A 56208-nucleotide genomic window follows, 5' to 3' on the forward strand; every position below is an offset into this window, starting at 1 on the left:
TCGTCCACGACGGCTACCGCTACACGTTCGAGGCGCCGCGGGACCCGACGCTGACGACGACGGACACGACGGACGCGGCGAGCGCGACCGAGCCCGCGCCGAACCCGAACCCTGGCGGGGCGGGGATGCTCCGAGGTGGCGCCGCCGCGGACGCCGACGCCGGAACGGGTCCGACCTCGACCGACGCGGCCGAGTCGAGCGGTGGCGGTGGGGTGGACGACCTCCGGTCGCTCAGGGGGGTCGGCCCGACGTACGCGGCGCGGTTGCGCGAGGCTGGTATCGACGGGCCGGCGGACCTCCTCGAGGCCGACCCGGACCGGGTCGCCGAGGAGGCCGGCATCCCGACAGAGGGGGTCGAGACCCTCGTCGAGCGAGCGAGGAACCTCGTGGAGCGCGACCCCTCGGCCGACGGAGGAGACGGCGGGACGACCGAGTGAGGCGCTCGCCAGCCGATTATCAGCCCTGAGTATCGGGCACGAACCCTTTTGAGAAGATAGCGGAAACGCGGTGACATGTTCGGACAGTTCCGTCGGCGGGCACGGGCGGCCCTGGACGCGTGGCGGACGGCCGAGAGGGCGGTGGGAGACACGCGGGGCGGGCGCGAATCGGTCGCCCGTTCCGACGGTGGCGTCGACGTGAAGACGGGAGACCCGACCGACCACTCCACGCCGGGCCCCGACGCGACGCCGGGAGACGACGAGCACGCCGGCAACCCGGCCGACGGTTCGACCGCCGGTGGGAAGCAGTCGGACCTCCTCGACACGGAGACGCTGCTGGACGCCGTCCCCGTCTGCGTGTTCGTCCTCTCGCCGGAGCGGGAGGTCCGGCACTGGAACCGGGCCGCCGAGGAGCTCTGTGGGACGCCACGCGACCAGGTGGTCGGCACCGACGAGGTGAGCGTCGCGTTCTACCAGGACGGCCGTCGGGCGATGACGCTCGCGGACAAGGTGGTGGAGGCACCCGAGTCGGCCGACACCGAGTACGGCGTCGCTCGTTCCAGCGACGTCTCCTACACCCGCTACGAGGACACGAGCACGATGGTGGACGCGCGGGGCCACGAGGTGGAGATCTGGTTCACCGCCCAACCGGTCTACCGCGGTGGCGAGTTCGCGGGCGTGGTCGAGATGGTCCACGACCGGAGCGACGACGTGCGCGAACGGGAGGCCGTCGAGGAGCTGGTCGGGGAGGTGACCGACACGCTGGCGGCACTGGGCGACGGCGACCTCTCGGCGCGGGCGAGTGCGACGGGCGTCGACACGGGCGCGCTCGACGCGGACCTGCTGACGGTCCTCGAACAGGTGAACGAGACGGCGGCGGGGCTGGAGCGCATCGCCGAGAGCGTGGAGACGACCACCGAGCGACTCGCCGACCGTATCGACGCGGCCGTCGAGCGGGCCGGCGCTATCGACGAGCGGACGGGGGACCAGCACGCCGCGCTGACGGCGACGCTGGAGGAGGTGGGCTCGTTCGAGCGACGGATGTCGTCGATGGCCGACGCGGCCGAGCGGGTGGCCGCCAGCGCCGAGGCGGTCCGCGAGTCCGCCGCCTCGGGGAGTCTCGCCGGCGAGGAGGCCCGCGAGGCGACCGACCGCATCGTCGAGTCCGGCGAGCGAGTCGCCGACCGGATGGCCGAACTCGAGGAGCACGTCGAGAACGTCGTCGAGGTGGTCGAGGTCATCTCGGACGTGGCCGAGCGGACGAACCTGCTCGCGCTGAACGCGAGCATCGAGGCGGCCCGCGCCGGCGGCGAGGGCACCGGGTTCGAGGTGGTCGCCCGCGAGGTGAAGACGCTGGCCGAGGAGACCCGGACCCGCACGACGGAGATACGCGACGAGGTCGAGACCATCCGCGAGCACACCGACGAGACGGTGGCGGCCGTTGAGGACTCGAACGACCGCATCGACGGGGCCGGCGAACACATCGAGGCGGCGCTCGACGGCCTCGAGGCCGTGACCCACGAGGCGAAGGGTGCCGCCGCCGGCATCGAGGAGGTGGCCGAGGACACCGAGGCGAACGCCGAGCGCGTCGTCGAGGTGCGCGAGGAACTGGAGACGGCGGCCGACCGGAGCGACGAGGTGGCCGCCGAGTCCGCCGAGATCGCCACCGTCGCCAGCCAGCAGGCGGCCGCCGTGGAGGAACTGGCGGCGGCCGTCGCCGAACTCACCGAGGCCGACGCCGACGCCGACCGCGCGGACTGAGCCGCTCGGTCACTCCTCGGGCTCGAGTGCCTGCCACGAGAGTCGCGGGTTCCGCGCGGCGCTCGCCTGATCGATGCGCCCGGCCGCGGTCCGTTTCGGCGCCTCGGCGAGTGATTCCTCGCTCTCGCCGACGACGGCGTTGAACGCCTCCGCGAGCTGGTCGAGCGACCGCTTGCTCTCGACCTCGGTCGGTTCGGTCATCAGCGCCTCGTGGACCGTCTCGGGCCACTTCGTCGTCGGCGGGTGGACGCCGTGGTCCAGCATCTTCTTCGCCACGTCCGCGGCGTCCTGGTCACCAGCGCTGGCGACGAACTCGTGGTGGAACGGGCCGTACGGCACCTCGTACTCCACCTGCGAGGCGAGGTAGTTCGCGTTGAGGACGGCCTTCGCGGAGGCGTCCGCCAGCCCCTCGTCGCCCAGCCGTCGGATGTAGGCGTACGTCTTGACGAGGACGAGCCAGTTGCCCAGATAGCCGTGGACCTTCCCGATGGAGCGCTCGGGGTCGTAGAGTTCGTAGCCGCCGTCAGTGGCCCTGACGTGCGGCCGCGGCAGGAACTCCGCGAGTTCCGAGACGACGCCGACCGGCCCCGCGCCCGGCCCACCGCCGCCGTGCGGGGTGGCGAACGTCTTGTGGACGTTGTAGTGCATCACGTCGAACCCCATGTCGCCCGGTCGAGCGCGGCCGAGCAGGGCGTTCAAGTTCGCCCCGTCGTAGTAGAGCAGGCCACCGACGTCGTGGACCATCTCCGCGATGCGCTCGATGTCGCGCTCGAACAGGCCGAGCGTGTTCGGGTTCGTCAGCATGAGCGCGGCCGTCTCCTCGGAGAGGGCGGCCTCGAGCGCCTCGAGGTCGACCCGGCCGTCCTCGGCGGCCGGGATGGAGACCACGTCGTAGCCGGCCATCGCCGCGCTGGCGAAGTTGGTCCCGTGGGCGCTGTCGGGGACGATGACCTCACTGCGCTCGTCGTCGCGCGACTCGTGGTACCGCTTGGCGACGAGGATGCCCGTCAGTTCGCCGGCCGCGCCGGCCGGGGGCTGGAGCGTCACCGCGTCCATCCCGCCGATGGCCGCGAGCTGCTCCTGCAGCCCGTGCATCACCGCGAGGGTGCCCTGCACCGTCGACGGGTCACGGTCCGGGTGGACCGACGCGGCCGGGTGCGCCGCGAGGTCCTCCGTGAACTTCGGGTTGTACTTCATCGTACAGGAGCCGAGCGGGAACGGCCCGGACTCGACGCCGTAGTTCATCTGGGAGAGCCGAGTGTAGTGCCGCGCGAGCTCGGGTTCGCTCGGGCCCGGCAGGGTGAGTTCGTCGCGGGTCAGGTCGGCGGGGAGCGGCGAGTCCGTCTCGACGGTCTCCGCCTCCTTCTCCGAGAGCAGCGGTTCGTACCGCTCGTCGTCCTCGGTCCATCGTGCCTGGTCGTATATCATCGGGCTGCCTCCTCGAACGCCGCGACGAACGCGTCGACGGCGTCGTAGTTGGTCTCGGTCACACACACCTGCAGGAGGTGCTCGTCGAGCGTGTGGACGGCGAAGCCGGCGTCACGCAGGTCGTCGGCCACCGCCTTCGCGGGCTGGTCCGTCCGGACCGGGAACTCCCGCAGGTGGTGTCGCGAGTCGGTCGGTGCCTGTACCCCGGCGATGTCGTCGAGCCGAGCGGCGAGTTCGTCGGCGTACCGGACACAGTCGTTCGCCAGTCCTTGCAGACCGTCGGGGCCGAGCGAGAACGCGTGCATCGCGGCACGGAGCGCCACCCACGCCTGGTTCGTACAGATGTTCGAGGTGGCTCGTTCGCGGCGGATGTGCTGTTCGCGGGTCTGGAGCGTGAGCGTGTAGGCGCGCCGGCCGGTGGCGTCCTCGCTGGCGCCGACGAGTCGGCCGGGGACCTGCCGGAGGTACCGCTCCCGACAGGCGAACAGGCCTAGTCCCATCCCGTAGGCGGTGGGCAGGCCGAGCGACGCGTCGCCGACCACCACGTCGGCACCCACGTCGCTGGGGCGCTGGAGCACCGACAGCGAGACGACGTCGGACCCGAGGACGAACAGCGCCTCGTGGTCGTGGGCGAGGCCACCGATGGCGGCGGGCGACTCCTCGATCGCCCCGCGGACCGTCGGCGACTCGGCGTACACCATCACGGTGTCCTCGTCGACCAGCTCGGCGAGCGCCTCGGTGTCGACGTTGCCGTCGGCCATCGGGTAGGACTCGACGGCGAGGTCACTCCCGACGACGTAGTTCTCGAGGACGGCCCGGCGGCCCTCCTGTATCTCCTCGGGCACCAGCACGCGGTGGCCCGACGTCTCCCGGACCCGGAGGGCGAGCGTGGCGGCCTCGCCCAGCGCCGTGGCCGCGTCGTACATCGAGCAGTTGGCGATCGGTAGCCCCGTCAACTCGACGAGCAGCGACTGGTACTCGAACAGCGACTGCAGGAACCCCTGCGCGACCTCCGGCTGGTACTGCGTGTAGCTCGTCAGGAACTCGGAGCGGTCCGAGAGGTGGTCGACCACGCTCGGGACGTAGTGGCTGTGCTGTCCACGCCCGAGGAACTCGGTCAGGTCCTCGTTCCGGTCGAGCATCCGGCCGACGGCCTCGCGCAGTTCGCGCTCCCCGGTCGCCTCGATGCCGAACGTACCCTCGAAGCGGACGGCGTCGGGGATGTCGAACAGGTCCTCCTCGCTCTCGACCCCGATGGCCGAGAGCATCGCCGCCGTCTCGGCCGACGTGTGCGGGGCGTACGGGCTCCCCCTACGCATGGATACCTCCCTGTGGACGCATTGGCGAATCTTGCGAGTGGCCGAACCTCAAACCGTCGATTGTCCGGTGACCGCGGGTTCGGGACGCTCACGCGGCGAGCGAGCCGGGGCGGGACCGGACACAGCCGGGTGACGATATCCCTCGCGCGCATCACAGTTTGATTTCACCGAAACCGCTATGCAATTCGTTTCCGAGCGCTCGGACATGAGAACGGCCACCTCCGACCGACTCGACGGCGCCGTCGCCGCGACAGCGCTCGTCGTCCTCGGGGTGGCGCTCGTCGCGGCGGCCATCGCCCACGGCATCCGCTACGGTACGCCGCAGGCACAGCTCGCGCTGGCTGCCACGCCGGGCGTGATGCTGCTACTCGGGATGGTCTACGTGCTCTGGTCGAGCCTCCACGCGACCACCTACCGGACCGTCGCCCGGTGGGTGTTCGGCGGCCTCGCCGTGTTCGGCGGCGTCGTCGGCGCCGTACTGCAGTACGCCCCCAGTTCCACGCTCCCCACCTCCGAGGTGGTCCTCCAGTCGGTGTTCTTCGGCGGCATCGGCGCCGTCGGCGGCCTGCTCGTCGGCGTGAAGTCCGTCCAGGCGGTCGACGAGGCCCGCCGCGCCGAGGAGGCCCGGACCTCCGCGCTCCTGTTCGCCGCCGAGCGCGACCGGCTCGGGAACCTCTCCGAGGTGAGCTACGACCTCATCACGGTCGAGGACCGCGAGGACGCCGTCGCCCGGCTCGCACGCGGGCTGGAGTCGGCGTTCACGGAGGCGACCTGCACCGTCTGGCTCGTCGACCGCATCGGCGACCTCGCACCCGCCGACGAGGAGACCCCGGCCAGCCCCGGCCGCGCCGGCAAGGAGGCGTTCGAGACGGGTGAGGAGCGCGTCGTCACCGCTCCCGACGGTGGTGGCCGGCTCTACGTCCCGCTCGCCGAGCACGGCCTGCTCGCGGTCACGCTCCCCTCGGAGCGTGGGTTCGACCAGCGGACCCGCGACCTCGTGCGCGTCTACGCCCGGACGGGACAGTCGGCGCTCGACCGGGTGACCCAGCAGCGCGAACTCGAGCGACAGAACGAGCGGCTCGAGGAGTTCGCGAGCGTCGTCAGCCACGACCTGCGCAACCCCCTGTCGGTCATCGAGGGGCGTGCGGAACTCGCACTCCAGACCGGCGAGACGGACCAGCTGGAGCCGGTACTTCGCAACGTCGACCGGATGGATCGACTCATCGACGACCTGCTGACCCTCGCGCGGGAGGGGGAGGAGGCCACCGAGCGCCGGCCTATCAACGTCGGGCGCATCGTCGAGGACGCGTGGGGGAGCGTCGACACGGCACGGGCGACGCTGGACCAGCCCGAGCGCCTGCCGGTCGTCGAGGTCGACCCGGAGCAGTTCCAGCGCGTGTTCGAGAACCTGTTCCGCAACGCCGTCGAACACGGCGGGGGCGACGTGACCGTGACCGTCTCGCCGCTGGCCGGCGACGACGGCGAGGTGAGTGGGTTCGCCGTCACCGACGACGGCCCCGGCATCCCCGAGGGTGAACACGACGCCGTGTTCGAGCGTGGCTACACGACGGGCGGCAACGGTCTCGGCCTCGCCATCGTCGACGATATCGTCCGCAACCACGGCGGCACCGTCGTCGCCCGCGAGGCCGAGACGGGGGGCGCGCGCTTCGAGATCCGCGACGTCGAACCGGAGGAACCGGTCGACCGGGTCGAGACGGTCGCCTGACGGGACCGGGAGCGACCGGGGACTCGCCGACCGACTCACCCGGTCTGTTCGCGGTACGCCTCCGGCGAGAGCAGGTCCTCCATCTCACCCAGATCCGCGGGGTCGAGTTCGAGCATCCACCCGTCGCCGAACGGGTCCTCGTTGACGAGCTCCGGCCGGTCGAACAGTTCCTCGTTCACCGCGGTGACGGTGCCCGAGACCGGACTGTAGAGGTCGGAGACGGCCTTGATGGACTCGACGACGCCAAACGTCGCGTCGGCGTCGAGGTCGTCGCCCTCGTCGGGGAGTTCGACGAACACCACGTCGCCGAGTTCGTCCTGTGCGAAGTCGGTGATGCCGACCCGCACGAGGCCGTCCTGTTCGCGTGCCCACTCGTGTGTCTCGAGGTAGCCGCAGTCGTCTGGTACGTCGAATGTCATGGTTTGTCTAGGAAGGGGAGGGGTTGTACTCGTGCACGTTTCTGCTGGCCGCGGACGACGACCCGGACGACGGTGCCGGGGTCGGCGTACTCGACGGGGACGTAGCCCATGCCGACGGGTTCGCCGAGCGTGGGCGACATCGTGCCGGAGGTGACCTCTCCGACGATGGTCCCCTCGGTGTTGACGATGTCGTAGCCGTGGCGCGGGACGCCGCGGTCGAGGAGGCGGAACCCGACGAACTTCTCGTCGACGCCCTCCGCCTCGGCCGCTTCGAGCGCGTCGCGACCGACGAACTCGGTGTCGAGTTTGACCGTCCACCCGAGGCCCGCCTCGTAGGGGGTCCGGGGGTTCTCCTCGGGGTCGAAGTCCTGCCCGGAGAGGAGGAACCCCGCCTCGATGCGGAGGGTGTCGCGCGCGCCGAGGCCACAGGGCTCGGCGTCGGCGAACGCGTCGTACACCGCCGCGGCGGCGCGGGCCGGGCAGACGACCTCGACGCCGTCCTCGCCGGTGTAGCCGGTGCGCGCGACGAGACACTCCACCTCGCCGGTGGCCTCCAGCGTGGCGAGCGTGGCCTCGAACCGCGAGAGGTCACGGACCATCCCGCCGAAGGCCTCGACCGCGAGGCCGACGGCGTCCGGCCCCTGCACCGCGAACATCGCCGTGTCGTCGGTGGCGTTCTCGACCACCGCGTCGAGGTCGTGGTCGTCCCGGTAGCCGGTCCAGCGGCCGTGCATCTGCTCGTCGTGGCCCGCGTTCGGGACGAACAGGTAGTCCGCGGGGTGGCTCTCCGGCAGGCAGTACGTGACGGTGTCGTCGAGGATGATGCCGTCCTCGTCGGTGATGACGCCGTACTGCGCCTCGCCGGGGTCGAGTGCGCTCACGTCGTTCGACGTGAGCCGTTGCATCAGCGTCTCGCTGTCGGGACCGGTCACCTCGATCTGTCCCATGTGCGAGACGTCGAAGATGCCGGCGGCCTCCCGGACGGCGCTGTGCTCGGCCCGGATGGAGTCGAACTCGACGGGCATGTCCCACCCGCCGAACTCCGTGAACGTCGCGCCACGCTCGGCGTGGGCCTCGCGAAGCGGGGGTTTCCGTAGGGCCATATCCCCCCGTCGACGAGGCGAGAATTGAAACTTTGGTTCTGTGTGACCCTCACCGACGCGCGAGCGTCGGGCCACGCCCGTACCGCCCGGTAACACTCGCGTCAGCGCGAACTCAAGTGGCTCGCTGCCCTACTGGCTGGCACGATGAGTACGGTCACACCCGGCATCCACCACGTCACCTGCATCGCGGGCGACCCACAGCGGAACATGGACTTCTGGGTCGAGGCGCTGGGCCTGCGACTGGTCAAGCGCTCCATCAACCAGGACGACCCCGGCACCTACCACTTCTTCTTCGCCGACGCGGAGGGGAGTCCCGGCACGTCGATGACGTTCTTCCCGTGGGCCGACCTCCCCCAGGGGACGGTCGGGTCCGGACAGGTCTCCCGGACCGCGTTCCGCGTCCCCGAGGGGAGCCTCGACTTCTGGGAGTCCCGTTTCGACGAGTACGGCGTCGAGTACGACGAGCGCGTCGAGCGCTTCGGCGAGACCGTCCTCCCGTTCCGGGACCCCGACGGCCTCCCGGTCGAACTCGTCGAGGTCGAGATCCCCGACGACGACCCGACGGTCCCGTGGACCGAGTGGGTCCCGGCGGAGCACGCCATCCGCGGGTTCCACTCGGTGACGCTCTGGCTCGCGGACCCGCAGCCGACGATGGAGCTGCTAGAGACGATGGGGATGGAACGACAGGGGACCGAGCAGGCACAGGGTGACACACCCGGCGACGAGCGGACCCGGTTCGCCGCGAGCGGGCCGGTCGGGAAGTACGTCGACGTCCTGCCCACCATCGAGGCGAGTCGACAGGGCCACGGTACGGTCCACCACGTCGCGTTCCAGACACCGACCGACGAGGACCAGGAGGCGATGCGCGAGGCCGTCCAGGGTGAAGGGCTGCGCCCCACCGCGCAGATAGACCGCCACTGGTTCCGGTCCGTCTACTTCCGCGAGCACGGCGGGGTCCTGTTCGAGCTGGCGACGAGCGGTCCGGGCTACGACAGCGACGAACCCCTCGACGAACTGGGCGAGCGGCTGGTCCTGCCCGGCCAGTTCGAGGCGCGTCGTGAGGAGATAGAGGCGCAACTGCCGGACGTGACGATCCCGCGGCCCAATGCGGCCGAGGCTGACGACTGATCTGTCTCGCGGGCGCGGTGCTGTAACGGTGCAGTAGCGGTCCAGCACACCGACCCGGCACGAGGCGCGCGAAGCGCGCCGAGTGGCGCCGTCGTTCTCCGCGTCTTTGCGAGGCGTGGTACGCGAGCGCAGCGAGCGTACCCGACGACGAGGAAGTGGCTATGTCTCGTGAGGGTGTTCGTCCCGGTGGTCGTCGGGGTTCTCCTGCTCCTCGGCGTCGGACACCCGTTCCTGCTCCTCGGCGCCGGTCGGGGTCTCCTCGGCACGTTCCTCGTGGCGTGCCTGCTCCGCCTCGACCGTCTCCTCGTCCGGGTCCTCCTCGTCGACGGTCGCCTCGGCCGTGGAGTCGTGGTCGTCAGACATCGGCCGGGCTAGTGCAGTCCCACTGAAAGGCGTGGTGCCCGGAGTGGAACTGGACCCGGCCGGCCCCGGACCGACGGGGCTTTCACCCGTCTCGGTGAACCCGGCGGCATGTTGCGGGAACTGCTGGGGCTCGCCGACGGCCAGGGAGCGTCACGTGTCGGCCTGTTCGTCGACGGGCCGAACGTGCTCCGCGACGAGTTCGACGTTGACCTGGACGACGTTCGAGCGGCCGCGACGGCCGTCGGCCGGCTCGTGGTGACGCGGCTCTACCTCGACGAGAACGCCCCCTCCGGACTCGTGAAGGCCGCCGAGGCGCACGGCTACGAGGTCGTGGTGACGAGCGGCGACGTGGACGTCAAGCTCGCCGTCGACGCGGCCGAACTCGTCACCGACGGCGCCATCGACACCCTCGCGGTGGCCTCGCGGGACACGGACTTCAAGCCCGTCCTCGAGCTGGCGGCCCGACGTGGGGTGCGGACGCTGGCCATCGCCCCCGGTACGCACGGTCGGTCGGACGCGCTGCGGTCGGCGGCGCACGACGCCGTGACGCTGGGGGAGTAACGATGGTACTCGGACTCGTCCCCGATTCGCCCGCCTTCGCCGTCCTCGTCGTGGTGCTCACGACTGGCCTCATCTGGGTGGGGAGCGGGTGGCTGGAGAGTTCGGCCGAGGCGCTGTCGGGGTACTACGGCCTGCCGGCGGTCGTGCAGGGATCCATCGTCGTCGCCGTCGGCTCCAGTTTCCCCGAACTCGTCAGCGTCCTCGTCACCGCGCTCTCCGGGTCGTTCTCCATGGGCGTCGGAGCCATCGTCGGCTCGGCCATCTTCAACATCCTCGTCATCCCGGCGGTCTCCGGCCTCGCGGCCGACGGTGCCGTGGGAGCGGACCGGACCATCGTGTACAAGGAGGCACAGTTCTACATGATCGCCGTCTCGGCGCTGGTCCTGACGTTCGCGCTCGCGGTCATCTACTACCCGAGTGGCGAGCGCCTCGGCGGGGCTGTGACCCGACCGCTCGCGCTCATCCCACTCCTGCTGTACGGGCTCTACCTGTTCATCCAGTGGCAGGACGTGAGCGACTACGAGCACGACGGGACGGGGCACGACGTGGACGTGCGCCGGAACTGGCTGTTTCTGGCGGGGGGACTGGCCGTGATACTCGTGGGCGTCGAACAGCTCGTCGGCGCCGTCGAGGTGCTCAACGCGGCGTTCGGCATCCCGGAGTTCCTCGCCGGGGTGACCATCATCGCGGCCGCGACGAGCCTCCCCGACGCGCTCGTGAGCGTCCGGACCGCCAGAGAGGGGCGCGGGGTCACCAGCCTCGGCAACGTACTCGGGTCGAACACGTTCGACCTGCTCGTCGCCATCCCGCTCGGCGTGATGATCGTCGGGAGCGCCACGGTCTCGTTCGCCGTCGCCGCACCGATGTTCGGCGTCCTGACGCTGGCGACGGTCCTGCTGTTCACCGTCCTCCGGACGGACCTCGAACTGACCGACCCCGAGTCGTACCTGCTGCTCGTCTCCTACCTCGTGTTCGTCGCGTGGGTCGTCGGCGAGACAGTGGGCGTGTTCGACCTCGTCGTCGGGACGTAGCCGGCACCGGGCGGGGCTCGTCGGCGGTTGCCACGACGCCGACCGACGCTCGCCGGCGGTTGCCACGACGCCGACCGACGCTCGCCGGCGGTTGCCACGACGCCGACCGAAGAGGCGACCACAGGCGGGAGCGTTTTGCCCCGGACCCTCGAACCACCAGTATGACCGACCCCGCCGCGACGCTCGACGGGCCCGTCCTCGACGACCACCTCCACCTCGACCCGGTCAACGGCCGCAACACCGACGCAGTCAGGGAGTTCGCCCGCCTCGGCGGCACCCACCTGCTCGTGCTGAACAAGCCCTCGTGGAGCCTCGGGGTCGAGGTGTCCGAGCCGGATGACTTCCGCGACCCGCTCGAACTCACCTGCGAGGCGGTCGCGGACGCCACCGCGGTGCTGCCGGGGCGCGCGTGGCCCGTCCTCGGGGTCCACCCAGCGCTGATATCGCGGCTGGTCGACCGGGGATTCTCGCCCGAAGCGGCCCGTGACCTGATGATGGGCGGCATCGACGTGGCCGCCGAGTTCGTCGCCGACGGCCCGGCGCTCGCCATCAAGTCGGGGCGTCCCCACTACGACGTGCGCGACGCGGTCTGGGACGCCTCGAACGCGGTGATGTGCCACGCGTTCGAGCGGGCCGCCGAGGTGGGGTGTGCCGTCCAGCTCCACACCGAGGGTGGGAGCGACTTCACCGAGGTGACCGAGTGGGCCGAGGACCGCGGCCTCCCCGCCGAGCGGGTCGTGAAACACTACGCCGGCCCCCGCACCGAGGGGCCGGTCCCCTCGGTCCTCGCCAGCGAGGAGAACATAGAGGGGGCCATGGAACACGGCCGGCCGTTCATGCTCGAGACGGACTTCATCGACGACCCGGACCGACCGGGGGCGGTGCTCGGACCGAAGACGGTGCCCAAGCGGACGGCGTGGCTGGTCGAGGAGGGCCACGACGACGTGGTCCGCGAGGCGCACGTCGAGACGCCCACGCGGGTCTACGGTATCGACACCGAGGCGACGCTGGAATGACCGAGGCGGTGCCGGCTCAGGCCCGCGCGAGTACCCGGACCCCGTCGGTCTCGTCCACCTGCACCTCGCGCACGCCGAAGCCGGCCGCCGCGAGTTGCTCGCGGAACGCACCGGGCGCCCAGTGGACGAAGTAGCGGCCCGTCTCGGTGCGGTAGCGGTACGTCGTCTCGCTCCCGTCGCCGTGCTCGCCCGAGACGAACAGCGGCGCGGCGGGGCGGAGTACGCGACGTATCTCTGCGAGCGTCCTCGGCACGTCCTGCCGGGGGAAGGGCGCTCGTCCATCGGTTCGTCAGGCTCGGGGACCGGTGAAGGCGGTCGGGTCGTCGCTCACAGTCCGGCGTCGATGTCCTCGGCCGCCCGGAGCGCCAGCGCCGAGATGGTGAGGACGGGGTTCGCCGCGGCTCCGGTCGGGAAGACGCTCGCGCCGACCACCGAGAGGTTCGGGTGGTCGTGCGTGCGGAGGCTCGCGTCGACGACGCTCTCGTCGGGGTCGGTGCCCATCCGCGCGGTCCCCATCAGGTGGTGTGCCCACGCGGGCGTGTCGGGGTCCGTCCGCCGGACCGGCGTCGCCCCCATCTCGGACAGGATGTCGGCCTGCACCTCGAAGGCGAACTCGAACGCCTCGTACTCGTGGTCGGAGAGCGAGAGCGAGACGTCCGGGACGGGGTTGCCGAGGTCGTCGGTCCGGGAGTGGTCCAGCGTCACCCGGTTCTCGGCGCGGGGGAGCATCTCCACCTGGGCGTTGACGCTCACCTCGCGGTTGGTGAAGTCACCAGCGACGAGGTCGTCACCCCAGACCGCCGGCTGGCGGACGTCACCGATGGCGTCACCGCCGAGCGCGCTATCCAGTACCGAGGGCGGGTCCGAGCGGAACTCGAGGACGAAGCTCCCGGGACCGCGCTCGTAGCCGTAGAACGCCTCGCTGGTCGTCGTCAGGAACCCGATGGGTTCGGGGTCCAGCGGGCCGTCGGTCCGACCCACCGTGCCGACGACGGGGTGCTCCATCAGGTAGCGACCCACGGTGCCGGAGGAGTTGGCGAGGCCGTCGGGGTAGGCGTCCGAGGCAGACAGCAGGAGCAGCCGCGGCGTCTCCACCGCGCCGGCCGCGAGGACGAAGTGCCGGGCTTCCTGCCGGTGCTCGACGCCGTCCGGCGTGACGTAGCGGGCGGCGACGATGGCCCCATCGTCGTCGTGTTCGAGGCCGACCACGCGGGCGCGGTCTATCACGCGAGCGCCGGCTGCCTCGGCCTTCCGGACGGTCACGTCGGCGCTGTACTTCGCGCCGGAGGGACAGACCGGGAGACACGTCGAGAAGCCGATACACGGGCTCCGGCCGTCGTACGGTTCTGAGTTGCGCGCCTGTGGGGCGTCCCGCGTGGAGATGCCGAGTCGCTCGCAGGCCTCCACCAGCAGGCCGTCGGAGTAACGCTTCGGGAACGCCGGGAGCGGGTAGTCGGCCTCGCGCGGCGGCCCCTCGTCACCGGCGCTCCCGGCGACGCCGAGTTCCGCCTCCGCCGTCGTGTAGTACGGCGAGAGGTCGGCGTACGAGATGGGCCAGTCGACCCCGAGGCCGTGTTCGCTGGCGAGCTCGAAGTCCACCTCGTGGAACCGCGGGGTGTTGCCCTGCCAGTGGAGCGTCGTGCCGCCGACACCCTTCACGCGGGCGTTGTTCAGCGGGTAGTCGAGCGTCCCGGACGTGCTGTAGCGGTCGCGCTTGCCGCCCATGTCCCAGACGCGCGTGTCGGGCGTGTCCGGCCGGATGGCGAACTCCATCCGCTCGATGCGGCTGGCGGGGTCGAACCACTCGCCGGCCTCGAGGAAGACGACCGAGCGGCCGGCCTCGGCGAGGCGGTGGCCGACCAGCGCCCCCGCGACGCCCGTGCCGACGATGCAGACGTCGGCCCGCGGCGAAGGGGACCGTTCGACGCCGTCCCCGTCGGCGGCGCTCACGTCGAGTCACCCCCGTCGGCCGCCTCGGCACCCTCGGGCGGGCGCACCAGCGACTCGTAGCCGCCGGGGTAGCCCACCGGGTTCGTGATGCCGACGAGTTCGCTCCCGCGTGGCGTGCTGAACAGCGCGTACAGCAGCGTGTTGACGAGGTGATAGCGGACGCGCTCGGTGTCGGTCCCGTCCGGCCGCGGGTGGACCCGGTCGACGCCGAGTTCGCGCAGTGTCGCCTCGCGAGCCGACGGCGGGAGCGCGGCGAACGATCGTCCGCGGACCCGTCGAGTCTGCGTGTCGAGCGCGGCCATCGCGTCGCGCATCGCGGCCCGCCGCTCGCGGGAGAGCCGGTGCGTGTACGCCTCGACGAACGAGGGGTCCGTCGAGACGGCAGTGGGGTAGACGGCGGCCGCGACGGCCACCAGCGTCCCGATCTCGTGCTCGTCGAACCGCTCGCCCGCCGCCTCGTTCGCGTCGGGTCGCTCGCCGACGGCGATCTCCGAGGCGACGAGCGACCCGCCGACGAGTCCGCCCGCGGCGATGGCCGCCAGCGCGTCTCGCCGGGTGAGGCGGAGGCTCATCGGTCGGTCACCCCCCGCCGCGCCGTCTTCTCGGTCTCGGTGCCGGCGCTCGTCTCGCGCTCCGCCGGTCGCTCAGCGCCCGGTCGGGTCACGAGCACCGTCACGAGACAGAGCGCCACCGCGCCGAGGAGGACCTGGACGCGACGACCGCCGTGGCCGACCAGCGCCGGGTCCAGCATCGGCACGAGCCAGTCGAGACCGCGGGAGGTGAACGTCGTCGTCGCCAGCGCCTGCGCGACGCGGAACCCGAGGCTGACGACGACGCCGGCGACGAACCAGAGCGGCACCAGCACCGTCCCAAGTGCGACGGCTCGGGAGGGGTCGCGAGCGGGAGGCCTGCGGAGGGGGAGCCGGTCGGCGAACCGGGCGCCGCCGAGGAGTGTAGGTGGCCCCACGACGAGCGTGGTGGCCGCGAGCGTGAGGGCCGTCGGGAGCGCGACGACGTGGAAGGGGGCGGCCCCGAGCAGTTCGTACCCCCACCCGACGACCGCGGTGGCGGTGGCGACGGCCACGACCGCGACGACGGCGTACTCGAGGAGCACCCGGGCCGAGCGGTCGGTCGGCGGGCGGCCGCTCGACAGGCGGGGGACGGCCCCCCACAGCCGTGGACCGAGTGTGGCGAGGACGAGCACCGAGGCCGCGACGGCGAGGGTGGTGGGGGCGAGCGACCCCCGGAGGACCGCGGTGGCGACGACGCCGGCGGCGGCGCCCCAGCCGACGCTCGGGCCGAACAGCAGTGCCAGCGGGAGGACCACTCCCGCGGCGACCGAGAGGAATCCGGGGACGGGGAGGGTGTCGCCCGCGAGTGCGAGGCCGGCGTACCCCACGGCCGTCACGACAGCGACCCACACCATCTCTCGGGAGGGATAGTTCATCGATACGGAGGGGGCAGTCTAGACACTTCACTCTAGTGTCGTCCAGCGGCAACTCCGGCCCGCTCTGTGTCGGTTCGGGACGGGGGTGGTTCGGTGGTTCCGGCCACTTCGGCCAGAGTATACAGACCTTTAGTCGGGCCTGTAGAACGCCCGGGCATGAGCCAGCCGAAACTGCTGTTGCTCGGGCCGCCGGGCGCAGGCAAGGGAACCCAGTCCAGCAACCTCGTCGAGCGGTTCGGCGTCGAACACGTGACGACCGGCGACGCGCTCCGGTCGAACAAGGGGATGGACATCTCCGACCTCGGGCTGGAGTACGACACGCCGGGCGAGTACATGGACGCCGGCGAGCTCGTCCCGGACGCGGTGGTCAACGAGATCGTCAAGACCGCGCTGGAGGAGGCCGACGGGTTCGTCCTCGACGGCTACCCCCGGAACCTCGACCAGGCCGAGTACCTCGACTCCATCACGGACCTCGACGTGGTCGCCTCGCTCTCGGTCTCCCGCGACGAACTCGTCGGCCGGCTGACCGGGCGCCGCGTCTGCTCCGATTGCGGGACGAACTACCACGTCGAGTTCGACCAGCCCGAGGAAGAGGGCGTCTGCGACGAGTGTGGTAGCGACCTCGTCCAGCGCGACGACGACACCGAGGAGACCGTTCGCGAGCGCCTGCGCGTCTTCGACGAGAACACCCAGCCCGTCATCGACTTCTACGACGAGCAGGGCGAACTCGTCGAGATCGACGGCGAGGGGACCCCGGACGAGGTCTGGGCGAACCTCGAGGCGGCCGTCGAGGAACGGCTGTAACGCCCGCGAGACGCCGCTTCAGACCACGTCACCGAGTCGGGCGCACAGCCCGTCGGTGAACCGTGTGGCGGCGGCCGGGTCGAACTGCTCGCGAGCGTAGCGCAGCGTCAGGCTCACGCGGCCGTCGAGCGTCGCCACGCCCAGTCCGGCCCCCATCGGCATCACGGTCGGCGGGGAGAACCAGAGTCCGGCCGGCCGCTCGGCGTCGAAGCCGGGGAACGCGGGGACCCGCCCGAGGTTCGAGCAGACGGCGGTGTCGAGGAGGGCCCGGTCGGTCCGGTCGAGGAGCCACGGGACCCCGCGGGCCGCCACCGACGGGAGGACGGGGCCGAACAGGCCCAGTGCGTCGGCCACCCACGCCGCGCTGTCGCGTTCCCGGTGCCGGTCGGTGCGCCGCGCCACCGCCCGGAGCGTGCGCCGCGGCGTGGCCCGTGCCGCCCGGTCGGTCGAGACGCTGACGAACGGGGTGTACATCGCCACCGTCTCGTAGAACCGGTCGGCCGGCCGGGCGTTGACCGGAACCATCAGCCCGACGCGGTCGGTGGGCCGGTCGTGGGCGGCGTTCCAGTCGTCGACGGCCAGTGAGAGCGCCGCGAGCAACGCGTCGTTGACGGAGACACCCGACGGCCGACTCCCGAGGAGGCGGTCCGTCAGCGCCGGCCCGAGCGTGCGGTGGTGGAACCCCCACCCCGCGTCGTCGGTGCCGGCTGGCGCCAGCCGGCTCGGCGGGTCGGTGAGCGCCGTCCAGAGGCGAGAAGCCGTCTCGCCAGCGCGGACGAGGCGGGGGCGGACGCCCCGCGAGCCGAACCGCTCGACGGTCCCCCGCGTGGCCGCCAGCGGGACACTCGGCGTGTCGAGCGACGCTCCGCGGTAGGCCCGACAGACCGACCGGACGAGCGCGAGCGTCCCGACGCCGTCCATCGGGACGTGGCTGGTGCAGAACAGCACCCGGTCGCCGTCGCCGGGGCCGGCGCCACGGGCGAGCGCCACACGGAAGGGAGGGGCCGTCGAGAGGTCGAGACGCTCGCCGTAGAACGCCCCGCGGAACTCCTCGAGGGCACCCGCCGTCGTCGTCCGGAGGTCGACGGCCGGGTCGTCGACGACGACCCACGCGTGGCCGGTGGGGCTGTCGGAGTCGCGACGGTGGACGGCGCCGGCCAGCGGGTGGTGGGCGATGGCAGTACGGACCGCCGCCCGGAGTCGGTCGGGGTCCAGCGGCCCACGCGAGGCGAGTTCGAACTGGATGTTCCACGGCGCGGTCGTCCGCTCGACGTGAGCGACGACCAGTTCGGTCGGGGTGAACGGGACACGTGCCTCGCTGGTCGGGGCCGTGCGTCCACTCATCTACCCAGTCAGACGCGCGGGCGACACTTCAACGCACCCGTCGCCGGCGGGCGAAAGACACCTGCCCGCGGCCCTCCAAGGGTGGGTGTGAGTCGACTCGCGAGGCTACGGGCCGTGTTGCTCGCCGGCGAGCAGCCGTCGTTCTACTGGCAACTCTGGCTGACGACGGTGAACGCCGTGGGCCTGCTCGTCGTGGTGGGCGCGCTGTTCGACCTCCGGGTCGTGCTCGGGCCGGACGGGCCGGCGGGTATCTACCAGCGGTCGCTCTACCCGCTGGTACCGGCGGCGGCCACGCTGGGCGTGGCGGTGGCCGAACGGTCGCTCGAACGGGCCGCCGTCTCGGGTGGGGCGCTCGTGGGCTACGTGGCCCTCCTCGGCCTCGTCGGCGTCCTCGGCGGGATGCTGGTCGACGGCCGGGCGTTCGCGCTGGGGGGCGCACTCGCCGTCCTGACGTTCGTGACGCTGGGCGTGGTGCTCGGGCGTCGCGCCGAGCGCGTCGCCGCCACCCCCGCGTAACGTCACGCACTTGCCTGCCGCCCGAGGAGCGGCCGTATGACCGACCCGAGCGATACACCACTCGAGGAGGGGCGGACCGTGACGTTCGAGCGGACGTTCGACCACGCGGACGTCGAGCGGTTCGTCGAGGTGTCCGAGGACCGCGGCGAGCACCACCTCGAGCCGGACGCGGAGGGGCGACTGCTCGTCCACGGCCTGTTGACGGCGACGCTCCCGACGAAGGTGGGCGGGGCCTACGACGTGCTCGCCTCGCGGATGGAGTTCGAGTTCCGCCGCCCGGTCTGGACCGGTGAGACCGTCCAGTGTGCGGTGACGTTCACGCGCGTCGAGCGCGACGAGGCGCGAGAGCGGCGGCACGTGGAGGCGACGTTCGACTGCACCCGCGCGGGCGAGACCGTCCTGACCGGCGGGTTCGAGGGGGTCGTCAGGGACGGCCCCGACGGGTGAGTTGGTCCAACGGCTGGACCTGTCGGCCGAAAGTGGCTGGCGTGGCCCGCGTCGGTCACCCGACCATTCCTCTCACCGAGGCGGCCGACGAGAACTGCGCGAGTGGGGGCCGTCGGTACCGCGAACCGGACCGTCGTGTGACCGGAATGGAGGGCCTGTAACGCCGCTGGACGCTCTCGACGAGTCCATGTATATTAATCGTGGAATAACCATCCGAGTTGACGCCCACCTCTCTCCTGCGATGCAACCAGGACTGCTACAGACCGGACTGGGACCGTTCACGGAACAGCTGATAAGCGACATCGTCGCCATCGCGCCGCGGGTCGCCGGGGCGATACTCGTCCTGCTCATCGGCTACGTCGTCGGCCGGGTGCTCGGTGGGGTCATCAGCCGCGTGGTCGACCGGCTCGAGATCGACCGACAGGTGTTGAAGACGCCCCTCGGCGGCGCGCTCGGCGGGACGGAGAAGGCCGTCTCGCGGTCGCTGGGGAAGGTCGGCGCGTACTTCGTCTACGCGCTGGCCATCCTCGCGGCGGCGGACACGCTCGCCATCGACCTGCTGTCGGCGTGGATCGCCGACGCGGTGTCGTACCTGCCCGCGTTCGTCGCAGGGGCACTCATCATCGTCCTCGGGTTCGTACTGGCGGACTTCTTCGGTGACGTCGTCGCCAACACGGAGTCGCTGACCGACACCGCCTACACCGACCTGTTCGCCAACTCCATCCGCCTGTTCCTCTACTTCGTCGTCACCGTCATCGGCCTCGGAACGATGGGCGTGGACGTGCAGATACTCAACACGTTCGCGACGGCGCTGGCCATCGGGCTGGCGGTCGGCCTCGCGCTGGCCATCGGGCTGAGTGTCGGTCTCGGGGGCCGCGACTACGTCTCCGAGAACATCGGCCGCTGGGTCAGCCGCGGGACGGACATCGACATCGAGCCGACCACGGTCGAGCGCAGCGAGGACGTGGACGTCTCGCCGGGCGACGACTGAGGGCGCTCTGGTCCCGCCGACCCACCCGCGGGACCCACGATTCTGCCGGCCGCGGAGTAAAAGGTTGATTAGCGGTGCTGGCTTAACGTAGCGTAATGGCACAGACAGCCGAGAAGGTGGAGTCACTCGTCGGCTCCGACGGGCGGATGGAGGAGGTGCTGCGCCACGTGCTCGACCGGGCCGAGGACGGCGCCGTCTCCTTCGCTGACGTCTCCGACGAGGTGGACTCGGGGGAGTGGGGCCGGGTCATCGAGCGTGGCCTCCTCGTCGAGGACGGCGACGAGTACGTGGTCCGCGACCCCGCGGGGGTCCGCGAGGCGCTGGACGCCGCCGTCTGGAAGGACCGTCCCAGTGGGTCCGGGGCCACGGACCTCGAACCACCCGAGGACGACTCCTCGTGGTCGACGTACGACAAGGCGGCGGCGCTGGGTGCGGTGGGCCTGTTCGCGGGCTACTCCATCACCCCGGTCCGCAACGCCATCGGGAACGTGATGGACGTCGGACTGGGGTTCCTCGACGCGGCGCTCCCGTTCTACGTGGTCATCCTGGTGCTGGCACTGTTCACCGGGCTCTACTCGACGCTCCTCCAGTCGAACCTGATGAACACGGAGAAGATGGCCTACTACCAGCAGAAGATGAAGGACCTGCAGAACCGCCGGAAGGAGGCGCAGGAGTCCGGCGACGAGGCCGAGCTCGACCGCATCCAGGAGGAGCAGATGGAGGCGATGGGCGAGAACCTCGGGATGTTCAAGGAGCAGTTCCGCCCGATGGTCTGGATCATGCTGCTGACCATCCCGGTCTTCCTCTGGATGTACTGGATGATCCTCTCGCCGGAGCAGGCGGTCACCCCGGCACAGATCACGATGCCCCTCATCGGCGAACTCAACGCCGTCCCCGACGGCGTGCAGGGGCTCAAGCCCGACCAGGGCTGGCGGACGCAGGTCATCGGACCGCTGGAGGCGTGGATCGTCTGGTACTTCGTCTGCTCGATGGGGTTCAACCAGATCATCCGGAAGTCGCTGAACATCCAGACGACGCCGGATACCAGCTAGGACGCACCACACTTTTCTCGTCGGGTTCGCGCCGCAGGCGCGAACCACCCCTCGGATTCGAACGGCGCCACTCGCTTCGTCGACGGCGTTCGGAAGACGCGCCGCGTCCTCCGCAGCCCGTCGGAGGCCGGAGATCTCCGAGGACGGCGGAGCCGCCGTCTGCAAGCGGGACCCTCGGTCCTACCCTGCTCGCGGCGGGTGACTGTTCGAGCCCGACCACACCGGATTCCCCTGTCGCTCACCATCCCGCCGACCGCTCACGGAGACAGCATCACTCTCTCGCCGGCAGGAGACAGCGAGAAGGACGAGTCACTCTCCTCCGTCGTCTCGTCGAAGCCGGCCGCGAGAGAGACCCTCGACCCGGTCGAAATCCCTCGGTGTCGGGCAGTTTGTCGGGACCGCGCTGGATAGAGAGCGCGTATCCCTCACGGGTAGCGCCGAACGGGGGGTCAACCCGCCTCCATCCGGCTCGCCAAAGGCAGCTCTCTATCGGCTCAGTCGAGCGTGACGCTGAGTCCGGTCTCGCCCGTGATGTTGTCGCTGACCGGACACCGCTCCTCGACGGCCGAGAGCCAGGCGTCGAGGTCGGCGTCGCCCGCTGTCTCGACCGAGAGAGTCACATCTACTCCCTGGAGCCCTGGACGGTCCTCGGTCTCCTTGCCCAGATACGTCGCGTAGTTCACGTCTCCCTCGATCGTCGCCTCGAGAGACTCGATGTCGATATCCATGTCGCGGGCGACCATCGTCCCGGTCGAGTTGAGACAGGCCAGGACGGAGCCGAGGAGATACTCGACGGGATTCACGTCGTGTCCGACGACGAACTCTCCGTCCTCGGTCGTCACCTGGGTCCGCTGCGGACTGACACGCGATGCACTGACCTCGTAGTGGGTTAGTCTGGAGTCACCCATAGACGAGTGTTCAGCGGTGAAGGCAGTATAGCTTGGGTCCGTTCGGTCCCCCCTTCGAGCGAACCACTCGGACGACACGTCCGTAACGAGAGCTGCGTGAGTCCACTGGATGCGGCGTGCCGAGACCGTCGTGCGGCGTCCCTCTGCCGAACGCCGAACCCACGCTCCGTATCGGTCGTACCGTTCCCGACGGGGACCGAGTAGGGATCGGAGACCCTGCTGGATAGCGGACGCGAGTCGGCCGTTGCGGTCGTCGGTCCTGCAGGGCCGGGTGCGTTGCGACGACCGCCCGTCGCCTCACCCTCGGAGGTCGAATCGGTTCATCCGGCAGATCGGACAGCACACGGGGCGCTCCTGTTCACTCACGAGAAACGTCCCTCCACAAGCCTTGCAGTCGTACCGATTCAGTTTGCCGCGGGATAGTCGGCTCATCGGACCTCGCCTTCATGTAATACATCCAGAGTATGTTAAGGCCACTCACTAGAAGGAAGACGGTCGGCGAGCCTCGCTATCCGGCACCCCGTCTCTATCAGGTTCTGGGGACTGCACCGGAGCCGGGCTGTATCGCCGCGGAGCGGGCGTGGCCAGCGTACGGCGAGCGAAGCGAGCCGTTTCACCCGCCCCGAGCGCAGCGAGCGCACCCGACCAGTGAGAAGTGGGACTACATACGAGCGCCGCGCTCCGTCGACCGCACGACGACCGTCTCCGCCGCGAGGTCACCGATGCGCTGGCCGCCGTCGGTCAGCAGGATGGACGCGAGGCCGACGACGAAGAACGACGGGAGCGCGTCGACGACGCCCACGAGCGTTCGGACGGCGGCCGCCCGGTAGCTACAGGGGTAGCCGCGGTGGTTGACGACGACGACGTTCATCAGTCGCTTGCCGACCGTCTGGCCGTAGGTCCCCTCGAAGTAGGTGAGGTAACCGAAGGCGACGACGGCGGCGACGGCGACGAGCGGTAGCCCCGCCCCGAGGACGAACCCGGCGGCAGCGACGAGGATGCCGAGTAGTAGGACGTCGATACCGAGTGCGGCGGCACGCTGGGGGAGCACGTCTCGCTGCGTCCCCATCTGTGGGTTCGGACGGGCGAACATTGAGACCGGCCAGCGTCCGGGCGGGCTTAAACCCTCCAGCCGCGTCGGACGGGCGTCGTACCGGTGGCGTGCGGGCCGCTCGACTGGTCGCGCGATTCTAGAACGATTCCGGACAACGGCTTTACCCCGACGTGTCGTCCTGACGGTATGGACACACGGCGTGCGTTCCTCGCGGCCGGCGCGGGCACCTTGGCGGTACTCGCCGGGTGTACGAGCGGACCGAACGGGGGTGGCGACGGGAGCGGTGGCGGGGACGGCAGCGACGGGACCACGGCCGGGACGCCGACGCCCGAGGCCGCCGAGACGCTGGCGACCCACCCTGCGGCACGGGACCTCGACGCCCAGCCACGCCTCGGGCCGCCGGTCGACGAGGCGGCCGGCGTCGTCGTCGCGTTCGAGGACCCCTCCTGTACGCTCTGCCGGCGGTTCGAGGAGAACACGCTCCCCGACCTCCGGTCGAACCTCGTCGACACGGGGGACGCGGCGTTCGTCTACCGCGGCTACCCGGTCATCTACCCGTGGGGGAAGCCGGCGTCGCAGGCGCTCGAGTCGACGTTCGCGGCCGACGCCGACGCGTTCTGGGCGCTGAAGGACCACTACTTCGCGGAACAGGGGACGTTCACCACGGACAACGTCCTCGAGGAGACGGAGGCGTTCCTCGCCAGCGAGACGAGCGTCGACGCCGCGGCCGTCGTGGACGACGCCCGGAACGAGCGCCACGACGCAGCCGTGCAGGCCGACATCGAGGCAGCGCAGGCCGCCGGCGCGGGGAGCCAGACGCCCATCTTCTACCTGTTCCGCGACGGCGAGTTCCAGACACGTGTCTCGGGACCGCAGGGCTACGACGTGTTCGCCGCGGCGATGGGGTTCTGATGGCACAGACGAGTGGTCTCCGCCGGCGGCTCCCCGACCTCCCGACCGGGAGCGACGACTGGCGGCTGATGGGTCGGACGGCGCGCCTCGTCCTCGGTATCCCCACCTACGCCGTCGTCGCCCTCGTCGCGGCGGTCGCCGGCCTGACGCTGTTCGTCACCTCGCTGAACCTCCCGCTGGCCGGGTTCGCCCTCACCGGCGACCTCACGCTGGACGGACGCCTGCGCATCCTCCGGGGGCTCTACCCCTTCGTCGGGAGCGCCTACGACCCGTTCCAGGGGACCCTCCTCGTGTTCGTCGCCGCGCTCGTCGGCGTGAACGTCGCGATGGCCGTCTACCACTTCCGGGAACACGCCGTCAGCGTGGAGTCCGGGGGGGCGAGTCTCGCCGCGGTCCTCCTCGCGACGCTCGGTGCCGGCTGTGCGGCCTGTGGCGTGCCCATCCTGCTCGCCATCCTCTCCATCTTCGGCGTCTCCTCGGCGGCGCTGTTGCTCCCCCTCGACGGCCTCGAGTTCGCGTTGCTCGCGGTGGTGGCACTCGTCCTCTCGACCCACTGGCTGGCCGAAGGGATGCGCGGTGGGGAGATACGGGGCTGTCCGGTGGACCTGTAGGCAGGGCCGTCGGCGGCCCCCGGCCGCGAGTTTATGCGTGATGACGACCAAACCCCGGCCACAGTCCGTATGAACGACGAGGAACCGGGGTTCGTGACCGCCGCCGACCTCCGCGACGCCGAGGCGGAGGCCGCCCAGTCGCCAGCCTCGGGTGGCACCGGGGGCGACGGTGCCGGCGGCCAGTTCCACATCCCCGAACGGCCGAGCCGGACCTACCCGCGCGACGGCGGCGTCGAGTACGTCGGCGGGACGGTGTTCTCACTCTCGCCGGCGACCGACCGGGGCGACGAGGCGCTGGCGGACGTGGTCGAGTCGGTGCTCTCGGCCGGGGCGTACCGCTGGGGGGACTGGTTCGACCTGCCGATGCCGCTCTACCTCGTCCACGACGACACCACCCACGACACGTTCCGCGTGAGCGTGCGCGACGGCCGGGTGCGACTCCACGTCCTCCCGGAGACGGAGTCGGCGGGGTTGCGGGCCTTCTTCGAGCGACTCGGCGAGCACGGCGAGTGGGCCGTCGAGCGACGGGTCGAGGACGCACTCTGAGTCGGGGGCGGGCCCGCCGGCCTCGGACCCACAACCCACAAGAGCGCCCCCCGCGTCGCCGTGAGTATGACCGTCTCTCGCGTGGTCGAACTCGAGGGCCACATCATCGACTCCGGGATGATGCAGGCCGCGTTCGGCATCGTCATGGACATGGGTGGGTCGTTCGACGTCGAGGAGTTCGACGTCGGCCGGACCAAGACCTCCACCTCCTACGCCCGGATGACTGTCAGTGCCGACACGCCCGAGGAACTCCAGAGCATCGTCCACGAACTCCACCAGAACGGCGCGAACCCGGTCGACCCGCAGGACGTCGACCTCGACCCCGCGCCCCGCGACCAGGTGGTCCCACAGGGGTTCTACTCCACGACGAACCACCCGACGGACGTCCGCGTGGACGGCGAGTGGATCGCGGTGGAGGACGTCGAGATGGACTGTGCCGTCGTCGTGGAGCGCGACGGCAACGGCGACCCGGTCCGGGCGTACACGAAGGTGCTGAACGCCATCGAGGCCGGTGACCTCGTCGTCACGGGCGAGGCGGGCATCAGGGTCCGGCCACCCGAACGCCCCCGCGACAAGGGCGGGGCGTTCGGTTTCATGCAGGGCGGGGTCTCCGCCGAGCGTCCGTCCGAGTCGACCATCGCGCAGATCGCCGACGCCATCGTCGAGACCCGGGAGGCCGGCGGCGACGTCCTCGCCGTCTGTGGCCCGGCGCTCATCCACTCGGGGGCGCGGGGAGCCCTCGCCGAACTCGTCCGCGAGGGGTACGTGACGATGCTCTCGGCGGGCAACGGCTTCGCCGTCCACGACCTCGAACACGACCTCTACGGCACCTCGCTCGGGATGGACACCGAGAGCCTCGACCACCCGCGAAAGGGCCACAAGCACCACATCTACACCATCAGCGAGATCATCCGGGAGGGCGGCATCGAGGCGGCCGTCGAGTCGGGAACCATCGACTCCGGCGTGATGTACGAGTGCGTACGGAACGACCGGCCGTTCGTCCTCGCCGGGTCCATCCGCGACGACGGCCCGCTACCGGACACCATCACCGACGCCGTCGAGGCGCAGAACGCCATCCGCGAGCAGGCCCACGAGGCCGACCTCGTGTTGATGCTCTCGACGCTGCTGCACTCGGTCGCCGTCGGTAACTGTCTCCCGTCGACGACGAAGGTGGTCTGTGTCGACATCAACCCCGCGACGGTGACGCAGTTGCTGGACCGCGGCAGCGCGCAGGCGGTCGGGATGGTCACCGACATCGGGACGTTCGTCCCCATCCTCACGGAGAAGGTGCTCGCGGCCGAGGCGGAGGCGGCCGCCGGCGACGACTAGCCTCAGACGCCCGGGACGGTCTCGCGGAACGCCGTTATCTCCTCGCGTGCGGACTGGACCCTCGCGGCCTGTTCCTCGTCCAGCCCCGCGGCGATCTCGTCGAGTTTCAGGAGGACCGACGCCAGTTTGCCGTGGTCCGGGTCGCGGTCGGCCTCGGCCATCCGGTCGAGGCGGTCGGCGAACCCCCGGAGACGCTCGGCGGCGGTGTCGTCGCTTGCCTCGGCGGCCTCTCGCAGGTGCTCGCTCGCGGTGGTGAGTCTGGTGCGGCTCATGTCCGGAGCCACACGGTGCCGGGAGAAAACCCTACCGCCGAGAGGCGGCCTACTTGCCCTCGGTCAGCGGCACACAGACGACCGGCATCTCGGTCGTGAGGAGCAGGTCCTGCGCGGTGGAGCCGAACATCAGTTTCCCCGTCGGCGAGCGCTTGCGGATACCGATGATCAGTTCGTCCACGTCGTTCTTCTCGGCGAACTCGAGCATGTCCTCCTGCGGGCTGTTGCCGCGGACGAGCTGGTGTGGGTCCACGTTCGGGAGCGCCTCCTCGACCGCGTCGATGGCGTCGCGGCCCTCGAGGACGTCCTCGTCGGAGGTGCCGTCGCCGCCGCGGAGGGAGTTCACCACGTAGATGGAGTCGTCGTCGGTGGCGCGCCCCTCGAGATACTCGACCAGTCGTTCGCTCGTCGCCACGCTATCCGTACCGACCAGGAAGGTCGTCATGGTACGACGGGACACGGGGGAGGCTCTTAAAACCGGCCGGTGGTTCCGGTGGCACGGGAGCGCGCGCCGGTGCGTGTTTCGCCGGTACTCCCCGGCTGTCGGGGTGGGCGGAGCGACTCCGCGGCTCGACCCCGGCAGAGCGTATCGGTACACTTATTACACGATGCCCCCGACAGCAGGGATTGGCTCTCGCGGTACAAACACCTAAGAGTCGTGCGAGAGTACTGTCAACCAGCGAATGGTAGACAGTTCTCAGCTCGCCGAGAGCAAGGAGATACACCGGAAGACGGGTCGCACGTTCTACTACGCGACCCGTCTGCTCCCCGAGCGGGTGCGGCACGCGACGTACGTCCTCTACGCGTTCTTCAGGGTCGCCGACGAGGTGGTCGACGACGTGGAGGCGGACACCTCCCCCGCCGAGCAGCGCCGCCGTCTGGAGGCGATCCGGGAGGCCGCCCTCGGCCGCGAGCCCGACGGCAGCGTCCCCGACGCCGAGGTGCTGGCCGCCTTCTCCGAACTCCGAGAGCGCTACGGCATCCCCGACCGGGAGGTCGAGGTGTTCGTGGAGGCGATGCTCACCGACATCGAGAAGGCCCGCTACGAGACCTACGAGGAGCTGGAGACCTACATGCGCGGGTCGGCCTCCGCCGTCGGCGTGATGATGACGTACGTGATGGAACCCGACGAGCCAGAGGCCGCGATGTCCCACGCCCAGCGCCTCGGCGAAGCCTTCCAGTTGACGAACTTCGTCCGCGACGTGGGCGAGGACATCGTCGAACGCGACCGCATCTACCTCCCCCGCGAGACGCTCGAGACGTACGGCGTCACCGAGGCACAGATTCGGCGCCGTGAGTACGACGAGGCGTTCGCCGGGGCCGTCGAACACGAACTCCGGCGCGCGGAGTCCCTCTATCGGGAGGGCGTCGCCGGCATCAAGTACCTCCCCGAGGACTGCCAGCTCCCCGTGCTCACGGCCGCGGTCCTCTACGCGGACCACCACCGCCTCGTCCGCCGACTCGACGGCGACACGCTCACCCGGACCCCGGAGCTGTCGCCCCTCCGGAAGGCGCTCCTCGTCGCCAAGACGTGGGCCTACTGGCGTTGGCATCGAGACCCCGAGGCCGTGTTCGCCCGCGTCTCCGCGGTGCCGACGACGGCCGAGACGCGTCGCGAACCCGGTCCCGGCGAACCGCTCGTCGCGCGCTGAGCCTCCTCTCACCCACCCGTCCGCTCCGCCATTCGTCGGCCGGGTCACTCGCTCGACACCCGCCGAGTCGGCGGTTTCTGCCCTCCGCGTACCAACAGTTATCCGTCCGGCGGCCGTCGATTCTACCATGAGAGACGCCCGAGTCCTCGTGGTCGGACGAGACGCCGACTGCGCCGTGGACTCGGGGAGACGGACGCTCGACGTGGTCAAGGTACGCCGGCCGCGAGCGGCACTCGAACGACTGGACGAGGGGTTCGACTACGTGGTCTGTCACGACTGCACGCCCGAGGAGGTGGCGGGGTTCGAGACGGCCGCCACCTGTCCCGTACTCGAAGGACTCCCGGAGACGGAGCGCACGCTCGCCGAGCGGGTCGACGCGCTCGTGGGGGCACTCGAGACGGACGGCGGCGTCTCGCTGGGTCCCCACGCCGAACTCTCGGCGGCGGTGAAGCGGCGCGCGATCGACGCCGCGCCGGTGGGCGTGACCATCGCCGACGCCCGCCTCGAGGACTACCCCCTCGTCTACGTCAACGACGGGTTCGAGACGATGACGGGGTACACCGCGTCCGAGGTGCTCGGGCGGAACTGCCGGTTCCTCCAGGGTGAGGGGACGGACCCGCTCTCGGTCACCCGGTTCCGGGAGGCGCTCGATCGGGCCGAACCGCGGGTCGTCGAGTTGCGGAACTACCGGAAGGACGGCAGCCCGTTCTGGAACCGCGTCGAACTCGCACCGGTGGAGGACGAGGCCGGTGCGGTCACGCACTTCGTCGGCTTCCAGATGGACGTTACCGCCCGGCGCGAGGCCGAGGCCGAGGTGGAGCGCGAGCGTGCGGACCTGGAGGCGCTGCTCGACCGGGTGAACGGGTTGCTCGGTGACGTGACGGCGGGGCTGATGGAGGCCTCCAGCAGACGGGCGGTCGAGCGGGCGCTCACGGAGCGTCTCGCCGGGAGCGGCGCCTACCGCGGGGCGTGGGTGGCGACGCCCGACCTCGGGAGCGGTCGCCTCGAACCCGGCGCGAGCGTGGGCGTCGAGGACCCGCCGACCGTGTCGCTCGACGGCGACACGCTGGTCGCCCGCGCCCACGGGACGGGGGAGCTCGTCTTCGGGACGGGGCGCACGGCCGACGGCGACGAGGAGCCGGTGGCCGCCGTCCCCCTCCAGTACCGGGGGACGACCTACGGCGTCTGCTGTGTCCACGGGGGCGCGGGGACCACCTTCGGCCAGCACGACCGGGCGGTCTTCCGGGTGCTGGGGCGGGCGGCCGCGACGGCGATCCACGCCATCGAGGGGCGGCGACTGCTCGGGAGCGACGCCGTCACCGAACTGGAGTTGCGGCTGCCCGAGTCGTTCCCCGCGGCCCTCGCGGCGCGACTGGAAGCGACGCTCACCTACGAGGGGGCGGTCTTCGGCGACGACCACGTCCGCACGTTCTACACCGTGGCGGGGGCGGACGCGGCCACGGTGACGGCCGAGGCGGCCCGCGAATCCGCCGTGGAAGGCTGTCGAGCCGTCACCGGTGACCCGGACCCGCTGCTGGAGTTCGTCGTCGGCACCGAGTCGCTCGTCTCGGCCATCGCGGACCGGGGGGCCGAGCTCCGGACCGCGGCGGCCGACGCCGACGGGGTGACGCTCACGCTCTCGCTCCCGGTCGGTGCCGAGACGCGGTCGGTGGTCGAGTCGTTGCGGGGACGCTTCGGCCCGGTGGAACTCCTCGCCACGCGCGAACGCGACCGCCCGACGCGGACGCGCCCGGAGTTCCGCGAGGAACTGGAGTCGCGGCTCACCGACCGGCAGTTGACCGCGCTCAGACTCGCCCACGTCGGCGGCTACTTCGCGCCCACCCGTCGCGCCTCGGGCGACGAACTCGCCGCCGCGATGGGCGTCTCGCGGTCGACGTTCCACCAGCACCTCCGGGCTGCCCAGCGGAAACTGGTGGACGGCTTCTTCGACCCGGAGAGCGATACCTGACTAGTCGGGTGACCCGTTCATCACCCGAGGGTGAGTCCTACGATACGGGGACGGAGAGACGACTCGAATCGGCGTCAACTTGCGCGCACGTGACGCGCGAGGGCACCCCTGACAGTCGCCGTTCGCGTCCTCCGTCCCGCTTCTACCGACCACGAGTGACGACGCCGGGCGGTGGGGCTACCGGCCGAGCGGCCGGACCGCGCTCCGCACGTCGAAGTCGAAGCGGTCCGTGTAGAGCAACCCGGCGCCCAGTGCCGCGGCGATGGCGACGGGGACCCACTGCCCGAAGTAGGCGTTGACGACCCCCCAGAGGATGACGAACGAGACGAGGTCGTCGAGCATGAACGGGGTCTCCTCGAGGCGGCGACGCAGGCCGGCCCTGTCGAAGCCGAGGTCGAACGCGAGGACGGCCACCGTGGCCGAGAGCACCCAGCCCGCGTAGTTCGTCCACGGCACCTCGTAGTACGTCACCGCGACGCCGGCGAGGTCGTACTGCCAGAAGCCGAGTGCCACCGCGCCGGGGTCGAGGACGAGGTCCATCGCGAGGACGGTCCCGATGGTCGCGCCCAGCCTGAGCGGGGTGCTCGCGGCCCGGTCGCCCAGCAGGAGCGAGACCAGCAGGTAGCTGTTGAGGACGAGGGGGAAGAAGAACACGGGCAGGCCGAGCGGCACCTTCCCGAACAGCATCGGTCCGAGTTCGACGCCGTACTCGAAGGAGCCGTACGGCCACCCGGTCGTCACCCCGAGCAGTTCGATACCGAACGCGTAGCACGTCAGCAGTCCGAGTGCGATGGCCGCCCGGCGGTCCGTGAGCGGCGCCACGCCCGCGACCAGCGGGAGGCGCATCACGATGGTCCCGAACAGCACGAGGTACGGGTTGAAGTTCAGCGGGCCGAGCAGCGCCTCGGCCGAGGCCAGCAGCATCAGCGCGCCGACGGCGGGGAACACGACGGCGATGGTGAACCGGTTCTCGAGGACGAGCGTGTCGAGCGCCCGTTCCACCTCCGCGCGGCTCTCCGGGAACGACCAGTTCGGCACCGAGAGCGTCCTATCCATACACGAGCACCCACAGCCCCGCGAGCGTGATGACCATCCCCGTGAGCGTGTTGATGAGCGGGTACCACCAGTACGCCTCGTCCGGGTCCACGTCCGCGAAGACGATGCCGAAGACGAGCAGGGGATAGAGCAACAGGACCACCGTGAAGAACGGGTGGACGGTGACGAACGCCGCCGCGGCCAGCAGCCACGCCATCGCGCAGTAGAGGAACGTGTTGAACTCGCCGAGTTCGGTCGCCGTCGTCCGGATGCCGGCGGCCCGGTCCGGTTCGATGTCCGGGATGGCGCTGAAGGTGTGCATCCCCATCGTCCAGAGCCACCCGCCGGCGATGGCGCCGAGCGGGGGGAGCGTCCCCTCGATGGCCGTCCACGCCAGCACGCCCGGCAGGATGTAGAGCCCGTTCGAGATGGAGTCGAAGAACGGCACCGTCTTGAACCGGAGCGGCGGGGCCGAGTACTCCGTCGCGAGGAACAGGTACGCGACCATCACGACGGCCGCCGCCGGCTGGCCGACCCAGAGGAAGTACGGGACGAACGCGAGGCCGGCGAGGCCGGTGACGGCGACGGCCGCCACCGTGAGCCGCGAGCCGTCGTAGCGAACCTCCTTGTCGTCCTTCTTGGGGTTCTCGGCGTCTACCTCCCGGTCGAAGATGTCGTTGATGCCGTAGAGGTAGACGTTCGCCGGGACGGCGAAGTACGCGAACAGTACGAGCGAGAGTGGGCTGAACAGTTCGGCCACGCTGTCCGCCGCGAACGCGACGGCGACGACGACGGGGCCGGCGAGGTAAAGCCAGAACCGGGGGCGCGAGAGGCGCAGGAGGTAGCCGTAGCTGGTGTCCTCCGGCGGCAGCACGCGGTCCAGCCCGAACTCCGTCATGCTCACCGAACGTCCTCGAGCACGGCGTCGGCGGTGTGTTGCCCACTGATGAGACACATCGGGACGCCGATACCAGGCGTAGTGTACGACCCCGTGAAGTAGAGGCCGGGCACCTTCTTGGAGCGGCGGTCAGGGCGGAACAGCGCCGTCTGCCGGAGCGTGTGGGCCATCCCGAGCGCCGTCCCGGCCATCGAGTTGTACCGCTCGGCGAACTCGCTCACCGTGAACTGCTCCTCGAAGAGGATACGGTCGCGCAGTTCGACACCGGTGTTCTCGGCGATGTCGTCCAGCACGAGTTCGCGGTACCGCTGTCGGGTCGCCTCGCTGTCTTCGAGGCCGGGCGCGATGGGGACCAGCGCGAACAGGTTCGAGTGGCCCTCCGGCGCGACGGTGTCGTCCGTCTCACTCGGCACACAGAGGTAGTACGCGGGGTCCTCGGGCCACTCGGGGTCGTCGAATATCTGCTCGAAGTGCGGGTCCCAGTCCGTCGGCAGGACGAGCGTGTGGTGCGCCAGCGGGTCCACGTCGCCCTCCACACCCATGTACATCAGGAACGCGCTCGGGGCGTAGGTCCGGGACTCCCAGTAGTCGGCGTCGTACGTCCGCAGGTGTTCGGGCAGGAGTTCCTGTTCGGTGTGTGCGTAGTCGGCGTCGCTGACGACGTAGTCGAACGCGAGTCGCTCACCACCCTGTGCAGTGGTCGCGCCGCCGTCCGGCACCGTCGCCGCCTCCGGCGTCTCGTACTCGGGGTCCACGGCGGGTGCGAGTTCGAGTTCGAAGCCGTCCTTCCGCGAGATGATCTCCGTCACCTCGGCGTTCGTTCGGTAGGAGACGCCGAGTTCCTCGCCGAGTTCGACCAGGGCGTCCACCACTGCCCCGATGCCGCCGTCGGGGTAGTAGACGCCCATGTTGAAGTCGACGTGGCTCATCATGTTGTAGAGCGCCGGCGTGTTCTTCGGCGAGCCACCGAGGAACACCAGCGTGTACTGCATGATCTGCTGGAGTTTGGGGTTCTCGAAGTAGCCCGAGACGTAGTCGTCCATCTTGCCGACGAGTTTCAGGCCGATGGGGGCGGCCTTCATCACGTCGAGGTCCACCCAGTCACGGAGGCGGGGCCGGTCCTCGTAGACGAACTGGTTCATCGCCACGTCGTAGTGCGTCTCGGAGGTGTCGAGGTACTCCCGGAGCTTCTCGCCCGCGCCCTCCTCGTACGCCTCGAACGTCGCGACGTTCTCCTCGACCTCGGGGACGATGTCGACCCGGTCGCCATCCTTGAAGAAGATGCGGTAGTGGGGGTCGAGCCGCGAGAGCGTGTAGTAGTCGCTCGGCTCCTTGCCGAAGTGTGCGAAGAACCGCTCGAACACGTCGGGCATCAGGTACCAGGAGGGACCCATGTCGAAGCGGAAGCCGTCGGCCTCCAGTCGGGAGGCACGCCCCCCGAGCTGTTCGTTCTTCTCGAGGACCGTGACGTCGGCACCGGCGTCGGCGAGGTAACACGCGGTGGAGAGGCCGCCGAAACCACTACCGACGACGCCGACCGAGCGACCGGCCAGCGGGCTGTCTTGCATACCTACCTGTTCGTCGTCCGACGTACTAAACCGATTGGTCGCGGCGGAGGCCGTGGGCGGTCACCGTGTGCCACGCACGGCCACGGTCCCCCGAAGGCTCATGTCTCCCGCCCGAGGCGTCGCCGTATGGTCCCTCCACGCCCGTCCGCCCGAACCCTCCTGCTCGGTCCCGACCGGTTCCAGCGTCGGCTCGACGTCCTGCTGGCCGTCACGCTCGGCGTTCTCACCGCTGTCGCCTACGCCGTCGGCGTGTTCGAACTCGGCGGGGGTGTCGTGCTGGTCCCGTTCCACGCGGCCCTCGTCGGCCTCGTCGCGGCCGCGGGCGTCGGCTACCGCCGCGGCGGTCTCGTGCCCGCGTGGCTCGTCGCGTTCACTCCCCACGTCGGGCTGAGCGTCACGTGGGCGTTCCTGTGGCTCTCGACCGGGCGGCCGCTCGGTGACCGCCTCGCGTTCGTCTTCGACCCGGCCGGGCTGACCGTGGCGGCCGTCACCGCCGCCGTGGTCGCGGGGTTCGGGTACGCGTGGGGCCGTCTGTTCGCGCTCGCTGCCGCCCGACTCCGCCCGGAGCCGAACGGAAACGCCTAACCACGCCCCGTCCGCCGACCCGGATATGAAGGTCGCACGTATCGACGTCGACGGGGACGTGCTGGAGGGCGAGTACGACGACGGCGTCGTCACGACGGACGTGGGAACGTTCGACACGAACACCGACGAGGCCGCCCTGCTCGCGCCGTGCGAGCCCAGCGCGATGTACTGCGTGGGTCGCAACTTCGGCGAGAAGGTCGACCAGATGGGCTACGACGTGCCCGACGAACCGGACTTCTTCATCAAGCCGCCGGTGGCGCTACACGACCCGGAGACGCCCATCGAGTACCCCTCGTTCACCGAGGAGCTCACCTACGCGGGCGAGCTCGCGGCCGTGATCGGCCGGACGACCCACGACATCTCGCCCGACGAGGTGGACGCCCACGTCCGCGGCTACACCATCCTGAACGACCTCGACTGTCTGGACCAAGAGCGCCGCACGGCCCGCAAGGCGTTCGACGGGAGCGGCCCGCTCGGCCCCTGTATCGACACCGAGGTCGACCCGGTCGGTCTGGAGATGGAGACGCACATCGACGGCGAGCGCCGCCAGCACGACAACACCGAGAACATGTTCGTGAAGCCGCGCGACGTCGTCTCGTTCCTCTCCGAGCGCTTCACGCTGCAGCGGAACGACGTGATCTCGTTCGGGAGTCCGGCCAACCCCGGCCTGCTCGACCCCGGAAGCGAGATCGAGATCCTCTACGAGGGCATCGGGACCCTCCGGAACAGCGTCACTCTACCGTAGTCCCGTCGGCCCGTCGATACCAGCGGACAGGTTCTTGTGCGCGGCCTCACGAGGGAAATCAACGGATGAGTGAGAACGACGAGACACCGGGGCCGGGGGGCCCGAGCGGGGAGGGGACGGCCGACGGTGAGGGGGGCGAGACGCTCGCGGACGTCCTCTCGGGGGGCGACGACGGCTCGACGCCGGGAGTCGCGAGTGCCTCGGCGACGGCGGAGGCGAGCGTCGAGGAGACCGACGCGGGTGAGGTGGGGCCACGGGTCGACACCGAGGCGGACGACGCCACCTCCACCGCCCGCGCGGTCCGACTGCTGGAGCAGGGACGTGAGCAGCAGTCGCCCGAGCGCGAGTCACCCCTCGACCAGTCAGCGGTGCGCGAGGCGGTCCTCGCGGACCTGCGCGAGTACCTCGACGAACACGGCGACGAACTCGCCGTCGACACGCCGGAGCGGACGTTCCTCGAGGAGAACTTCTTCGACTTCTCGTACCTCGACGCGTACCAGGAGGTCGAGCGTCGGTGGGTGAACAAGCCGTTCGCATACGTCTCGGTGCTGTACGACCCCCGCGAGAGAGAGTACCGCTACCACGTCAGCCAGCCGGCGCTCGACGAGTTCGAGCGGTACGTCCGTGCCGACCTCGTCGAGTACCTCCGCAACAGCCTGATGTACCGCGACCTCGGCGGTGGCCGCGAGAAGGGCGAGGTGTTCGAGGAGGACGTGGTCGAACTGGTCCGGGAACACGCCCGGAGCGTCGACGACGGGACGATGCTCAAGTTGCTCTACTACCTGCGTCGTGACTTCATCCAGTTCGGGCCCATCGACGCTATCATGCGTGACCCGGCCATCGAGGACGTCTCCTGTGACGGTGCGAACGTCCCCGTCTTCGTCTACCACCGGGCGTACCGCGACCTCGAGACGAACGTGGAGTTCAGCGCCGAGCGGCTCTCCTCGTTCACCGTCCGACTGGCCCAGCGGGCCGGCAAGACCATCTCCGTCTCCGACCCGCTGCTGGACGCCACGCTGCCCGACGGGTCGCGGCTGCAGTTGACGCTGGGTGGCGAGATCGCCACCCGCGGGGCGAACTTCACCATCCGGAAGTTCTCGGACGTGCCGTTCTCGCCCATCGACCTCACGAACTGGGGCACCTTCTCCATCGAGGAGATGGCGTACTTCTGGCTGGCCATCGAGAACAACAAGTCGCTCATCTTCGCCGGGGGGACGGGGTCGGGCAAGACCTCCTCGTTGAACGCCATCTCCTTCTTCATCCCACCCAGTGCGAAGGTCATCTCCATCGAGGACACCCGCGAGGTGGACCTCCCGCACAAGAACTGGATCCAGAGCGTGACACGCTCGTCGGCCTCCGAGGGGGGCCGCGGCGAGGTGTCGATGTACCGGCTGTTGCAGGCCGCGCTCCGCCAGCGCCCCGAGTACCTGCTGGTGGGAGAGATCCGGACCGAGGAGCGGGTCGCCCTGACGTTCTTCCAGGCGATGGGCACGGGCCACACGGCCTACACGACGATGCACGCGGACTCCATCGACACGGTCGTCAACCGGCTCCAGAACCCGCCGCTGAACGTCCCGACCGCGATGATACAGGACCTCGACGTCATCGCCATCCAGAAACAGACGTTCGTCGGCGAGGACCGCGTCCGCCGGAACCAGCAGGTCACGGAGGTGCTGAGCCCCGAGGACGACCCGCTGTCCATCCGGACCCGCGACGTGTTCCGCTGGGACGCCTCGAGCGACACCCACCGACGGGTGGGCGAGTCGGGGGTACTCGGCGAGGTGGCGGACGAGCGGGGGTGGTCCCGCGAGCGGCTGGCGGCAGAGGTCGAACGCCGTGAGGGGCTGTTGCAGTTCCTCGTCGAGGAGTCGGTCACCGACTACCGCGACGTGGCCGCGCTCGTCAAGCTCTACCACAAGGACCCGGAGTACGTGCTAGAGCGGGTCCGCGACCGGGGGTACGACCTCCCGTGAGCGACGGGGGGACGCCCGAGCGCTCGGGGGACGGCCACGAAGACGGTGACGGGCCCGCCGGGGACGCCACGAACGGTCACCGGGGCGACGGTGTCGACGCCGGGGCCGCCGGACCGGGGGACGTCGACGCCAGCGACCTCCCCGCGGACAGCCCGGCGCCGCCGGACCGACCCGACGAGACGGGTCGCGACAACGTCCGCTCGATGGGGACACAGGGCGAGGCGCAGGCCCGCGAGGAGCTGGCGAGCTTCGACCCGGACGCCGACGGCCCGACCCCGGACCTCGGTCCGGACGCCGACCCGGAGGGCGCCCCGCCGCCCGAGTACGCCATCGAAGGGCTCTCGGGGATGGGCGCCCCGCCGGTCGAGGAGCAGATCGAGGCCTACCGGCGCCAGTACGGCTTCGTCCGGACGTTCTTCCGGGTCCGGTCGGACCGCTACCGTGACCTCCAGCGCTCGCTGAACCAGGCACGCATCGGCGAGAGCTACGACACCTACCTCGCGCGAGCGGCCACGTACGCGCTCGTGGCGGCCGTCGTCGGGGTCGTCCTCGGCGCGCTCCTGACGCTGGGACTGGCACGGGTGGGCGCGTTCGACGCCATCCGTGCGCCGGCGGCGCTCCGCGGTGGCGGCTCCGCCTTCGTCTTCGAGAACCGGGTGCTGTTCGGCGGGATCGCCGTCTCCATCCTGACCGCGCTCGTCCTCGGTGGGGCCACCTACCTCGTGGCCGTCTACTACCCGAGCGCCGCGGTCAGCACCCGCCGGCAGAGCATCGACGTGACGCTCCCACACGCCATCGTCTACATGTACGCGCTCAGTTACGGGGGGATGAACCTGAGCGAACTCGTCCGGTCGCTGGCGGACGCCGAGGACACCTACGGGGAGGTGGCCCGCGAGTTCGACACCGTCGTCCGCGACCTCGAACTGTTCGGCAACGACCTGTTCACCGCGCTCCAGAACCTCCGGAACACCACTCCCAGCGACAACCTGGAGCAGTTCCTCGACGACCTGCTCTCCGTACTCGACTCCGGCGGGGAGGTGACCGGTTTCCTCGAGGACGAGGCCCGCGGCTACCTGGAGGAGGCCGGCGACGCACAGGAGGACTTCCTCGAGACGCTGGCCATCCTCAGCGAGGTGTTCATCGTCGGGTTCGTGGCGACGCCGCTGTTCCTCGTCGTCATCCTCGTCGTCATCAGTCTCGTCGGCGGGCAGACCATCGCGCAGTTGACGCTGCTGGTCTACGCCGTCATCCCCATCGGGATGGTGATGTTCCTCGTCCTCGTCGACACGCTCTCGGAACCGTACGTCCAGCGTGGCCGGGTCGCCGCACCCGACCGGACCGTCCCCGAGGAGGAACACGGCTCGCCGGCCCCGGACGACGAACGGCTGGCAGCCTATCGGAGCCAGCGTCGGCGCGACGACCTGCGCGGCCTGGTGACCGACCCCGTGACCCTGTTCCGCGACGAACCGCGCTACACGCTGGCGCTGACGGTGCCGCTGGCACTCGGCACCGTCGCGGGGTTGCTCGCCACCGGTACCGTGGGGCTGCGCCCCGAGGCCTTCGTCGCGGCCCCCATCGCGAACACGACGTGGCTCGTCGTGGTGCCGCTGCTGACCGTGATGGTGCCGCTCTCCGTGGGCCACGAGTACCGGGCCGCCCGCGAGCGGCGGCTCACCCGGCGGTTCCCGAACACGCTCTCCATCCTCGCGTCGGCGAACAAGATGGGCATCGGGCTGACCGAGGGGATCGGTCTCGTCGTCCGCTCCTCCTCGGGTACCATCGCCGAGGAGCTGCGGAAGGTCCGCAACGACATCCTGTGGAACGCGTCGACGAGCGAGGCGCTGCTGGCGTTCGGCGCGCGACTCCACGTCCCGCAACTGGCACGGACCTCGCGCCTGCTGGCCGAGGGCATCCGGTCGACCGGCGACCTGTCGCGGGTCCTCTCCATCGCGGCCGAGGACGCACGCAACCGGTACAAGCTCGACCGGGCCCGAACGCGGGAGATGACCTCCTACGTCGCCATCGTCGTCATCGGCTACCTCGTCTACCTGCTGGTCGTCCTGCTGCTCGACGCGAACTACCTCGGCCCCATCGCCGAGACAGCCGACCCGCCGACGACGGGACTCGGTGGCGCGCAACCGCCGCTCTCGTTCACCAGCGTCCCCGTCGACGTCTACGAGGCCGTGTTCTTCCACTCGGCGCTCATCCAGGGCGTCGGGAGCGGCCTGCTGGCTGGGAAACTGTCGGACAACACCGTCCTGAGCGGACTGAAGTTCAGTATCGGCCTCGTGACCATCGCCCTCGTCGCCTTCACCTTCGTCTGACCATGTCCGGACCACTCACCCTCGACGGCACCGACGCCGACCACCCCCCGAGACCGTCACGGACTGACCGTGGCGTCTCCGAACTGCTGGGGGCCATCCTCCTGTTCGGCCTGCTCGTCGCCGTCCTCGTCCTGTTGCAGGCCAACGCCGTCCCGAGTCAGAACGAACGCGTCGAGTTCGACCACAACCAGCGCGTGCAGGCGGACGTCCTCGAACTGGCGAGCGCCACGGCGGAGGTGGCCGCCACCGGCCGCGACCGGAGTGCCGTCCTCGAACTCGCGCCGGAGTACCCCAACCGCTTCCTGCTGTTGAACCCCGGCCGCGCACAGGGACGGGTCTCCACCGCCGACGCCGGGTTCACCGTGGAGAACGCCGTCGCCAGCGGCGAGACGGCCGACTACTGGGACGGGTCGGCGCTCGCGTTCGACAGTCGCTCGCTCGCGTACGTCCCGAACTACAACGTCTACCGGAACGCCCCGACGACGAGGCTCGCCCACGGCACTGTCACCGACCGCTTCCCCGACGGCACCGTCACGGCCATCGGCGGGGGGTCGTTCGTCGACGGGCGACGCATCTCGCTGGTCGCGCTCGACGGCGAGCGCAGCGAGTCCCGTGGCGGCGCCCTCTCCGTGGAGGTGGTGCCCCTCGCCACCGAGACCGAGACGGTGACGGTCACCGACGACGACGGCCCCGTCTTCGTCCGCCTGCAGACCGACCGCACCGTCGCGCAGTGGGAGGGGATACTCGAACCCGAGCTCGCTCCCGACGGCTTCGTCACCGAGGTGCGCGACGGGCCGGGCGAGACCGTCGAGGTCGTGTTCGACCGAGGCGAGACCTACCAACTCCAGCTGGGGAAGGTCGGCGTCGGTGGCGGCGTCACCGACCCGGACCCGGCGTACCTCACCGCGCGCGGGGACACCGCACCGACGGTCGACCCCGGTGCCGAGCGCGAACTCACCGTGCAGGTCCGCGACGGCTTCAACGCCCCCGAACCGGGTGTCGAGGTGACGTTCGCGGCGAGCGAGGGACGCCTCGACGGGACCACCGTCGTCACCGACGCCGACGGCGAGGCGACGGTGACCTACACGGCCGGGTCGGCCGACGGAACGGTGACGGCCACGGTCGACGGCGGGACCGGCGCAGACGGTGACCCCCGCAGCGTCGTGTACGACGTGACGGTCCAGTCGGCGACCGAGGACCCCGGTCAGGGGAGCGAACCGGGCGACCTGAACCCCGGTGGCGACGACGCGCTCCAGTTACGCGACGCCGTCCTGCAGGGGTGTCGGAGCGTCGACCCGAACCAGCGGAACGTCGAGCAGTACGACGCCGACGGCGACTGCGTGGTGCGGACGACGTTCGAGTCGACGGGACAGGACCGGACCGTCTCGGAGGTCCGCATCGCCGTCTTCGACGCCGACCAGTCGTTCACCGTCGGACGGGGGAGCAACGCCGTCGCCCGCGTCCGACCGACGCAGTACGCCTTCGAGGCCGGTGCGTTCCGGACCATCGGGCAGGCTGGCGAGACGCTGACCCCCGCGCGGTCGGTGCCGGAGGGGGAGACCCGGACCTACACCTTCGCGTTCCGTCGCGGAGGCGACCGCTACAACGTCGTCGAGGGGGACCTGTTCGTCCTGAAGCTCCGCTTCAGCGACGGGACCACGTCGGCGTACATCGTGGCGCCACAGGACTGAAACCGACGTTCCGGGGCGTCCCGACGCCAGTCACGGTTTCTGCCGATGGAGTTGCCCTACGCCAAGAGCACGGATTAGCACAAGGGACAGCATACTATTAATCCGATACTCATGATGCACGAGACCAAGACGTTCCCGAACCACGGTGGGGCAGAGCTGCGGCCGGCGGTTCGGCGCGTCGAGACGGAGCCGTCGGAGGTGACGACGGACCCCGTCGAGGGGGTGGGACCCACGCTGCCGCCGGAGGCTGTCGTCGTGCTCGACGAGGTGGTCGAGTACTTCGAGAGCGCCGCGACCGCGATGGCAGAGCGGCCATCGCCCGAGTTCGTCCGCTCGCACTTCTTCGACTTCGAGTACCTCGAGCGCTTCCACGAGGTCGAGCGCTACTGGGTCAACGAGCCGTACGCGTACGTCAGCATCCTCTTCGACGAAGAGAACCGCGAGTACCGCTACCACGTCGTCGAGCCGACGCTCGACCTGTTCGAGCAGTACGTCCGTGCCGACCTCGTCACCCTGCTGCGCAACTCGCTGATGTACCTCGAGGTGGACCCCGGGGAGGATCGCGAGGCGGTGTTCTTCGAGCGGGTACAGGAACTCATCGACCGGCACGCCGCGACCGTCGACGAGGGCACCCTCCACAAGGTGCTCTACTACCTCGAACGGGACTTCCTGAACTACGGTCCCATCGACGCCATCATGCGGGACCGGAACATCGAGGACATCTCCTGTGACGGCGAGGAGGTCCCCGTCTTCGTCTACCACCGCGAGTACCGCGACCTGAAGACGAACGTCGTGTTCGGCGGCCAGCGACTCAACTCGTTCACGGTCCAGCTCGCCCAGCGCGCGGGGCAGTCCATCTCGGTCTCGGACCCACTGCTGGACGCCTCGCTCCCGGACGGCTCCCGACTCCAGCTCACGCTCGGGGGCGACGTCTCCACGCGGGGGTCGAACTTCACCATCCGGAAGTTCGCCGACATCCCGTTCACGCCGGTCGACCTCGTCGAGTGGAACACCTTCAGCGTGGACCAGATGGCGTACTTCTGGCTGGCCATCGAGAACAACAAGTCGCTCATCTTCGCGGGCGGCACGGGGTCCGGCAAGACCACCTCGATGAACGCGGTGTCGTTCTTCGTCCCGCCGTCCTCGAAGGTGGTCTCCATCGAGGACACCCGCGAGATCGACCTCCCCCACGAGAACTGGGTCCAGTCGGTCACCCGCGAGTCCGCCACCGCCGACGGCCGCGGCGAGGTGTCGATGTACAACCTCCTGCAGGCCGCGCTCCGCCAGCGCCCCGAGTACCTCATCGTCGGTGAGATCCGGACGGAACCGCGGGTCGCCCTGACGTTCTTCCAGGCGATGGGCACGGGCCACACGGCCTACACGACGCTCCACGCCGACAGCGTGGAGACGGCCCTCTCGCGCCTGCAGAACCCGCCGCTCAGCGTGCCGACCCAGATGCTGCAGGACCTCGATATCGTCAACATCCAGAAACAGACGTTCATCGGCGAACGCCGGGTCCGCCGGAACGCCGTCGTCGCCGAGCTGGGTGTGGACGAACACGACATCGACCGCATCCGCCACGACGAGGTGTTCCGCTGGGACGCCGCGAGCGACACCCACGAGCGCGTGGGCGAGTCCCGCGTCCTCGCGGAGATCGCCACCGAACGTGGCTGGGACGACGCCGAGCTCGAGCGGCAACTGGAAGCTCGCCGGACGGTCCTCGAGTTCCTCATCCAGAACGACGTGACCGACTACGAGACGGTCGGTGCCACCGTCCACCTGTTCGCCCGCGACCCCGACTCGGTCCTCGCGGCCATCGACGACGGCCGGCTGGCGGCAGACGAGACCGACCTGCTCGGGACGACCACCGACGACGCCGACGCGACGCCCGACGCCGGGGTCGAGGTCCCCGACCCCAGCGAGTTCGAGACGTGGGAGGCGGTGGTGGCCGCCGCGGAGGCGGACCACGACGCGGCCGGCGAGACCGACGCCGACACCCCCGACGACCAGCGTGCGGAGGCCGACGGAGGCGACCCGGCCGACGACGAGGCGTTCTCGTTCGGAGCGAGCGAGGGTGCGGACGACCACGACGACGGGGGTGAGGGTCGGTGAGCGGCTCCAGCGAGGAGTACCTGCTCGACGGCCCGCACCCGGAGTACGGGCTGGCGCAACTGCGCCGCGAGAGCCCCATCTCCGAGGACGAGAAGGCCCGGATGCGCGCCGAGTACGGCCACGTCCGAACCTACTTCAAGCTCCACCCGGAGCGCTACGCGAAGGTCCAGCGCTCGCTCAACCAGGGGCGCTTCGGCGTCACCTACGACGAGTACCTCGCGCGGACCCTGGTGTTCACCATCGTGGCCAGCGTCGTGGGGTCCGTCCTCGGTGGCGTGCTGGCGTACGTGCTCGCCGACGTGGGCGTCCTCGCGACGATGCAGAACCCCCTCGACGTCAGGGGCGGCTTCGTGAACTGGGTGGGTGCCAACCGCACCCTGTTCGCCGTCTTCGCGCTGACGTTCCTCGGCGGCGGCCTGGTCGCCGCGAGCGTCTGGTTCGGCCGGTACTACTACCCGTCCGTGGTGGTCTCCTCCCGGCGACAGAACATCGACGTGACGCTCCCACACGCCATCGTCTACATGTACGCGCTCAGCCACGGCGGCATGGGCCTCCACGAGGTGATGACCTCGCTGGCGAACTCGCGTGACACGTACGGCGAGGTGGCGAACGAGTTCGAGGCCATCGTCAACGACATCGAGCTGTTCGGCACGGACCTGTACACGGCCCTGCAGAACGCGCGCAACACCACCCCGTCTCGCAACATGGAGCAGTTCCTCGACGACCTGCTCGCGGCGCTCGACTCCGGTGGTGACGTCACCGCCTTCTTCGAGGAGGAGGCCGACACCTACCTCCGCGAGGCCGAGGAGGCCCAGGAGGACTTCCTCGAGACGCTGGCGATGCTGGCCGAGGTGTTCGTCGTGGCGTTCGTCGCCGCGCCGCTGTTCCTCATCGTGGTGCTGGTCGTCATCAGCATCATGGGTGGCAGCACGCTCAGCCAGCTCTCGCTGCTCGTCTACCTCGTGCTCCCGGTCGCCATGGTGGCGTTCCTCGTCGTGGTGGACGTGCTGGGCGAGCCGTTCGAGCAGCCCGACGCGGAGCTGACCCACGGGACCCTCGAGGAGGACGCGGTCACGGGTGCCGACCTCGCCGACGACGAGCGGTTCACTCCATACGACCGCAACGCCCTGCGCGTCCGCGTCGAGGACCTGCTGCGCGACCCGACGGCGGTCCTGCTGGACCAGCCGTTCACCTCGCTGGTGCTGACGGTGCCGCTCGCGCTCGGTGCCCTCGTGGCCATGGTCGCCGCCGGCTTCGTCGAGCCGTCGATGGAGGCCCTGATGGCCCGGCCCATCGCCACGACGACGGCGCTGTTCGTCGCTCCGCTCCTCGTCGTCCTGACACCGCTGACGGTGTTCTACGAGCTGAAGCGGATGCGCGAGATCGAGATCGCCCGCCGGTTCCCCGACACGCTGAACATCCTGTCGTCGGCGAACAAGATGGGTATCCCGCTGGTCGACGGCCTGGACCTCGTCTCGCGCTGGTCCGAGGGCGTCGTCGCCAAGGAGCTCCGCGTGGTCCGCAACGACATCGAGTGGAACCACGACGTGACCGGCGCGCTGCTGAAGTTCGGCGACCGCATCCGCGTCCCGCAGCTCTCGCGGACGATGAAGCTACTGGCCGAGGGCATCCGGTCGTCGGGTGACCTGTCGCGGGTCCTCTCCATCGCGGCCGAGGACACCCGCAACCGCGAGAAACTCGAGCGGACCCGCCGCCGCGAACTCGGCTCGTACATCGCCGTGGTGGTCATCGGGTTCCTCGTCTTCCTGCTGGTCATCGTCCTGCTGGAGGCGAGCTTCCTGACCCCGCTGGCGGGGCTTGAGGACACCAACCCGGCCCCGGCGGGCGCGGACGTGCCCATCGGGTTCAGCAGCGTCCCCGTGGAGACCTACCGACTGATGTTCTTCCACGCGGCGCTCGTCCAGGCGCTCGGCTCCGGCCTGCTGGCCGGAAAACTGAGCGACAACGACACGATGTCCGGCCTGAAGTACGGGCTGGCGCTCGTGCTGATCGCGATGGCCGCGTTCGCCTTCGTCTGAGCGCGGTCGACCGACACCCGCCGGCCCCGTCCTGACCTCGATTCTCCGACGTTCGCCCGACCGAGAGTGTCTTTTCTCCAGTACGCCGTCGTCTTCGTTGCGGCTTGCCCTGCGCCAATAGAAGCCCTATCGACCGGGAGATACACATACGATACATGATAACTCCCACGACCGAACGAGGGCTCTCGGAGGTCCTTGGGGCGATTCTGATGTTCGCGCTCGTGTTCGCCGTCCTCGTCATCGTCCAGGTGTGGGCGGTGCCAGCAGCGAACGCGCAGATAGAGGTCGAACACAACGAGGGGCTCGAGGCCGACTACGGGGAGTTTGGTGAGACGCTCGACCGTGTCGCCGCGCTCGGGTCCAGCGAGACGGTGAACCTCGACGCGGGGGTCCGGTATCCCTCGCGACTGTTCCTCATCAACCCACCACCATCTAGTTACACCTTCTCGTCCAGTGAGGTCTTCGACGACGGCGTAACGATCAGCAACATCCAGACGACGACCATCGACCCCGAATCTGACGAGTACCTGACCGGGGTCCGAGGTGGCGTTCTGAGCTACGACACGCAGTCCTACACCCTCAGTACGGACTACGCACAATACCAGAATTCGCCCACCTACCGAATCGAAGGCGGAGTGATGTACCAGCAGTTCGAGAACGGTGCCGTCTCGTTCATCGACGAAGGGGGGGTGGTTGACGGACAGCAGATCAACATCGTCCTGTTCGAGGGAGACGTCTCGACGGGTGGGACCGAGTCACTCTCGCTCCAGACGAGCGCCGTGAGCAGTGTGAGCCGCCCTATCACCGTGGACGACACGGGAACGCCCATCGAGTTGACGCTCCCGACAGAACTCGACCAGACCGCCTGGGACGAACTGGTCGATGGCCAGACCAACGTCGACACCGTCGTCGTCGATGAGACTCTCGGCACGGTCACGATTACGCTTGACCCCGGCGTCACGTACGACCTGCGTATCACGAAGATACGTCTGAGTGACGACGACACCTCGTCCACGGCCGCCTACCTTACGGCCGCCTCCGGGACGGATATCTCGCTCTCTGGCGACGCGACCAGCCTCTCTGTGGAGGTCCGGGACGAATTCAACAACCCCCGCAGCGGCACTCCCGTCACCTTCGAGGTCGTCTCGGGAACTGGCGTGTTCACCAACACGGCCACGGACACGGTCACGGTCGACTCGAACCAGCGCGGAGTCGCAACGGCTCGGTTTGAGCCGGACGACGACACTGTCGTCCGGGCCAGCATCGGGAGTGGTGATGCAGAGCGCGTCGATTTCACTGTCGACGTGCTCTCGACTATCGTCGTCAACGGGACCGACTCGTCGAACTTCATCAACCCCGCCACCAACGTGGTGCTAATCGACTCCGAGGAGGTCGGCAATGGGAACAAACTCGGTCACTTCCGACTCGAGCTGCAGAACCGTGGTGGATCGGACAAGACCATCAGTGAGGCTCGGATCAACTTCGTGGCCGGCGCGAAGCCCGGTGGCGATTCCTCCTCGTTCACCGCACGTCTGAGCAACTCGTCCACCTTCGACACCAGTTCGACCGCCGACCGGATGATCATCGGCCGCGAACTGGTCGAGTACGACATCGACGTTCCGGTCGACGGAGCGACAGACGAGGACACGACGAACGTCTACGTGAAGTTCTACCGGAACGCCGACGCAACCGAGGCCTGGGAACCGAACAACACGGACATCATCTTCGTCCTGAGCGTCGTCTACAATGACGGCACGCAGGCGACGTACTTCGTCGGGAGCAACTGAGGCGGCGGGACACGGTCCAGCAGCGTCTCGCCGGAACCACCGGCCCGCGTGGCGGTGCGAAGGATGACTCAGGAGAAAACACTTTCACGTTCGGGCGGAACGCTATCTACGTGGCAGAAGAGCGTCCCATCGAGGAGATACTCAACACCATCGGCGACGAGCACGCGCGGACGGTGCTCGCGGCCATCAGCCGGGAGCCGCGCGCCGCGAAGGAGCTCTCCGAGGAGGTCGGCCTCTCGTTGCCGACCATCTACCGTCGACTCGAGTTACTGCAGGAGCACGACCTCATCAAGCAGCGGACGGCCATCGCCGACGACGGCAACCACTTCAAGATGTACGAGTGCAACTTCGACAGCACCGTCATCTCGCTGCAGGACGACGAGTACAAGGTCCGCATCTACCGGCGTGAGAACCTGCCGGACCGGTTCTCGCAGCTGTGGGACGAACTCGGTACCGACTAGAGACCAAACTGTTCCCGTCGGGTTCGCGCCCGCGGCGCGAACCGCTCCGGCAAAACGTTGGATCCGAAAGGCGCCGCTCGCTGACGCTCGCGGCGGGTGAGCGCACTCTCTCGACAACACCGCCCCGCAGCCGCACCACTCGCGCACCGCCCACCACACGACTCCCCCGGACAGTTTATAATCCGCCGGGACCCGTCACAACGAAATGGTCGACGTCCTGCAGATCGTACTCGTCTTCATGCGGTTGGTCCTGTTCGGCCTCTCGCTCGGCCTGACCGTCATCAGTTTCCAGGCGTACACCCAGCAACAGTCCGACCGACTCCAGTACGCGTTCATCGGGTTCGCGTTCATCTCGATGGGTATCGCGGTGACGAACCTCACCACGCAGTTGAGCGTCGCCGGCGACGTGGGGGCGGAACTCGCGTACTTCCAGATCGCCGAGACGGTGCCGTTCATCGTCGGCTTCGCGATGATCTACGTCTCGCTCTACCGATGAGTCGAGCGTCGCGAGGCGACGCTGGGGGTGAGCGAGCGTACAACGTGGACGGACAGGAGCCGGCGCTGCGTCGGGGGTAGTCGGGCGGGCGGCACGGCACACCGCGAAGAGAAGTCGGTCGGGAGGTCGGTTCTACGTCACTCGCGCCGGACGGCGAGCAGCGCGGCCGCGAGCAGGGCGACCAGCGCGACGCCGACACCGAAGCCGGCCCCGTCGCCGCTGGAGCCGCCGGGGGTCTGCTGGTCGTCGCCGGAGCCACCGTCGTCACCGGAGCCGCCGGCCGGGGAGGCCGTCGGCGTCGGCGTCAGCCCGAGGTAGTTCCGGGCACGGTCGCGGTCCATCTCCGGGAACGAGCGGTCCCACGTCCCGGGCATGTGGACGGTGGTGTTCTCGTCGACCACCGAGAGGGCGCGGACGTCCTCCTCGCTCGCGTCGCTGGAGACGGCCCCGCGGACGGAGACGTAGGAGTTCGTCGTGTTGCCCTCGGTACGGCCCACGACCTCGGTGACGGTCAGGCCGTCACCCTGCGCCACCGCGACCACGTCGCGGAGCGCGGCGAGGTTGTCGAACTTCGCGCCGGCCTCGATGCGGAGTTCACCGTTCGAGAACGTCACGTCGGTCTTGGCCCGCTGGAACTCGGCGGCCTCGAACGCGCGGAGGTAGCGGCGCACCTCCTCGGTGTCGGTCTCCTCGGTCGCCGAGGCGTTGAGGCTCTGCTCGAACTGGCTGATGGCCTGTCCGACGATGTCCTCCTGTTCGAGCGTGAACTCCCCGTCGAGCGCGATCTGCTCACCCTCGGTGCCGCCCGAGAGCGAGTAGGTGAGCGAGCCGAACGGGACGTCACGGCTCTCGAGTTCCTCGACGTAGGCGGCCCAGTTCTCGGACCGGGACTGCGCCTGGAGGTTCAGCGTCGTCGTCTCGGTGCTGGACTCCACGGTGGTCGAGAGCGAGTAGGTCCGGACGAGGTTCGCGGCCCGCTGGGCCTCGAGCTGGGTCCGGGCCTGGTCTAGCTGCTCGGTCTGGACGGCGAACTCGCTGGAGTTGACCGAGTCGGCCACGTCGAGACCCGCCTCGAGGGCCGTGTCGTAGTTCTCGATGTCGAGGTTGTACGAACCGGTCACGGCGCCGGTCTCGGTCTGCTCGAACGCGGCGCTGACCTCGTTGACCTGCAGTTCGGTGACGCGCTGGGCGATGTCGGTCGCCTCGGCCTGCGTGAGGTTCACGTCCTCGGTGCTGGCGAGCTGGAAGGCGAGCTGCTGGGACAGGCCCTGCTCGACGTCCGTGTACTCGACGGTGTACTCGATGTCGAGGCGGCCCGAGTCGTCCTCGTTCCGGGAGAACTCGTAGGACTCGAGCGTGATGTCGGCGCTCCCACCCAGCGACTGGGCGATGGCGGCGTACTGCGCGTTCAGCGTCTGCTCGGCCCGAGCCGAGGTGTTCCACCGGTCGACGGTGAACGAGGAGATGCGGTAGTCCTGCGCGGCGTCGATGGTGTAGTCGCCGTCCGACTCGGTGACGGTGAACGACTGTGACTGTGCCGGCCCGAGCGCCGTCTGGAGGCTGGCGTCGAGCGACCCGGTCGAGGTGAACGTGCTGGGGCCGACCTCGGCCTGCACGTCGACCTGCGCGTTCTGCAGGAGGCTGGCGGTGCCGGCCTCCTCGTTCGGGACGACGATTTCTGTGCTCGCGTCGAAGCGGGCGTCCTCACGAGTGCGGACCCCCTCGACGTCGAGCGTCATCGACTGGATGGCGTCCGGGCGGGGCGTCACGAGCGACCCGGTGCCGTTCAGACGACCCGTGGTGAGCAGCGCGTGGAACTCACCCTCGGTGGCGTTGGCCGCGTCGGGAGCGGCCGTCGTGGAGTTGGCCGTCACGAGGCTGTAGAACAGCCCCTCGCCGACCGCGAGGCCGTACTCGATGTTCGACTCGCTAGCGGGGGCCTCGGCGCCGGTCGGAGCCTCCGTCTCGGAGGTCGTGTTGCCCTCGTACCGGAGCACGAGGTTCCCCTCACCGTCGACCCACACCTCCGTGGCGGGGTCGAGCGTGGCGTTCTCGGTGGGGTCCTCCTCCTGCTGGAGGCTGGGTGCGGCGGGCGCGTCGGCGTCGGTGAGCGCGGCGGCCGACCCGAACCCGACACCGGCGAACCCGGCGCTCAGGACGAGGAGCGTCGCGAGGAGGACGGCACGGAGCTGGCGACTCACGGTGAGTCACCCGGCCGGGTGGTGTTCGGAGGGCAGTGCTGCGGGGGACCCGCGGCGTCTGGCACAGACATACACGGCCCGATTCCGGCCAGCGCTATATAAATCCTTCAGGGTTGCCGAAACGTTACCGCCGGCCGGCACTCTCTCACGGCGCGTACCGCCCACGGAGCGTCGCCGTCTCGAGGACGTGGCCGCCCACGGCGTCCTCCAGTTCCTCCTTGGTCGCGCTCGGTGAGAGTCCCAGCGTCGTGTCGAGTGCGTACGCCCGGAACAGGTAGGTGTGCTCTCGGTCCGGTGGGTTCGGGCCGCCGTAGCCACGCTCGCCGTAGTCGTTGGTCCCCGCCTGCCCACCGGCCGACGCCGGGTCCCAGTCCTCGGGGATGTCGAGACGCGTGTCCGTCTCGGCCGGGGCGACGTTCCAGACGACCCAGTGGTCCCACACCTTCCCCGCAGGCGCCACCGCGTCGGGGTCCTCCACCACGAACGCGAGGGAGACCGTCTCGGGGGTCACCCCCTCGACGACGAGGGGAGGGTTCACGTTCCGCTCGTGGTAGCCGTACTGGCGTGGGATCACGCCTCCGTCCTCGAACGCCGGACTTCGAAGCTCGAACTCGGACATCCTATCACCCGGGGAACGTTGACCGAGCCACGTCAAAAACGTCTCGGCGGCCCGAGTGGTCGGGAGTGTCCCCACGACAGGTGTGAACCGGGGGTTTTTGTACAGCTATCCCGACCTTCGAACGATGATGGGAGTGGGACCTTCGGGGGGGAGCGAGAGCCGTCGGGCCGTCTCGCCGGTGATCGGTGTCGTACTGCTGGTGGCGGTGACGACGATACTCGGCTCGCTGGTCGGGGCGTACTCGTTCGGGCTTATCGACGGCATCGTCGGGGAGGCGGCGCCACAGGCGACCTTCTCCGTGGAGCAGGAGGCCGGGCAGATGAACGTCACGCACACCTCTGGCGAGCCGATTCCGGCCGGTGAGTTCTACGTCGTCGGCGGGGGACTTGCCGAGCAGCGGTGGGCGGCGGCCGGCGGCGAGACGACCGACGGGACCGTGCAGGCCGGCGACAGCCTCGAACTCTCGCCGACGAGCAGCGACGACCCGGTCCGACTGGTGTGGCGGGCGGAGCGCGGTGACCGGTCGGCCGTGCTTCGGACCATCCCCGTCGAGAGCACCGGGCCCGCGGCGTTCGCCGGGTCGGTGAGGACCGGCACCGGGTTCGGTGACCAGCAGTTCGCGGACCAGTCGTACACGTGGACAGGGCGGGCCCGGTACGGTGAGATTGGCAACTGGGAACTGAAGGTCGGCGACTCGCTCTCCGGAGGTGCGCAGGCCGGCCGGACGTGGACGAGTGGCGCGACGGAGTCGTTCGAGCTGACCTACGATGGGAGTGGGACGGCGACGTTGACTGTCGGCGGGACGACCATCTCCGACAGTGTCTCAGTCCCGCAGGGTGACGCCGTCGCCATCACCGTGCGAGCCCCGTCGAGGGGGTCCGCGACGGCGAAGAACGTCAGGATCGGCGGCGCAGTGCCCGCGACGGACAGCGTGACCGCCGCCGACGGGGACAAGCAGTACATCGTCGTCGAGAGCGTCGGCACCTCGGACGGGTTCACCATCACCGGCGAGATGGTGTTCACGTGGACGGGGACGACGGGCAAGGAGGACCCGGGGATGTACATCGACGTGGACTGACGCGTTCGGAGTCACGAGCGAGACCACTGGGGGACGTTCGAGAACGAAACGGCCGTGGACTCGCTGCGCTCGTCCACGGAATCACGAAACGAGGTACGCGAACGCCGTGGCACGACGCCGTCGCGCCACGAGGTCCGAAACGAGTGACGGGACCGCCGTGAATCGAACACGGTTCATGCGGACCCCATCCGCATAGGATGCCACTACCCCACGGTCCCTCGCATTCGAGAGTGTGGCCGTCCCCGTAGTAAGGGTGTCGCTTCGGGTCTGTCCCATCACCGCCCCCGATTTTCTCACCATCCGACCCGTCAGACCTATAGAACGTCCGTGAGTCCGGTCTGGCATGTTGCCGTTACAGCTGTTCGGACCGGGCGGGGTACTCGACCAACTGGTCGCGGGGGCGGGCCGCTTCGTGGCGCAGGCCATCACGTTCCTGTTGACCGCGGCCGTCGTCTACGTCGTGGGGCGGATCGTCGTCCTCCCGCTCGTGAGCCGGGCGCTCCGTGCGCGGAACGTCGAACCGACGCTGGCGAAACCCGCACGGAAGGCCACCCTCGCGCTCGTCGTCTTCGCCGCGTTCGCGGTGGCGTTCGCCGTCGCCGGGTTCGGCAACCTGCTCACGTCGCTGGCGACCATCGCCGCGGCGCTCACGCTGGCCATCGGGTTCGCCTCCCAGGATATCATCGGGAACCTCGTCAGCGGCGTGTTCCTCATCAGCGACCCGAAACTGAAGATCGGCGACTGGGTCGAGTGGGACGGGAACGCGGGCGTCATCGAGGACATCTCCTTCCGCGTGAGCCGGGTGCGGACGTTCAACAACGAACTCATCACGGTGCCGAACTCGGAGTTGGCGAACACGGCGGTGACGAACCCGGTGGCGAAGGACACGCTCCGCATCCCGTTCACCTTCGGTGTGGGGTACGACGACGACCTCGACCACGCCAAGGCAGTCATCGTGGAGGAGGCGGAGCAGCACGACGAGATCCTGGACGAGCCCGCGCCCTCCGTCCGGGTGACGGAACTCGCGGACTCCTACGTCGGCATCCAGTCGCGTTTCTGGGTCGAGGACCCGGCACGCTCCGACTTCGTCCGCGTGAAGAGCGAGTACGTCCAGGCCGTCAAGGAGCGGTGTGACGCCGAGGCCATCGACATGCCCTACCCCTACTCGGAGCTCACGGGGAGCATCGAGGTGGAGCGCGTGGGGGCGACGCCGGCGAACGACTAAAGGGTCCGCGTCGTGCCAACCGCGGACGCCTGCGCGGCGCCCGGGTTCTCAGACGAGGACGCGCTCCAGTTCGAGCACCGTCCCCGACTCGGCGTCGGGGTCGCCCACCCGCCGGCCGAGACAGACCGCGGCCCCGTTCGGGGTGTAGCCGGCGACGAGCGCGCCCGCCTCGCACTCTTCACAGTCGAGGACGCCGGGGGCGTACACCGGCGCACCGTCGGCCACCTCGCGGGCGGCGCTCTCGGCCATCGTCAGTCGCGGGAGGTGCGAGAGCGCGCGTTCGGCCGGCGCGACACACTCGCGGAGGGACGACTCGTCGACCTCCGCGTCGCCCACGTCCTCGGCGTCGACGACGCCGGCCCACACCAGCGCGTCGCGCAGGTCGTGGAGCGTCACGAGAGCCGTGTCGTCGAAGGTCCCGGTCCGGACCCGGCGGAGGTCACCCATGTGCGCGCCCGTCCCGAGCGCGAGGCCGATGTCGTGACACAGTTTCCGGACGTAGGTGCCCGACTCACACTCGACGTGCAGGAGCGCCCGTCGCGCCTCGAGTTCGAGGGCGTCGAGCGTGTAGATGGTCCGGGCGCGCAGACGACGGGTGACAGCGGACTTCCGCGGCGGCTTCTGGTAGACTGGACCCTCGAACTCCGCGACGACGGACTCGAAGTCGGCGGGTGCCGGCCCGTGGAGTTCCAGCACCGTGACGTACCCCTTGCGCGCGTCGTCGAACACCTGTGCGGCGCGGGTGGCGTCGCCGAGCAGGATGGGGAGACAGCCGGTCACCTTCGGGTCCAGCGTCCCGGAGTGGGCCGCCCGTTCCTGACCGGTCACGTCGCGGACCCACGCGGCGACCTGGTGGGCCGAGGGGCCGGGGGGTTTATCGAGGTTCACCACGCCGAACGAGAGCAGCTCGTCGACGGAGCGCTCGTCGGGCGGCCCACGGAGCGCTCCCGACATGGGTCAGAAGTCGTAGTCGACCTTGACGGGGGTCTTGCCCTCGTCCTCCTCGGGGTTGTACGCCTCGATGATGGTGACGATGGCGGAGACGACCCCCTCGGGGTCCAGCCGGGCCGTGTTCAGGACGAGGTCGTAGATGGAGAGGTCCTCGATGTCGATGCCGTAGTAGGCCTCGTAGCGCGTGGCCTCGCTCTCGGCGCGGGCACGGGTCTCCTCGCGAGCCACGTCGACGGACTTCTCCTCGCGCTCGGAGATACGTCGGGCGCGAATCTCGAGGGGGGCGTCGAGCCAGATACGGAAGTCGGCGTGTTCGCCCGCCATCCAGCCCGCGAGCCGCGACTCGAGGACGAGGTCGTCGTTCTCGGCGGCGGTGGTCCGGAGCCGTCGGTCGAGGTCGAGGTCGATGCTCTCGTCGGTCTCGGCCTCCTGGTTGAGTTCGAGTGGCGTCAGCCCACGGTCGGCGGCGAGTTCACGGAAGATATCACCGCCACTGACGTGGTCGTACCCGAGCGCCGTGGCGAGCGCCGCCGCAGCGGTGCTCTTGCCACTCCCGGCGGGGCCCGAGATGGTAACCAACATGTTCTCTCTCCGAGGGTGACGTTCAAAGAGGTTGCCCTTCGCCGAACCCGAGCGAGCGGCTGTCACGCACACCGACGGCCACGTCCCGAGGTGACGACCGCCGACCCGCGAGCCCGCTCACCCCGGCGGCGGGTCGTGGAGTGCGGACTCGACGGCGAAGCTCCCACACTCCGGGCAACTATGATACTGTACCTCGAACCGGCGCTCGCACCCGTGACACACGTACCCATCCGTGTCTCCCCTCCCTCCCTCGGTGCGCGCACCGCCTGTCAGTGCCCGAAGGCGGTGGAACGGCCTCATCTTCCCACTCGGACCACTCCGGCGGGGGTCAAGAATGTTCGTGTCGGATGCACTGTATACGAACGAAAGAAGATGTCGGCTGCTCAGCGGTCCCTGAACGCCGCGGTCACGTCCACCAGTTCCGTCTCGCCCTCCGGCACCCGGAACGCACTGACCACGGACCGGTCCGCGTCGGGCGAGTCGACGTGCTTGTCGACGCTGTAGGCGACGAACGTGCAGGCCTCCTCGGTGAACTCCGCGACCGAGTAGCCCCAGCGGTGCCCGTCGAAGTGCTCGACGTGTGGATTCATCAGTTCGACGAGACCGGAGACGAGCGGTGCGGTGAGTCGGGTGGCGAGCGGACCGGTCAGGCCCACCGCCTCCGCGGGGTTCACGGACGTGACCGCGGGCGTCATGAACTCCACGCCCAGCCGTTCGGGTTCGGGCGCGTGCCGCCCGAACAGCCAGTCCCGGTAGCCAGCCTGCTTGTACGCCGCGACGTAACAGTGCATGTCGCCGGTGATGGTGACGAAGTTCTCCAGCCCGAGGGTCTGCACCCGCTCCTCGATGGCCCGGCGCTCGCGCGTGTAGCCGTCCCACCCCATCTGGACGGGGTAGAGCGTCGCCCGCCCGGCGCCGAGCTTGAACGGCACCGTCAGCACCTCGTCGGTCCACACCGTCCACGTCGCGTCGTTCTCGAACTGCTCGAACAACCACGCTCGCTGGTCCGGCCCGAGCATCGACCGGTCCGGCGGTTCGCGGTCCGGGTCGACCGCCCGCCGGGTCGGGATCGCATCGCGCGGCGGGTCACGGAACAGTCGCTCGTCGGTCAGGACGAGTCGGACCAAGTCGCCGAACTCGAACGACCGCCACAGCCGGAAGCGGTCCTGCAGGCGGTCGGCGGCCGGGTCGTACTCGACGCGGGCGGGCATGTACTCCCACCACGCGTGCATCCCGTCGGCCACCAGCCGGGTCATGAACGTCGGGTCGTCGCCACGCGGGTGGTCGCCACGCGGCGCGTCGGTGGCGTCGTTCCAGTGCAGGTCGTTGGCGAACTCGTGGTCGTCCCACCCGGCGACGAGCGTGTGCGATTCGAGCGCCTCCTGCAGGAACGCGTCCGAGCGGTAGACGCGGTAGAGGTAGCGGTAGTCCGCCAGTCTCTGCACCCGGTCGGCACCGCTCGGGAGGTCCTTCACCCGGTCGTGGTAGGTCCGACTCCCGACGCCTTTGAAGTGACCGCTGTCGGACTCGTAGATGGCGTCGCCGACGTGGACGATGAAGTCCACGTCCGCCTCGGCGATGTGGTGGAACGCCCCGTAGTAGCCGTTGAGGTAGTTCTGACAGGCGACGACGGCGAACCGGACCGACTCGGGGTCGGTCGGGAGCGTCCGGCAGGTCCCCACGGGCGACGCCGAGCCGTCGTGGACGAACCGGTAGCGATACGCCTCGCCGGGGGCGAGGTG

General features: G+C 69.7%; 52 protein-coding genes and 1 tRNA gene (2 of these 53 running past the window's edge). 30 read left to right on the forward strand and 23 right to left on the reverse strand.

Translation table 11 applies throughout. The features are described 5' to 3' along the window. Together N0B31_RS09070 and N0B31_RS09075 are read left to right on the forward strand one after the other, a co-directional pair. A protein-coding gene (locus N0B31_RS09070; RefSeq protein WP_260643542.1) for a DUF5305 family protein crosses the window boundary here: on the forward strand, positions 1–437 show its final stretch. Its footprint begins 1015 nt before the window's first position; 437 of the gene's 1452 nt are visible here — the last part of the coding sequence; its start codon lies beyond the left edge, outside the window; its stop codon occupies positions 435–437. 75 nt (positions 438–512) lie between these two features. Continuing rightward, entirely contained in the window at positions 513–2198 is a 1686-nt protein-coding gene (locus N0B31_RS09075) for a methyl-accepting chemotaxis protein (RefSeq protein ID WP_260643543.1), read from the forward strand. A 9-nt stretch (positions 2199–2207) separates the two neighbouring features. Here N0B31_RS09075 and gcvPB read toward each other — a convergent pair whose 3' ends face one another. Together gcvPB and gcvPA are read right to left on the reverse strand one after the other, a co-directional pair. Next, positions 2208–3626 carry an aminomethyl-transferring glycine dehydrogenase subunit GcvPB gene (gene gcvPB, locus N0B31_RS09080; RefSeq protein WP_260643544.1) on the reverse strand — a complete coding sequence of 473 codons (1419 nt, stop codon included), beginning with the start codon at positions 3624–3626 and terminating at the stop codon, positions 2208–2210. Beyond that, complete coding sequence (gene gcvPA / locus N0B31_RS09085) at positions 3623–4945, reverse strand: aminomethyl-transferring glycine dehydrogenase subunit GcvPA (protein WP_260643545.1); 1323 nt, start codon at positions 4943–4945, stop codon at positions 3623–3625. The genes gcvPB and gcvPA overlap by 4 nt, the downstream gene beginning before the upstream one ends. 205 nt (positions 4946–5150) lie before the next feature. Between gcvPA and N0B31_RS09090 the strand changes: the two genes are divergently transcribed. Beyond that, positions 5151–6671 (forward strand): ATP-binding protein, encoded by a 1521-nt coding sequence (locus N0B31_RS09090; RefSeq protein WP_260643546.1) that lies wholly within the window; start codon positions 5151–5153, stop codon positions 6669–6671. A 35-nt stretch (positions 6672–6706) separates the two neighbouring features. Here N0B31_RS09090 and gcvH read toward each other — a convergent pair whose 3' ends face one another. Then, on the reverse strand, positions 6707–7090 hold the full coding sequence (gcvH, locus tag N0B31_RS09095) for a glycine cleavage system protein GcvH (protein ID WP_260643547.1): 384 nt from the start codon (positions 7088–7090) through the stop codon (positions 6707–6709). Further along, positions 7087–8193 (reverse strand): glycine cleavage system aminomethyltransferase GcvT, encoded by a 1107-nt coding sequence (gcvT, locus tag N0B31_RS09100; RefSeq protein ID WP_260643548.1) that lies wholly within the window; start codon positions 8191–8193, stop codon positions 7087–7089. Before gcvT ends, gcvH begins: the two co-directional genes overlap by 4 nt. A 144-nt stretch (positions 8194–8337) precedes the next feature. On the opposite strand from gcvT, the gene N0B31_RS09105 reads away from it, so the two are divergent. Next, complete coding sequence (locus N0B31_RS09105; RefSeq protein ID WP_260643549.1) at positions 8338–9321, forward strand: ring-cleaving dioxygenase; 984 nt, start codon at positions 8338–8340, stop codon at positions 9319–9321. Positions 9322–9480: 159 nt separating this feature from the next. Here N0B31_RS09105 and N0B31_RS09110 read toward each other — a convergent pair whose 3' ends face one another. Further along, positions 9481–9684, reverse strand: a complete 204-nt coding sequence (locus tag N0B31_RS09110; RefSeq protein WP_260643550.1) for a hypothetical protein — start codon at positions 9682–9684, stop codon at positions 9481–9483. Positions 9685–9792: 108 nt separating this feature from the next. On the opposite strand from N0B31_RS09110, the gene N0B31_RS09115 reads away from it, so the two are divergent. The 3 genes from N0B31_RS09115 to N0B31_RS09125 all read left to right on the forward strand — a co-directional run bounded on the left by N0B31_RS09115 (position 9793) and on the right by N0B31_RS09125 (position 12292). Then, a complete protein-coding gene (locus N0B31_RS09115) occupies positions 9793–10245 on the forward strand; it encodes an NYN domain-containing protein (RefSeq protein WP_260643551.1) in 453 nt (150 codons plus the stop codon). Between the two features lie 2 nt (positions 10246–10247). Further along, positions 10248–11276, forward strand: coding sequence for a sodium:calcium antiporter (locus N0B31_RS09120; protein WP_260643552.1), 1029 nt, complete (start codon positions 10248–10250; stop codon positions 11274–11276). 161 nt (positions 11277–11437) lie between these two features. Continuing rightward, positions 11438–12292 carry a TatD family hydrolase gene (locus N0B31_RS09125; protein WP_260643553.1) on the forward strand — a complete coding sequence of 285 codons (855 nt, stop codon included), beginning with the start codon at positions 11438–11440 and terminating at the stop codon, positions 12290–12292. Positions 12293–12308: 16 nt separating this feature from the next. Here the strand turns inward: N0B31_RS09125 and N0B31_RS09130 are convergent, their stop codons facing one another. From N0B31_RS09130 to N0B31_RS09145, 4 genes are all read right to left on the reverse strand, one after another. Beyond that, positions 12309–12545, reverse strand: a complete 237-nt coding sequence (locus N0B31_RS09130; protein WP_260643554.1) for a hypothetical protein — start codon at positions 12543–12545, stop codon at positions 12309–12311. A 74-nt stretch (positions 12546–12619) separates the two neighbouring features. Further along, complete coding sequence (locus N0B31_RS09135) at positions 12620–14242, reverse strand: GMC family oxidoreductase (RefSeq protein ID WP_260643555.1); 1623 nt, start codon at positions 14240–14242, stop codon at positions 12620–12622. Then, complete coding sequence (locus tag N0B31_RS09140) at positions 14239–14814, reverse strand: gluconate 2-dehydrogenase subunit 3 family protein (protein WP_260643556.1); 576 nt, start codon at positions 14812–14814, stop codon at positions 14239–14241. Before N0B31_RS09140 ends, N0B31_RS09135 begins: the two co-directional genes overlap by 4 nt. Further along, positions 14811–15689, reverse strand: coding sequence for a hypothetical protein (locus N0B31_RS09145; protein ID WP_260643557.1), 879 nt, complete (start codon positions 15687–15689; stop codon positions 14811–14813). The genes N0B31_RS09140 and N0B31_RS09145 overlap by 4 nt, the downstream gene beginning before the upstream one ends. A 156-nt stretch (positions 15690–15845) precedes the next feature. Between N0B31_RS09145 and N0B31_RS09150 the strand changes: the two genes are divergently transcribed. Next, positions 15846–16493, forward strand: coding sequence for an adenylate kinase (locus tag N0B31_RS09150; RefSeq protein ID WP_260643558.1), 648 nt, complete (start codon positions 15846–15848; stop codon positions 16491–16493). Positions 16494–16511: 18 nt separating this feature from the next. On the opposite strand, the gene N0B31_RS09155 is transcribed toward N0B31_RS09150, so the two are convergent. Continuing rightward, positions 16512–17837: a condensation domain-containing protein gene (locus N0B31_RS09155; protein ID WP_260643559.1), complete on the reverse strand. Its 1326-nt coding sequence runs from the start codon at positions 17835–17837 to the stop codon at positions 16512–16514. Positions 17838–17924: 87 nt separating this feature from the next. On the opposite strand from N0B31_RS09155, the gene N0B31_RS09160 reads away from it, so the two are divergent. The 4 genes from N0B31_RS09160 to N0B31_RS09175 all read left to right on the forward strand — a co-directional run bounded on the left by N0B31_RS09160 (position 17925) and on the right by N0B31_RS09175 (position 20843). Beyond that, positions 17925–18353: a hypothetical protein gene (locus N0B31_RS09160; protein WP_260643560.1), complete on the forward strand. Its 429-nt coding sequence runs from the start codon at positions 17925–17927 to the stop codon at positions 18351–18353. Between the two features lie 36 nt (positions 18354–18389). After that, positions 18390–18800, forward strand: a complete 411-nt coding sequence (locus N0B31_RS09165; protein WP_260643561.1) for a hotdog family protein — start codon at positions 18390–18392, stop codon at positions 18798–18800. A 241-nt stretch (positions 18801–19041) separates the two neighbouring features. After that, the gene (locus N0B31_RS09170; protein ID WP_260643562.1) at positions 19042–19791 is read left to right on the forward strand and encodes a mechanosensitive ion channel family protein; all 750 of its coding nucleotides are present in this window, start codon (positions 19042–19044) and stop codon (positions 19789–19791) included. A gap of 95 nt (positions 19792–19886) precedes the next feature. Then, complete coding sequence (locus N0B31_RS09175; RefSeq protein ID WP_260643563.1) at positions 19887–20843, forward strand: DUF106 domain-containing protein; 957 nt, start codon at positions 19887–19889, stop codon at positions 20841–20843. A 494-nt stretch (positions 20844–21337) separates the two neighbouring features. On the opposite strand, the gene N0B31_RS09180 is transcribed toward N0B31_RS09175, so the two are convergent. Both N0B31_RS09180 and N0B31_RS09185 read right to left on the reverse strand, forming a co-directional pair. After that, positions 21338–21751, reverse strand: coding sequence for an OsmC family protein (locus N0B31_RS09180; protein ID WP_260643564.1), 414 nt, complete (start codon positions 21749–21751; stop codon positions 21338–21340). 661 nt (positions 21752–22412) lie between these two features. Beyond that, positions 22413–22844 carry an RDD family protein gene (locus N0B31_RS09185; RefSeq protein WP_260643565.1) on the reverse strand — a complete coding sequence of 144 codons (432 nt, stop codon included), beginning with the start codon at positions 22842–22844 and terminating at the stop codon, positions 22413–22415. Between the two features lie 147 nt (positions 22845–22991). On the opposite strand from N0B31_RS09185, the gene N0B31_RS09190 reads away from it, so the two are divergent. The 4 genes from N0B31_RS09190 to N0B31_RS09205 all read left to right on the forward strand — a co-directional run bounded on the left by N0B31_RS09190 (position 22992) and on the right by N0B31_RS09205 (position 26203). Beyond that, on the forward strand, positions 22992–23717 hold the full coding sequence (locus tag N0B31_RS09190; RefSeq protein WP_260643566.1) for a DsbA family protein: 726 nt from the start codon (positions 22992–22994) through the stop codon (positions 23715–23717). Further along, positions 23717–24328 (forward strand): hypothetical protein, encoded by a 612-nt coding sequence (locus N0B31_RS09195; RefSeq protein ID WP_260643567.1) that lies wholly within the window; start codon positions 23717–23719, stop codon positions 24326–24328. The genes N0B31_RS09190 and N0B31_RS09195 overlap by 1 nt, the downstream gene beginning before the upstream one ends. Before the next feature lie 69 nt (positions 24329–24397). Beyond that, positions 24398–24874 carry a hypothetical protein gene (locus N0B31_RS09200; RefSeq protein WP_260643568.1) on the forward strand — a complete coding sequence of 159 codons (477 nt, stop codon included), beginning with the start codon at positions 24398–24400 and terminating at the stop codon, positions 24872–24874. Positions 24875–24940: 66 nt separating this feature from the next. After that, entirely contained in the window at positions 24941–26203 is a 1263-nt protein-coding gene (locus tag N0B31_RS09205) for an ornithine cyclodeaminase, nickel-pincer nucleotide-dependent (RefSeq protein WP_260643569.1), read from the forward strand. A 2-nt stretch (positions 26204–26205) separates the two neighbouring features. On the opposite strand, the gene N0B31_RS09210 is transcribed toward N0B31_RS09205, so the two are convergent. Next, on the reverse strand, positions 26206–26475 hold the full coding sequence (locus N0B31_RS09210) for a DUF7553 family protein (RefSeq protein WP_260643570.1): 270 nt from the start codon (positions 26473–26475) through the stop codon (positions 26206–26208). 49 nt (positions 26476–26524) lie between these two features. Beyond that, positions 26525–26920, reverse strand: coding sequence for a universal stress protein (locus N0B31_RS09215; protein WP_260643571.1), 396 nt, complete (start codon positions 26918–26920; stop codon positions 26525–26527). A 238-nt stretch (positions 26921–27158) separates the two neighbouring features. Here N0B31_RS09215 and N0B31_RS09220 point away from each other — a divergent pair, with 238 nt between their 5' ends. After that, the gene (locus tag N0B31_RS09220; protein ID WP_260643572.1) at positions 27159–28127 is read left to right on the forward strand and encodes a phytoene/squalene synthase family protein; all 969 of its coding nucleotides are present in this window, start codon (positions 27159–27161) and stop codon (positions 28125–28127) included. A gap of 127 nt (positions 28128–28254) precedes the next feature. Beyond that, positions 28255–30096 (forward strand): bacterio-opsin activator domain-containing protein, encoded by a 1842-nt coding sequence (locus tag N0B31_RS09225; protein ID WP_260643573.1) that lies wholly within the window; start codon positions 28255–28257, stop codon positions 30094–30096. Positions 30097–30273: 177 nt separating this feature from the next. On the opposite strand, the gene cruF is transcribed toward N0B31_RS09225, so the two are convergent. The 3 genes from cruF to crtID are packed head-to-tail and all read right to left on the reverse strand — an operon-like array spanning position 30274 to position 33597. Next, a complete protein-coding gene (gene cruF / locus N0B31_RS09230) occupies positions 30274–31152 on the reverse strand; it encodes a bisanhydrobacterioruberin hydratase (RefSeq protein ID WP_260643574.1) in 879 nt (292 codons plus the stop codon). After that, positions 31145–32029 carry a prenyltransferase gene (locus N0B31_RS09235; protein WP_260643974.1) on the reverse strand — a complete coding sequence of 295 codons (885 nt, stop codon included), beginning with the start codon at positions 32027–32029 and terminating at the stop codon, positions 31145–31147. The genes cruF and N0B31_RS09235 overlap by 8 nt, the downstream gene beginning before the upstream one ends. Before the next feature lie 2 nt (positions 32030–32031). Continuing rightward, a complete protein-coding gene (gene crtID / locus N0B31_RS09240; protein ID WP_260643575.1) occupies positions 32032–33597 on the reverse strand; it encodes a bifunctional phytoene desaturase/3,4-desaturase in 1566 nt (521 codons plus the stop codon). Positions 33598–33723: 126 nt separating this feature from the next. Between crtID and N0B31_RS09245 the strand changes: the two genes are divergently transcribed. From N0B31_RS09245 to N0B31_RS09290, 10 genes are all read left to right on the forward strand, one after another. Further along, positions 33724–34182, forward strand: a complete 459-nt coding sequence (locus N0B31_RS09245) for a hypothetical protein (protein ID WP_260643576.1) — start codon at positions 33724–33726, stop codon at positions 34180–34182. A 25-nt stretch (positions 34183–34207) separates the two neighbouring features. Next, entirely contained in the window at positions 34208–34927 is a 720-nt protein-coding gene (locus N0B31_RS09250) for a fumarylacetoacetate hydrolase family protein (protein WP_260643577.1), read from the forward strand. A 65-nt stretch (positions 34928–34992) separates the two neighbouring features. Further along, positions 34993–36900, forward strand: a complete 1908-nt coding sequence (locus tag N0B31_RS09255) for a type II/IV secretion system ATPase subunit (RefSeq protein ID WP_260643578.1) — start codon at positions 34993–34995, stop codon at positions 36898–36900. Further along, positions 36897–39224, forward strand: coding sequence for a type II secretion system F family protein (locus tag N0B31_RS09260; RefSeq protein WP_260643579.1), 2328 nt, complete (start codon positions 36897–36899; stop codon positions 39222–39224). The genes N0B31_RS09255 and N0B31_RS09260 overlap by 4 nt, the downstream gene beginning before the upstream one ends. A 2-nt stretch (positions 39225–39226) precedes the next feature. After that, positions 39227–40915 carry an Ig-like domain-containing protein gene (locus tag N0B31_RS09265; protein WP_260643580.1) on the forward strand — a complete coding sequence of 563 codons (1689 nt, stop codon included), beginning with the start codon at positions 39227–39229 and terminating at the stop codon, positions 40913–40915. 114 nt (positions 40916–41029) lie between these two features. Further along, entirely contained in the window at positions 41030–43027 is a 1998-nt protein-coding gene (locus tag N0B31_RS09270) for a type II/IV secretion system ATPase subunit (RefSeq protein ID WP_260643581.1), read from the forward strand. Next, positions 43024–45066 carry a type II secretion system F family protein gene (locus tag N0B31_RS09275; RefSeq protein WP_260643582.1) on the forward strand — a complete coding sequence of 681 codons (2043 nt, stop codon included), beginning with the start codon at positions 43024–43026 and terminating at the stop codon, positions 45064–45066. Before N0B31_RS09270 ends, N0B31_RS09275 begins: the two co-directional genes overlap by 4 nt. Before the next feature lie 155 nt (positions 45067–45221). After that, complete coding sequence (locus N0B31_RS09280) at positions 45222–46853, forward strand: Ig-like domain-containing protein (RefSeq protein ID WP_260643583.1); 1632 nt, start codon at positions 45222–45224, stop codon at positions 46851–46853. A gap of 110 nt (positions 46854–46963) precedes the next feature. Next, positions 46964–47314, forward strand: coding sequence for an ArsR/SmtB family transcription factor (locus N0B31_RS09285; protein ID WP_260643584.1), 351 nt, complete (start codon positions 46964–46966; stop codon positions 47312–47314). 205 nt (positions 47315–47519) lie between these two features. Then, complete coding sequence (locus tag N0B31_RS09290) at positions 47520–47810, forward strand: DUF7521 family protein (protein WP_260643585.1); 291 nt, start codon at positions 47520–47522, stop codon at positions 47808–47810. Between the two features lie 137 nt (positions 47811–47947). On the opposite strand, the gene N0B31_RS09295 is transcribed toward N0B31_RS09290, so the two are convergent. Beyond that, on the reverse strand, positions 47948–50011 hold the full coding sequence (locus N0B31_RS09295) for a PGF-CTERM sorting domain-containing protein (protein ID WP_260643586.1): 2064 nt from the start codon (positions 50009–50011) through the stop codon (positions 47948–47950). 145 nt (positions 50012–50156) lie between these two features. Continuing rightward, complete coding sequence (locus N0B31_RS09300; RefSeq protein ID WP_260643587.1) at positions 50157–50630, reverse strand: YbhB/YbcL family Raf kinase inhibitor-like protein; 474 nt, start codon at positions 50628–50630, stop codon at positions 50157–50159. A 124-nt stretch (positions 50631–50754) separates the two neighbouring features. Here N0B31_RS09300 and N0B31_RS09305 point away from each other — a divergent pair, with 124 nt between their 5' ends. Then, the gene (locus N0B31_RS09305) at positions 50755–51708 is read left to right on the forward strand and encodes a choice-of-anchor W domain-containing protein (RefSeq protein WP_260643588.1); all 954 of its coding nucleotides are present in this window, start codon (positions 50755–50757) and stop codon (positions 51706–51708) included. A gap of 147 nt (positions 51709–51855) precedes the next feature. Here the strand turns inward: N0B31_RS09305 and N0B31_RS09310 are convergent. Further along, positions 51856–51926, reverse strand: a tRNA-Pro gene (locus N0B31_RS09310). A gap of 125 nt (positions 51927–52051) precedes the next feature. Here N0B31_RS09310 and N0B31_RS09315 point away from each other — a divergent pair. Continuing rightward, on the forward strand, positions 52052–52933 hold the full coding sequence (locus tag N0B31_RS09315; protein WP_260643589.1) for a mechanosensitive ion channel family protein: 882 nt from the start codon (positions 52052–52054) through the stop codon (positions 52931–52933). 48 nt (positions 52934–52981) lie between these two features. Here N0B31_RS09315 and N0B31_RS09320 read toward each other — a convergent pair whose 3' ends face one another. The 3 genes from N0B31_RS09320 to N0B31_RS09330 form a co-directional block, all read right to left on the reverse strand. Then, a complete protein-coding gene (locus tag N0B31_RS09320) occupies positions 52982–53887 on the reverse strand; it encodes an RNA-guided pseudouridylation complex pseudouridine synthase subunit Cbf5 (RefSeq protein ID WP_260643590.1) in 906 nt (301 codons plus the stop codon). 3 nt (positions 53888–53890) lie between these two features. Beyond that, entirely contained in the window at positions 53891–54466 is a 576-nt protein-coding gene (gene cmk / locus N0B31_RS09325; protein ID WP_260643591.1) for a (d)CMP kinase, read from the reverse strand. Between the two features lie 383 nt (positions 54467–54849). After that, positions 54850–56208, reverse strand: partial view of an alkaline phosphatase D family protein gene (locus N0B31_RS09330; RefSeq protein WP_260643592.1) — the 3' portion only. Its footprint extends 390 nt past the window's final position; 1359 of the gene's 1749 nt are visible here — the last part of the coding sequence; the start codon falls outside the window, past its right edge; its stop codon occupies positions 54850–54852.

Origin of the sequence: Salinirubellus salinus (genome assembly GCF_025231485.1) — an archaeon.
Lineage (GTDB): Archaea > Halobacteriota > Halobacteria > Halobacteriales > Haloarculaceae > Salinirubellus > Salinirubellus salinus.

Bases quoted from the DNA above. Each gene is read 5' to 3' on its own strand.
- N0B31_RS09075 (WP_260643543.1), top strand. From the start codon at position 513: ATGTTCGGACAGTTCCGTCGGCGGGCACGGGCGGCCCTGGACGCGTGG.
- gcvPB (WP_260643544.1), bottom strand. From the start codon at position 3,626: ATGATATACGACCAGGCACGATGGACCGAGGACGACGAGCGGTACGAA.
- gcvPA (WP_260643545.1), bottom strand. From the start codon at position 4,945: ATGCGTAGGGGGAGCCCGTACGCCCCGCACACGTCGGCCGAGACGGCG.
- N0B31_RS09090 (WP_260643546.1), top strand. From the start codon at position 5,151: ATGAGAACGGCCACCTCCGACCGACTCGACGGCGCCGTCGCCGCGACA.
- gcvH (WP_260643547.1), bottom strand. From the start codon at position 7,090: ATGACATTCGACGTACCAGACGACTGCGGCTACCTCGAGACACACGAG.
- gcvT (WP_260643548.1), bottom strand. From the start codon at position 8,193: ATGGCCCTACGGAAACCCCCGCTTCGCGAGGCCCACGCCGAGCGTGGC.
- N0B31_RS09105 (WP_260643549.1), top strand. From the start codon at position 8,338: ATGAGTACGGTCACACCCGGCATCCACCACGTCACCTGCATCGCGGGC.
- N0B31_RS09110 (WP_260643550.1), bottom strand. From the start codon at position 9,684: ATGTCTGACGACCACGACTCCACGGCCGAGGCGACCGTCGACGAGGAG.
- N0B31_RS09115 (WP_260643551.1), top strand. From the start codon at position 9,793: ATGTTGCGGGAACTGCTGGGGCTCGCCGACGGCCAGGGAGCGTCACGT.
- N0B31_RS09120 (WP_260643552.1), top strand. From the start codon at position 10,248: ATGGTACTCGGACTCGTCCCCGATTCGCCCGCCTTCGCCGTCCTCGTC.
- N0B31_RS09125 (WP_260643553.1), top strand. From the start codon at position 11,438: ATGACCGACCCCGCCGCGACGCTCGACGGGCCCGTCCTCGACGACCAC.
- N0B31_RS09140 (WP_260643556.1), bottom strand. From the start codon at position 14,814: ATGAGCCTCCGCCTCACCCGGCGAGACGCGCTGGCGGCCATCGCCGCG.
- N0B31_RS09145 (WP_260643557.1), bottom strand. From the start codon at position 15,689: ATGAACTATCCCTCCCGAGAGATGGTGTGGGTCGCTGTCGTGACGGCC.
- N0B31_RS09150 (WP_260643558.1), top strand. From the start codon at position 15,846: ATGAGCCAGCCGAAACTGCTGTTGCTCGGGCCGCCGGGCGCAGGCAAG.
- N0B31_RS09155 (WP_260643559.1), bottom strand. From the start codon at position 17,837: ATGAGTGGACGCACGGCCCCGACCAGCGAGGCACGTGTCCCGTTCACC.
- N0B31_RS09165 (WP_260643561.1), top strand. From the start codon at position 18,390: ATGACCGACCCGAGCGATACACCACTCGAGGAGGGGCGGACCGTGACG.
- N0B31_RS09170 (WP_260643562.1), top strand. From the start codon at position 19,042: ATGCAACCAGGACTGCTACAGACCGGACTGGGACCGTTCACGGAACAG.
- N0B31_RS09175 (WP_260643563.1), top strand. From the start codon at position 19,887: ATGGCACAGACAGCCGAGAAGGTGGAGTCACTCGTCGGCTCCGACGGG.
- N0B31_RS09180 (WP_260643564.1), bottom strand. From the start codon at position 21,751: ATGGGTGACTCCAGACTAACCCACTACGAGGTCAGTGCATCGCGTGTC.
- N0B31_RS09185 (WP_260643565.1), bottom strand. From the start codon at position 22,844: ATGTTCGCCCGTCCGAACCCACAGATGGGGACGCAGCGAGACGTGCTC.
- N0B31_RS09190 (WP_260643566.1), top strand. From the start codon at position 22,992: ATGGACACACGGCGTGCGTTCCTCGCGGCCGGCGCGGGCACCTTGGCG.
- N0B31_RS09195 (WP_260643567.1), top strand. From the start codon at position 23,717: ATGGCACAGACGAGTGGTCTCCGCCGGCGGCTCCCCGACCTCCCGACC.
- N0B31_RS09200 (WP_260643568.1), top strand. From the start codon at position 24,398: ATGAACGACGAGGAACCGGGGTTCGTGACCGCCGCCGACCTCCGCGAC.
- N0B31_RS09205 (WP_260643569.1), top strand. From the start codon at position 24,941: ATGACCGTCTCTCGCGTGGTCGAACTCGAGGGCCACATCATCGACTCC.
- N0B31_RS09210 (WP_260643570.1), bottom strand. From the start codon at position 26,475: ATGAGCCGCACCAGACTCACCACCGCGAGCGAGCACCTGCGAGAGGCC.
- N0B31_RS09215 (WP_260643571.1), bottom strand. From the start codon at position 26,920: ATGACGACCTTCCTGGTCGGTACGGATAGCGTGGCGACGAGCGAACGA.
- N0B31_RS09220 (WP_260643572.1), top strand. From the start codon at position 27,159: ATGGTAGACAGTTCTCAGCTCGCCGAGAGCAAGGAGATACACCGGAAG.
- N0B31_RS09225 (WP_260643573.1), top strand. From the start codon at position 28,255: ATGAGAGACGCCCGAGTCCTCGTGGTCGGACGAGACGCCGACTGCGCC.
- cruF (WP_260643574.1), bottom strand. From the start codon at position 31,152: ATGGATAGGACGCTCTCGGTGCCGAACTGGTCGTTCCCGGAGAGCCGC.
- N0B31_RS09235 (WP_260643974.1), bottom strand. From the start codon at position 32,029: ATGACGGAGTTCGGGCTGGACCGCGTGCTGCCGCCGGAGGACACCAGC.
- crtID (WP_260643575.1), bottom strand. From the start codon at position 33,597: ATGCAAGACAGCCCGCTGGCCGGTCGCTCGGTCGGCGTCGTCGGTAGT.
- N0B31_RS09245 (WP_260643576.1), top strand. From the start codon at position 33,724: ATGGTCCCTCCACGCCCGTCCGCCCGAACCCTCCTGCTCGGTCCCGAC.
- N0B31_RS09250 (WP_260643577.1), top strand. From the start codon at position 34,208: ATGAAGGTCGCACGTATCGACGTCGACGGGGACGTGCTGGAGGGCGAG.
- N0B31_RS09255 (WP_260643578.1), top strand. From the start codon at position 34,993: ATGAGTGAGAACGACGAGACACCGGGGCCGGGGGGCCCGAGCGGGGAG.
- N0B31_RS09265 (WP_260643580.1), top strand. From the start codon at position 39,227: ATGTCCGGACCACTCACCCTCGACGGCACCGACGCCGACCACCCCCCG.
- N0B31_RS09270 (WP_260643581.1), top strand. From the start codon at position 41,030: ATGCACGAGACCAAGACGTTCCCGAACCACGGTGGGGCAGAGCTGCGG.
- N0B31_RS09280 (WP_260643583.1), top strand. From the start codon at position 45,222: ATGATAACTCCCACGACCGAACGAGGGCTCTCGGAGGTCCTTGGGGCG.
- N0B31_RS09290 (WP_260643585.1), top strand. From the start codon at position 47,520: ATGGTCGACGTCCTGCAGATCGTACTCGTCTTCATGCGGTTGGTCCTG.
- N0B31_RS09300 (WP_260643587.1), bottom strand. From the start codon at position 50,630: ATGTCCGAGTTCGAGCTTCGAAGTCCGGCGTTCGAGGACGGAGGCGTG.
- N0B31_RS09305 (WP_260643588.1), top strand. From the start codon at position 50,755: ATGATGGGAGTGGGACCTTCGGGGGGGAGCGAGAGCCGTCGGGCCGTC.
- N0B31_RS09315 (WP_260643589.1), top strand. From the start codon at position 52,052: ATGTTGCCGTTACAGCTGTTCGGACCGGGCGGGGTACTCGACCAACTG.
- N0B31_RS09320 (WP_260643590.1), bottom strand. From the start codon at position 53,887: ATGTCGGGAGCGCTCCGTGGGCCGCCCGACGAGCGCTCCGTCGACGAG.
- cmk (WP_260643591.1), bottom strand. From the start codon at position 54,466: ATGTTGGTTACCATCTCGGGCCCCGCCGGGAGTGGCAAGAGCACCGCT.